Genomic DNA, 57,671 nt, shown 5'->3' on the forward strand with positions numbered 1-57,671 from the left:
CTGGTTGAGAAGACCTTCCGCAGTCAAATGGCGGCTACGCGCCGACAAGCCGCTCTCAGGCCGTTGGTTGAGCTGATTGGAGCGGTTGCTCTTGCGCTTGTGCTCTATCTTTGCGGTTGGCTGGCTTTCCGACAAGAGCTTCAAGTCGCCGATCTTATCGCTCTCATTTACGCGCTCGATGTGATCAACCAAGGCTTCCGAAACCTTGCATCCGTACAGAACACCTACGCGCAGGTCCAAGCCGCCTCCGACCGGATTTACGATGAGGTGCTTTCCGTCCCAGACGAGCACTTCGAATCTCGCGGAGCAAAGATTCTCGAATCGCCCAAGGCCGAGGTCGAGTTCCGAAATGTGAGCTTCACTTATCCCGATGGGACTGTAGCGCTCGACAACGTGAGCTTTACGATTAACGCCGGTCATAGCCTTGCCTTGGTGGGCAGCAGTGGCGCAGGAAAGAGCACCATCGCTGACCTCCTTCTGCGCTTTTATAACCCGACCTCGGGAGCGATTTACTATGACGGCGTGGATATTCGGGAGCTTGACGTGGCGTGGTGGCGAAGCCAGATCGGCGTCGTTCCTCAGCAAACGTTCCTTTTTGCCGGGTCCATCGCCGACAACGTCCGGTTAGGGAATGCGGACGCCTCTGACGAGGGGGTCGTTGAGGCCCTAAAAGCTGCGCATGCCGATGTCTTCGTCGAGCGATTCCCAGAGCGCCATAACTCGCTTATCGGTGAGCTTGGATCGGGCTTGAGCGGAGGCGAAAAGCAGCGCATCGCCATTGCCCGCGCACTCGTTCGAAAGCCGCACGTTCTCCTCCTCGACGAGGCCACCAGCAATCTTGACTCGGTGAGCGAGAAGGTTGTCCAGCAGGCTTTGGAAGAGGTCATGCACACCCGCACAACCCTTTTCATCGCCCACCGTCTCACCACTGCCGCCCGTGCTGACCGCATCCTTGTCCTTCGACGAGGCGAAGTGGTTGAGCTTGGCAGTCACAAAGAACTGCTTGCTCAAAACGGAGTCTACGCCGCCATGTACGGCGCATTCAGCAGCGGGGTGATCGATTGAGCGAAGCTGCTCTTTCTGCTCGGTCTTTGTCCTGTGGCTATCCTGGGCGAACGGTCCTGTCGGATGTTAGCTTGGAGATCCGTTCCGGAGAAATCATTGCACTCCTAGGCCAGAACGGGAGCGGCAAGACGACGCTTTTGAAGACTCTGTGCGGGTCGCTGCCGCCTGTGTCGGGCTCGGTGAACGTTGCAACTCGTGAGATTGGACAATTGGGAAGTAAAGAGCTTGCCCAATTGATCGCCTATGTCCCCCAAGAGGAGCGGAGCGACTTTGCCTTTAGCGTTCGTGAGGTTGTCACGATGGGGCGGCTTCCGCTTAGCGCTACCTTTTTCGACTCTGAAGAGGATCGACTTAAGGCTACCGAAGCGATGCGCACTGCCGATTGTCTGCATCTCGCCGATCGTTCGATCCAAGAGATTAGCGCGGGTGAGCGCCAGAGGGTGATCCTTGCCCGGGCCTTGGCTCAAGAGGCGAAGATTATCCTTCTTGATGAGCCCACTGCTCATCTCGATCTCGGACACCAATTAGAAGTTTCAACTCTCTTGAAGCGACTGGCCCAAGCGGGTTACGTGATCGTTCTTGCTGTCCATGATCTACAGCTTGCGGCAAGGACCGCTAGTCGGGGCCTGGTCCTGGAGGGTGGGCGCGTGATGCTCGACGCACGGTTCTCGGACGTGTTGGAGTCGTCAAGCTTGGATGTAGCCTACAGCGTGACCTTCCGTCGATTAAAAGACCCCGACCTTGGCACTGTGCTCGTTCCACTTACAACTCTTGCCCCGTCAGGCTCCGAAGCTGGCCTTCCGCCCAACCCATAATCTCATCGACTTCGGACTTTTTATCGAAGGAGTGAGGTTCTCCCCAGTCTGCCGACACCTTTGAAAAGGCTGGACGAGGGATCAGCTTTCCGTATGGCATGATCTTGTTCGTGTTCCTCAGCCCCAAGCAGATCACTTGACAGCCCGATTGCCGAACCAAGAGCGCGACCCCAGGCTTTAGCGGCAGCAAGTCACCCGATTCGCTGAGCTCGCCTTCGGGGAAAACGCAAACAGCTTTTCCTTCCTTGAGGTACTCAATCGCCTTTTTCAGCGCGTTTCGATCTGGCTCACCGCGCTTGACAGGAAAAGCCTTAAACCACCCCAAAATTTTGCCGAGCAGACCCATTTCAAACAGCTCAGACTTTGCCATGAAGTAGATGGGACGCGGGCAAGAAACCTGAACGGCGACCGGGTCGAGATCGGCAAGATGGTTTGAGAGGATGAGCAGCCCTCCCGATTTTGGAACGCGGTACTTTCCCGTTGTGTGGAAGGGACCAAACACGGTCAGAAGAAGCCATCCGGCAAACTTGGCAAGGCCGAGACCAAACCTCAGAAAGAATCGAGAATGATGGGGCAAATCACTCATGGATCCTCTCCCAAACTTTCTGGATCGCCATTGGATACGCCTGGTGCTCAAGCTTCAAAACCTTCGCAGCGACGTCTTCCGGTGTATCGGTCGTTTCGAGCTCGGTCTGAAGTTGAAGAATGACCTGCCCTTCGTCGTAATGCTCGGTTACATAGTGAACGCTACACCCTGAAATGGACTCCCTTGCGGCAACCACGGCCTCATGCACGTGCATTCCCCACATTCCCTTTCCTCCGAATTTCGGGAGTAGGGCAGGGTGAATGTTCAGAACTCTATTTTCATAAGCTTCGAGAACTTCGTTAGGCAACAGACGCATAAACCCAGCAAGACACACGATGTCAACTCCCGCTGATGTTAGGGCGTCCTTAAGCTGGACTCCGTAGTTCTCTAACTTGTGACTAATGATCGCTATAGGCAATCCAAGCGCCTGGGCGGTTTCTACTGCGGGTGTGCCTTCAGCTTGCGTGATCACTACTGCCACCTCGGCGTTGATCTTGCCGTCGCGACAAGCCTCCGCGATGGCTCTCATGTTTGAGCCGCGCCCCTTCATCCCAACCAATATCCCAAGCCGTGCCTTGCGCATTGCTAAGAGTTATAGCGGATGCGCGGCGCTGTAGGTTTTGAACGACACGTCCAGACACAGGAAATTGGTTCTTTTTGGAGTGTTGCGCCTCGTTGTGGAGTCTAATCCGGCGGGTTACTTCGACGGAAGAGTGGAAACAAACTCAAAGCTCCGATCCACGTACCGTTCTCGTATAGCTGGGTTCTGCCACTGCTCCTTCTCCAACTTCACCCAGCCCCTCATCGGCTTGCCTGTAATGTCCATTGGAGTGCAACCGGGCTCCTGGAGAAGCCTTGCGGCGGCCTCTAACCCCACCCTGGCGATGAGCCAAGACTTGTACACTCCGCAGCAGATATTGCCATTCAGGTGGAAGCAAGCTCCGCCAAACATCTTCTTCTCGATAAGGCCGGGCCGCCCAACAAGTAAGTCGCGCAGATGTTCCACCAATTCTAAGTCCGAATGCATTATTGTCCCAAGTTTGCAGTGGCCACGGCCTCGACAAAGGAGGCCGTGGATAAGTGCAGATCAAACGATCTTCATGCCTTCCGGCGGGGCTGGTTCGGCCACTGTCTGATAGAACCAGAGCTTGTAGCCGGACGGGTCGGTGACGATGAACAGGCGATCTCCCCACCACATGTCTTCCAGTGGAGAGACTTCAATGCCTTTCGCCTTGATAGTTTCGTGGTAGGCGTTGACGTCGGCCACCTGGAAGTAAAGCTGCACCGGTGGCGTCGCTCCATTGAGTGGCTTCTCGGCACGGGTCAGCATGATCTTGCCGCCTCCGAGGTGTACCGAAACGAAGTCAAGTTGCCCATCTTCGGCAACAATGCCCATGTAATGATCGAATCCCAGGACATCGACATAGAACGCCCGCGCCTGATCAACGGAATCGACCTGGAGCATCGGCATAATCTGCGCATTTGTGTTTTCACTCATCGTTTTGTTTTCCTCTAAAAAGTTTGGGAATGCCGCTCACGGCCTCCAGTGAAAGTCGTCGTCGCCGTGCAACGTCTGGATGTAGTTCAACTGTCCTGAATGGTACATGATATGCCACACGGACAGGTTCGCCATTCCAAGCGGAGTGAACGGTCCGAACGGCGATTCGAACTCGTCGGAAATGGCATCACCCTTATAGTTGTGCAGGGCATCGACGAATGAAATCAGCGCGTCGTCAAAGGCGCTAGCAGCCTTCTCTTTGTTTTGAAACTCGGTCGGAGCTTTCACCCAGCCATTTGGACCCTCGATTTCCCCCTTTCTCTGCTGCAGCAAATTTGTAAACATCGAATGCATTCCGATGAGTTCGTACGTGAGATCGTAAGGATTGCGGGATTTTCCGCCGTTATCCTTGCTCAACATGCCAGCGGGCATGGATTCAAGGTCCTCAAGAAAGCGCTTTCGCGCGAATTCCAGTCTGCCGCAGACTTCGGCTACCGGATCAAATGTGGTTGCGGTACTCATTGTTTGTCTCCTTCGTCGGTTCTGTTTATCGTGCAGAGCCGATTACCGCTATAGTTTTGATGATCAAAAGAGGCAATTCAACTACTAATTGGAGTAGAAAATAGAAATAATGATTGCCGATGGCTTTTCAGCCTTAGAAGAGGCTGGGTTGACTCAATATGAACGCCGTGCGCTCATCACGCTTCTGCACGAAGGGATTGCCGACGCGGCAAAACTCTGCGAGAATGGTGACATTCCGACTTCAAAAATCTACTCTGCAATGGAGAAACTGGCTTCGATGCACCTGGTTGAGATTCAGCCAACAAGGCCAAAACTTTATGCAGCAATGTCTGTGGACCAAGTGATCGCTCGTCTCATTGAGCTGGCGCACGAACGCACGAGGCAGTTTGAGGGGGAGATGCAGGCATTGCGAGAGGCCTTGGACGACGTAGCGTCGAAGGCGAAGGCAGGACCGATGTTTGCCGACCTTGCATTGGGCTCAGAAAGCCATGTTCGGCGGCACTTGGCGCACTTGGCTACCGCTCGGCGGGAGGTCGTTTCGTACATGGAGAAGAACGACCTTCAAACGATCAGCGCCTCAAAGGATCGAGGATTCAATATTTTGCGACGAATCACACGCAACGCTGCCGACCGTGGTGTGCGCCATCGTGTTGTTTTTGGATTCACGCATCGTGATGCCGGGGAGCTGATCGCCTTCTTGAAGGAGAACCGAAATGACATTTCTGCGCTGACGGGTGTTCGGTATGCCGGTCTATTGGGGCACCCCTTTCACGTGATCGATGGGGAGACTGTCATCCTCGCCTTGGACCATCCGTTCTTGCCGGAGCAGCGGTTTGCATCGCTGCTCATTCGCAGCCAGGACCTTGCTAGGCCATTGGTCGAAGGTTTCGACCGGCTCTGGACCAAGGCGATGAAAAGCCTTAGCGAGATTGATGTGCATCCTGGCGCGATGGGACGAGTTCGTTAGGCTGCCTACGGCGTAGGCGGGCTAAAGCTCACCACGATACAGGCGCTCACTTCTTCTTCGCCGCTTTCCACATCGCTTTGAACTCCTTCGCGTCAGCCTTTGGTGTGCTGAAGATTAGGTTCTCGACGAAGTATTCAAGCATCTTTCCTGTCCCCACAAACGCATGCCCCTCATCGGGGCCTGCCATCATATCGAAGCTCTTGTTGGCTCGGCGCAGCTCCTTCGCAAGCTGATACGAATTTGATGGGTGGACATTGTTATCTGCTGTTCCATAAAACAGCAGCAGGCGGCCTTTCAGGTTGTTTGTATAGGTCATCGCTGAACCGGCCTCATAGCCTGCCTTGTTCTCATTCTCCCAAGGAAGGCCCTGATAACGCTCAGTGTAAATCGTGTCGTAGTTGTACCAAGCGGTGACGGCAGAGCTTGCGACGCCCACGTGGAAGACATCTGGATAGCGGAGAAGACACATCACGGTCGTGTAGCCGCCGTACGACGTGCCATAAACCCCAACTCGCTTGCCATCCGCCCACGGAAACTGCTCGCTCATCGCCATCATTCCACTGGCCTGATCGTCGATCTCAACGATGCCAAGCTTGCCGTACAGGGCGTCTTTGAAAGCCTTGCCTCGTCCCTGGGTACCCCGTCCGTCGATCGACACGACGACAAAGCCAAATTCCGTTGTTGACGGCGGTGTTTCGAATCTTTCGGTACCCCCGCCGGAATCGGGGCCTGCGTACGTTGTGAGCAACATCGGATACTTCTGTTTAGGGTCGAAGTCGGATGGGAGCCAATACTTGCCATATAGTTCGGTCTTGCCGTCGTTCGCCATGAACTTGAAGCGTTGAGCGGGCTTAAAGCCGCGCTTGGCAAACTCCGAGATATCGCTCTCGCTGAGCACATGAAGCACTTTCCCACTCGAATCACACACGACGGTTTTAGGTGGCGACGACATATTTTGCATCGAGTCAACGAAGAACTCGCCGCCGGGCTGAAGGCTGACCTGATGGCTCATCGTCGGATCGGTCAGACGTTTGTCGTTCTTACCGTCAAGGCCGATCCGGTGAAGCTGCATGAGATAGGGGTTCGGTGCGCTGCGGGCGTTGTAGAAAAGCACTCCACCCTTTTCGTCCACACGGACGATCCCACCGACTTCGAACTTGTGTTGTGTGATCGGCTTGAGTGGCGCTCCGCTCATGTCGCCCATGTAGTAGTTGTCAAATCCGTTGCGTTCGGATACCCAGATGAATCGCTGAGGTTTGCCAGGCTGGGGGTCCAGCCAGGTGATCGAGGGGGAGTTGTCGGTCCAGCTTTGCGGCTGGGTTTCACGGACGATGACGCGGCACTTACCCGTATCGGGGTTCGCAGCACAAAACTCCATCGTGTTCTGCTTGCGATTGGTGCGATTGAAAAGGAGTTCCTTCCCATCGGGCGACCAGCGAACGGCATAAACGTAGTGTCCGAGGTCTGGGCCAGCTCCACTATCGAAGTCCTTGTCGATCTTGGTGAACTTCTTGGTGGCGAGGTCATACATGATGATCTCAGCCTTGGGATTGGGCGCTCCCGCCTTGGGATACGCTTCAACGTCAAGCGCGTTCTGCACCTTCGTCACGCTCATCGCCAAGAAGTAATCTTGAACTTCGCTTTCATCGAACCTGTAGAATGCGAGCTTTTTACTGTCCGGCGAGAACCACATCGCCTCGGTGACGTTGAGCTCTTCGCCGTACACCCAGCTTGCAACCGCATTCTTGATGCGGTTCTCGACACTTCCGTCGGTGGTGATCTGGGTTTCGATACCAGCCTTATTGGCGAGATACAGATTGCGATCCTTGTACTTTGCCGTCCATTCTCCATCTGCGGAATAGGCAACAGCAAACTGCCGCCCGCGATCTCTCTGCCCTAGATTGCGGCCATTTCGTCCGGTTGGACGGCCTGAGCTTGCGGCTTTCTCGGTTTCGGTGACGGCCTTCGTTGCCACGTCGAAACGGTAGAGTTTGTCGTCCTTTCGGAAGGTGAAGAAGGTTCCGTCTTCGTTCCATGTGACGGCAACATTGCCTGCCTTATAAGTCTCGGAAATCCACTTGTTGAGGTTTTGGTATCGGTCGTATCGGGGCATATCTGGGAGGCGCTGTTGCGCAGAGATGAGGGCGGAGAGCCCGCCAATGAAAATGAGTGAAGTGATGCAGATCGCAGGTACACGTCGCATGAAGACACTTTACACCCAACCGTCGGATTTTAGATTTTGGATTGTTTTTTTGGAGATGCTGTGAAGCTGTCAACGCCTCCGTATTAGGCGCTGAGATCAAGTCTTGATCGCTGTATAGTGCAGCCTGTCGCTGTTTTTTCGTGGCTTTTCGAGTGTATACGAATGGTACGCCTGCACCTTTTCGAAGCCCGCTTCGTATAGCATGCCCCTAAGCTCAGCGTCGCTGTAGGCTCGCTGGATGTGAGTCTCATAATACGGCTCACCCTGATACCAAAAGGTCATGTCTACCTTCACAATCTTTGTGACTTTGTCGTACTGAGATTTCCAGTCATACCGAACTTTTGCCCTCTTGCTAAGCTCGCGCTGATCGAACATGTTCTCCGTGAATGCAAATTCCGTATTGACATCGAAGATGAACGATCCGCCGGGTCGGATGTGCTTCCCGACTTGGATGATGGCTTTGCGCAGCTGCACCGGATCGTAAATGTAATTGAGACTGTCGAAGAACGAGAATGCGGCATCGTACTGCTTGCCCATGTCGGCAACTGCCGCGTCCATAACTTCGTATCGAATGTTGAGGCCTTTGTGCGCGGCTTTGCGTCGAGCTTGCTCAATCATCTCGGCGCTCAGGTCAAAGCCTTCAAGCTGGAAGTTCTCGTTCGTGAGCATTTCGCACAGCGTTCCTGTGCCGCAACAAACATCAAGCATCCGTTTTGGCTTGACGTCCTGGATGCTCAGCAGGAGGAGATAATAGCCCACCCACATCCGATACGGAACCTGCCGCATCAGATCGTCATAGAACGGCGCTACAGGCCCGAAACTCGCCACGAATAAAAGCTACCCCAGGTTCAGAGCTTGCTTAGGTCTGGTCGCCTGCTCAGGAACCCGGCTTTATCCTGAAAAACCTTGGTGATTGCACACAGCATGTCTTCCTGATACAACCTTCCCACGAAGCTGCGACTCACCGAAATGCCTTTGCCGTCATCTCCGAATGGGATGAGGATTTGCGGATGTCCAGTGTAGTTGGTTTGAATGAGGTTTTGACCTATGCCGGTTCCCATGACGGCGTCGAAATCTCCGAACTCTTGGTCGAACTGGTCCATAAACATCCGTCGCAAGCGTTGGGCCTGCACATACTCGACCGCCGGAACATAACGTGCCGCTCTGAAGATGCCGGGCCATGCCGAGTCTTTCAGGTCATAGATCCTTTGCGAGCGCGTCAGCTCGTCGAATGCGCTGGCGCACTCAACGTTGATGATCATGTCGATTCCTGGCCCCATTGCCGTGATCGAGACAGGCTTGGGATCGAATCCGCACTCGCGCAGAATCTTGATCGCGGCATCGTTCTCGTCAAGGGGGTTGGGCTTCCCATCGCTGCCTTTGCGAGATAGGACGCCAAGCTTGACCTTTTTGGGATCGATGGTTTTGGGCCAGGAATACGGGCGATCTACGGCAGAAGGGTCATTCGGATCGGAGCCGGCGATCGCGCCGAGGACAAGGGCACAGTCCTCGACCTCTCGGCATATCGGGCCAACCTTGTCCATGGTCCAGCTCAAAGCCATGCCTCCGGCTCGGCTGACGCGACCATAGCTCGGGCGCAGGCCGGTTACCCGGCACTCGTTCGATGGGCTCAAGATACTGCCGTAAGTTTCGGTTCCTATAGAGAAGGCGACCAGCCCAGCTGCGGTCGAAGACGCAGACCCGGCGCTCGAACCGCTGGAGCCTCGAGCCGGATTCCACGGGTTTTTGGTCTTGCCACCGAACCATACATCGTTCATTGCGAGTGCGCCGAGACTCGACTTCATGATGAGAATAGCTCCTGCCTTTTCCAGCCGGTTCACGACCTCCGCATCGTAATCAAACTTCTGGTCTTTGTAGGGTCCGGCTCCCCATGTTGTGAGGTCGCCTTTGGTGGCGAAGAGGTCTTTGAGGGCGTAAGGAAGTCCGTGCAAGGGGCCACGGTATTTTCCGGCTTTGATCTCCGCCTCGGCTTGTTTGGCAGATGCCCTGGCACGGTCTTCGAGGAGCGAGATGACGTTGAGGAGCTTTGGCCCGTACTCTTTCAGTCTGGCGAGGTAAATCTCGGTGAGCCTAACTGGTGAAAGCTGTTTGGTGCGGACGAGTTCTCCCAACTCGCGCACCGAAGAAAAGGCGATGTCTTCGTCGGACATGGACTTGAGATCGAGCTTCTTCGCCCGGGTTGGCTTTGCGCTGATCTTCGCTCCGGCTTGTGTGCCACCACCGAGAGGCGTTTGGATGAGAGCCGGTTCAACGGTGTACGGAATCTCCGTTCGGCGCATTGCATTCATGCTTGCACGAGCCCGTCTTACATCATTTAGGATCGACTGGCGCTCCTCGTCGGTGAACGTAATGCCGATCATTTTTTCGTAGACTTTGAGATCATCGACGGTGATGTCGGTTGGGTTTGGAGTCTGGTTCTCTTGTGTTGCAGGCATAGCCGCCGACGTAGCGGCGAGCAACGAAGAGATTAGAAACTCTTTGCGGGTTAGTAAATCCATAGGGCCCTCAGACAATCCAGGGTTTACCCGCTTTCGACCTGGTGATTGCACGGGCAACGAAATTTAGCCAACGCCCGAGTACCATGGTCGCTATGTGGTTGGCGTGGGCGCTTGCGGTTGTTTATGCCTATTTGCTTGGCATAGCCGCGACAAACCGGCTCTTGATGCGCAAGCCAGGACAATCTCCTACCATCGAACCCCGATTTTCCGTCCTCATCCCTGCACGTAACGAAGAGGCTAACCTTCGGCGACTGTTGCCACGACTGATCGAGCAGGGCGTTTCCGTATACGTTTTTGACGATGAATCAGAGGATGAAACGGCGAGGGTAGCTCGTGAGCTTGGCGCCAAAGTGATTCAGCCTCGCGAGCCGCTGCCCGAAGGCTGGACCGGCAAAAACCGAGCTTGCCATGAGTTAGCTAAAGTCGCCGCCGAGGATAGTCCGTTTGAGTGGTTCCTTTTTCTGGATGCCGATACGTTGCCGCTTCCGAGCTTTACGAGCCATCTGAACTGGCTCATTGAGAACCTTGGAGGTCGGGCGAAGATGATCTCGGGCTTCCCGACCATGCTCCCTGGGGCAGGGATTGAGCCGCTTTATCTGAGTTGGGTGCCCTGGGTTCTGCTTGCGATGAGCCCGTTTGGACTCGTTTCGCGGTCGGGCATTGGGCACGCGAAGTTTACGAATGGACAGTTTGGGCTGTGGCATTCCCCCACCTATTTTGAGGTGAATCCAAACGAGCGGCTTCGAGACAAAGTGCTTGAGGATGTTCTGATTGGGCGACTTATGGCAAAAGAAGGTCGACGGGTAGAGATTGTCGACTTGAGCCAAACCCTGCAAGTGGAGATGTATGAGACCTATCGCGAGGCGCTGGATGGGATGTCCAAGAACACTTATCAGATCACAGGCTCAACTGTAGGAACTGTGTGGCTAGCGTTCTGTTTTCTAGCCGTCGGCTGGGGCTGGCTGTTCACACCCTTGCCTTGGCTTTACTTTTTGATTGGGATGCTGGTGGCATCCAAGTTCATTACGGACAGCATTGTGCGCGGTCCATGGTGGCTCTTTCCATTCATTCCGATCACATGCACTCTGGCGGCCTACACTTGCCTACGGTCACTCATGTGGCACAAGAAAGGGGTGACGACCTGGAAGGGGTGAATTTACCCAACCTGAACCGTTTTAGTATCAAGTAAGCTATCGCGAGCGATTTACGGCGATGAACGAGATTCAATTCGTCCACAAACGGGAGCCCGACTGGCAGCGGCTGCATATGCTCACTGCGAAGGCGGACGTCAGCCCCAAGCAACTCACACCTGACGAGATCAAAGAGTTCGTCAGGCTGTATAAACGTGTATCAGCGGACCTTGCGCTTGCACGGACGAAGTCCACGAACTTGGAGCTTATTGAATTCCTGAACGATCTGTGTGGTCGCGCTTACGGCACCATCTACAGGCCTCGAAGTCGTGGCATCCGCAAATCGCTCGGCGATGGTTTAGCGACGATTGCGATTACCTTTCGCAAACACTTTCGATTCATCTTTGCGAGCTTTTTGATCTTTGTAGCTTCGGGCTTTTTTAGCTATGGCAGCATGCAATTCAAGCCCGAGACTCGCCCCTACTTCATCTCTCCCGGTGATGAGGCCAACTTTGACGCTTGGAAGACCGGCAAGTTTGACGAGCGGAGTTTTGAGGACAGCGCAGGGATGTCTGGCTTTTACGCCTCGAACAATCCACGGGTGTCGTTGATCGCGGGGTCTTCCGCAGCGGTCACTTTTGGTGTGGCGTCTGTGTACATCTTGTACATGACCGGAGCCCAGTTCGGGGCTTTGGCTCATGAGCTTACGGGGGTTGGGCATGTGGGCCACCTATTTATCAGCGTGAGCCCGCACGGAGTGACCGAACTTAGCGGCATTTTTGTGGCAGGTGGAACAGGCCTCCTGATGGGCTGGACGTTATTGTTTCCCGGCCGTCGTCGGCGTGGTGAGGCGTTGCTGGCGGCGGGTAAGGACGCCATCGTGCTCCTGGCAACCGGCGTGCTGATGATGTACATTGCCGCGCCTATAGAGGGGTTCTTCAGCTTCAATCCACGTGTTCCCGATACGGCAAAAATCGCTTTCGCCTCTGCCTCGGCGGTTTGTTGGTTTCTGTTCTGGTACGGGTTCGGTAGAGACCGTGAAGAGGCAGAACAAGAGTCGGCGGAGGCTTTGTCGGCTTATTATTGAGCGTTCAGTTCAGGGGCGGTAAGAATCGCTCCAGCACAGCCTATAGCCCTGACTAATTGACATTTTCGAGTCCGATCATCAACAATGGGTGTCCAAACGGCGGTTGTAGCTCAGGGGTTAGAGCGCCTCACTGTGGCTGAGGAGGTCGTGGGTTCGAGACCCATCAGCCGCCCCAATTCTCCTTTCACTACGAGCACTGTCATTTCGTACTGGTGTGCCTATCCACTTTTGAAGATGCCCCATTTCTGCGTCAGCGTACTGTACAAAAATGTGCGCTCCGTGTGAGTTGGACCTGACGATCACTCACTTAGCTTATGGCTATGACCTGCACGACGCTGCGGCCCAGAGAAGCAGAACAAGAGGAACGACGAAGGCCAAGATGATAAAAGTACTAATTCTCTCGCGCTCCTCCTTGTCAATCATCTCGTCAATGTATTCGCGTCGTCTGCGATCACTTAAGCTGAGTTTCTTAGTTGAGGCAGTTGTTTGTGGAGGTTGCTTTGACATGCTCTCGACTTTCTGTTCCACGCGATGTGTCCGGGCCTGCAAATTTTCAATTTTTTGATCTCGTGGGCCAAGTGCTTTTTCGATCTTTTCATCTAAGTTCTCGTTTCGGATTGCCCGCAGCATCTTCGAAACAGTAAGCGCATCCGCTCCAGTCGCTTCAACCACAGCGCCGATGGTTGGATTAGGTTCGCCGAACTCCTGCTCGCCGAGGCGTTTGAGCAGGATTCGAAGCTCCTCCTGTGACATCTCCTCGGCGAGAAGCGCCAGATATTCGGGGCTGGATTGTTGCTCAATCATCGCGTCATCACTTACCGGATTGTTGCCCGCGAACCATCTGCATAAGTAATCCGGAACATAGAGAGCGTTCAGCCTCGTTCCGAGGCGGGCTCTTCTTGCCATCTTTTGAGATGTAATACATACCTCCAGCGCTATCGACCTGAAGCTTGCCGCCATCATCCGTTTCAATTGAGGAGATGGTTAACTTAGGAGAGGGCATTTGGTAGCTGGGATTGCATTGACTTGCGAGTAGGCCAAAAGTGATGAGCAGAAAGATTCCCGCGAATACGATCGAGAATGGCTCATATCTTTTTCTTTGTTTTTCGCGATCAATGTATGTAGTCAGTATCTCCCGCGACTCCGGGTCTTACAATATCGTTTCTGCACCAGGTTCCAGCGATGGTCCATTTTGCGTAGATTTGTCTAAGTGCCCCTCGATGCTTTCAGTGCGTACCTCGAGTCCTCCTGTGCGTGCTTCCAACTGCTCGATTTTCTTATCACGCGGTCGAAAAGCTCTATCTACCTTCGCATCGAGAGATTCTGAGCGAATTGCCCGCAGGATTTTCGAAACCGTGAGTGCATCCGCTCCAGTCGCTTTAACCACAGCGCCGATGGTTGGGTTGGGGTCACCGAACTCCTGCTCGCCGAGGCGTTTGAGCAGGATTCGAAGCTCCTCCTGTGACATCTCCTCGGAGAGAAGCGCCAGATAGTCGGGGTTAAGATTCTGCTCTATCGCTACCTGCTGTTAAGCAAACTGAATCCAAAGATCATGGACACGAGAAGCACAAGAAGGATGACATGAGGCAAGACCTCATACTTAACGATGTCTTGCATGTCACTGGCGCGTTTATTCTCCACTTCCCACTGGCTGAAACTTGCAGGCTCATACACTTGTGCGATGATAGGTGGCGCACTGATATACGATCTATCCCCAACAACTTGCTTAAGGGAACCGACATCCGTTTCGAGAGTTTTTGTTCGCGCCTCAAGTTGGTCTACTCGCCTATCTCTTTGCTCAAATGCACGCCTGATCTTCTCTTCGAGTTGATCATTTCGGACTCCTTGCAGCATTTTCGAAACGGTAAGTGCATCTGCGCCCGTTGCTTCCATAACTGCACCGATGGTCGGGTTGGGATCGCCGAACTCCTGTTCACCGAGGCGTTTGAGCAAAACGCGTAGCTCTTCTTGCGACATCTCTTCTGCAAGAAGAGCTCCATATTCTGGGTTCGTTTCGTTCTCGTGGTTCACGCTTCCCCGTCCGACAATCAGTACGAGCCGAACGCGCATTTGGTTACGCTCAATTCGGCCTTAGAGAAGTATCCCTCGCAAAGGTACAATCTAACCAATAGCGCCTCTTCGATGAGTGCAGTTTTTCGCTCGGCGGAGGGGTCTCGGAGCCCCTTACGTATGAACAGTTTTAACGCCAAAGCCAACTGGACCGTCGACGGCCAAACTTACACCATTTTTCGACTCGCTGCCGTAGCGGACCGAGGCCACAACTTGAGGCGGCTCCCGTTCTCCCTAAGGGTGCTTTTGGAGAATCTGCTCCGAAACCAAGAGACCGGCACGGTGGCAGACGAAGATATCGAGGCGTTGGCGACTTGGGACCCCAAAGCAGACCCCAGCAAGGAGATCGCTTTTACGCCAGCCCGAACGCTCCTCCAAGACTTCACCGGTGTCCCTTGCGTTGTCGATCTTGCCGCTATGCGCGATGCGATGGCGGAGCTCGGCGGCGATCCTCAAAAAATCAACCCGCTGAACCCCGTTGAGCTGGTCATTGATCACAGCGTTCAGGTCGATCAATACGGCACTGAAGCGGCGATTTTGATCAACCGCGACCTTGAGTTTGAGCGCAATGAGGAGCGCTACAAGTTTTTGAAGTGGGGTCAGAACGCCCTGCACAACTTTAAGGCCGTGCCCCCGAACACCGGCATCGTCCACCAGGTGAATATCGAATATCTCGCCCGAGTGGTGATGACCGACGGCACGCCAGGATACGCCTATCCCGATACATTGGTGGGGACCGACTCGCACACCACAATGGTCAACGGTTTGGGCGTGCTGGGCTGGGGCGTCGGCGGCATTGAGGCAGAGGCCGCGATGCTTGGCCAGCCGGTGAGCATGCTCATCCCGCACGTCATCGGATTTAAGTTAACGGGCACACTTCGGGAAGGAACAACTGCGACGGACCTCGTCCTTGTAGTCACCGAAATGCTCCGCAATAAGGGCGTTGTCGGCAAGTTCGTCGAGTTCTTTGGCGCGGGCCTCACTGGGCTCCCGGTGGCGGACCGCGCGACCATCGCGAACATGGCTCCCGAATACGGCGCAACGATGGGCTTCTTCCCGGTCGACGAAGAGACGATCAAGTATCTGCGCATGACCGGCCGTCCGGAAGAGCATGTAAAAATGGTCGAGGCGTACTGCAAAGAGCAGGGGCTCTGGCACAATACAGCCGATGGCGAGCCGGAGTACACGGATGTCCTCAGCCTAGATCTCGGCACGGTCGTGCCAAGCGTTGCCGGACCCAAGCGCCCGCAAGATCGTCTTGCCTTGCAGGATGCCGGACCGGCTTTTAAGAAGACATTCGAGCCAGTTATGGCGGGACGCAGCACGAAGATGCCGTTGCCAATGGCTGGCGCTGCAACCGCAGTCTTGGAAAAGCCTGAAGACGAAGCCAATGCCGTTGCTGGCGATCTGCGTGATGGAGCGGTCGTCATTGCCGCGATCACAAGTTGTACGAATACGTCAAACCCGTCGGTGATGGTCGCCGCCGGGCTGCTGGCGAAGAAAGCGGTCGAAAAAGGTCTTGATGTGAAGCCTTGGGTCAAGACGAGTTTGGCCCCCGGTTCGCGAGTTGTCACCAACTACCTGACCGATTCTGGCCTCCTGCCGTATCTTGAGAAGCTAAATTTCTTTACCGTTGGCTATGGCTGCACGACCTGTATCGGGAACTCCGGTCCGCTGCCTGAAGAGATCAGCAAGGCGATCAACGAGAAAAACCTTGTTGCGGTCTCAGTCCTAAGTGGCAACCGTAACTTCGAAGGCCGCGTCCATGCCGACGTCAAGGCGAACTACCTGATGTCGCCTCCTCTTGTCGTCGCTTATGCGCTTGTTGGAACCATCGACATTGACCTCACCCAAGATTCGCTCGGCAAAGACAAGGACGGCAACGACGTGTTCCTACGCGACATTTGGCCTTCGCAGCACGAGATTGCCGAAACAATCCACAAGTGCGGCATGACCGACATGTTCCGCAAGAACTACGCAGACGTTTTTAAGGGCGACGAGAAGTGGAATGCACTTGATGCGGGCTCTTCTGACCGCTACGGTTGGGACCCGAAATCCACCTACATTAAGCGCGCGCCTTACTTTGATGGGATGCCAAAAACGGCTCCTGATGTGGTTGCCGACCTGAATGCGATGAAGGTTTTGGCGATTTTGGGCGACTCGATCACCACCGATCACATCTCTCCGGCTGGCAGCATCAAGGGCTCTTCGCCGGCTGGGTTGTATCTGGAAGAGCACGGCATTGAAAAGAGGCTGTTCAACAGCTACGGTTCGAGACGCGGCAATCATGAGGTGATGGTGAGGGGCACCTTTGCCAACATCCGATTAAAGAATCAGCTCGCTCCCGGAACGGAAGGCGAATGGACGACTTATCTGCCCACCGGTGAAGTGATGTCGATCTTCGACGCCTCAGAGAAGTATCAAGAGGACGGGGTTGGACTGATCGTTCTTGCCGGAAAAGAGTACGGAACAGGCTCAAGCCGGGACTGGGCGGCAAAGGGGCCGTATCTGCTCGGCATCAAATGCGTCATCGCTGAGAGTTTTGAGCGGATTCACCGCTCGAATCTGGTGGGGATGGGGATTCTCCCACTCCAGTTCGAGGCTGGCGACAGCATCGCTTCGCTCGGACTCACCGGGCAAGAGGAGTTCTCTGTGCTTGGATTGAGCGATGGTATTGCCCACCACTTCCACGAAAGCAAGTTACTTGATGTGCGGGCCACAGACGAGAGAGGAATGGTCAAGACGTTCCGAGCCTTGGCGCGAATTGACACTCCCCAGGAATGCCAGTACTACCGGCACGGCGGAATTCTGCAATACGTTCTGCGGCAGTTGTTGAAGGACTGAAGCTGTAAAGGTTGTAAGGGGTAAGGATTGTAAGGCGCAGGAGTCGTCCGAGTTTCCGTCTACTATTCTTAATACTGCTCCCGTTGACTCGTCTTGCCGCAGACTGTAGGCGTGTCCGGCGGTGGTAGGAACACGACTGTCAAGTCAGGTCGGGAGCCTGAACACGCTCACGTTTTGATGTTCCCGTACAATAACGGCAAGAGGGCCTTACAACCCTTATTCCTTACAATCTTTACATCCAACATCACCCGGAATGATGCACGCCGATCAGCCTTTCGACGTGCTTGGCGATCACGTCGAACTCAAAGTTCACCTTATCGCCAGGCTGACGGACGGACAAATTCGTGTGTTCATAGGTGATGGGGATGACCCATACATCGAACGCACCGGCAAATGGACGCACTACTGTCAAGGAGATACCATCTATGGTGATGGACCCCTTATCCACAAGGTACTTTCCGTAGCCTTGCGGGGCTTCAAACCGGAACACGTGCGATTCACCCTCGTCGTGCATGCTCAGAAGTTCGCCGATGGTATCGACATGGCCAAGAACGATGTGCCCGCCAAAGCGGTCCGTGGGGCGCATTGCACGTTCGACGTTGACCCTATCGCCTGCTTGGATGCTGTGAAGGGTGGTCCGAGCAAGTGTCTCTTCGCTGAGGTGGAAGTTGAGCCCCTGGTCGAAGTCTGCGAGCGTTAGGCAGCAGCCGTTGACCGAGATGCTCTCCCCCAGCCTGTAAGGGTCGTCCCAGACATCGTTAGGGACGTCTATAAGGAGCTTTGGGGCATCAATTTCGCGAATGACCCCGACGGTTTGGATGATTCCTGTAAACATAGCTCCTGCCCTCCCACTCAGTACATACGGACCTACGTCCCAAAAGAACCGGGTTTGGCTAATTCCTTGGGGCTCGATGTCGATGAAACCTGTTTCGCAGACGTACGCAATATTGGGTTTTCAGCCGATTAAGTCCCAACCCAATTGAACCCGGAAACTGCAACTGCCAAAATAGCCTTGGAGCAGTTAAGGTCCATACCTTGAAGAGCTACTACGAACTCCTGAGCGTCGAGCGCAACGCCGACGTCGAAACCGTTCACCGAGCCTATCGCAAGCTCGCTCGGAAGTACCACCCGGATGTGAATCCGGATCCGAAGAGCCACGAAACGATGTCTCGGATCAACGAGGCATTCAAGGCCTTGAGCGATCCTCAACGCCGGATGGAATACGACGCAATGCTCAACGCGGGTCTTGCCGACTCTCCAGCGCCCAAGCAAGAAAAACCTCGTGTGCCTCTTATCGTCCGGCTCCATCAGCGCTTAAGAGCACATAAAACTCCCGTCTATTCTCTCGCATTCGTTCCCGATACCGGGGAGCTCATCAGCGGGTCATTCGACAACGAAGTGTTCTGGTGGAATCCAGTCAATGGCGCTACGACGAGACGACTCAAAGTGGAATCGGGCGCGATCTCGGCATTGAGGGCCGTCTCCGCCGCGAACGTTATCGCCGCGGGCACCAGCGAGAACTCCATCTCGGTTTGCCGAATCAACACGAAAGGGGCGGGTTCGTGGAAGAACACTCTTTCGGAGTGGGGCGCTTGCGTCGCCATATCGCCGGATGGCAAGCGAATAGCCACCGGTACGGTCTACCACGCGTTGATCGTCACGGACGCGATTCGCGGAGATGTCCTCTTTGAGCGCAAAGACCACAACGGGTCCATTTCTGCCGTTGCATGGTCGGCGGATGGCAGGTTTATCGCGACGGGGTCTAGTGACAATTCGGTGCGCCTTCGCAACGCCGACGACGGCAAGGTGCTGCACACGTTTTCAGCGATACGAACTACGGTTACGGCGCTTGCATTCAGCCCAGACAATCACTACCTCGTTGTCGCATCTGCTGATCTTTCGCTCCGTGTATTCAGTCTTTCTGACGGCTCGCTTGAGCGAGTACTGTTCGGGCATACGAAGCCGATTGAGTCGATCTCGTTCCACCCGAACGGCTGGCTTTTTGCCACGGGAGCAAGGGATGGTTCTGTAGGGCTGTGGAACGCTTCGGACGGCCTTGGGCAGCTCAAGCTTGAGGCATCTTCCCGACCCATCCTAAGCGTGGCATTCAGCAGTGACGGCAATATGTTGGCGGCTGGTGGATTGGACAAGAATGTGCGACTGTGGACCCTAATGGTTAACGAGGAAGCCCTCGGCAAGGACCCACGCACGAAGAAGAAGCCTGCTTCCCGAGAGAAATACGCTGCCGCAGTCTAATCGCACACTTTCAGATTGTAGATTGTAGATTGTGATTGCGGATTGAAGATTGAAGAGAGCTACCCTACTACACTGCTTTGCGCTGGGTTCGCGATCTTAAGAAGATCGCCAGCGCATTGGTCAGCAGCAAAGCCCCCATCAGAACGATAATCCCCCCAGCAGCAACCTGGGCGAACTCTTTTTCTGGCCGTGATGTCCAGTTAAAGATTTGAATAGGGAGTACGGTGAACTGATCGCTCACCTTTGTTGGCGCATAGTTTATAAACGTCACCGCGCCGATGGTGATCAACGGAGCTGTCTCACCCATGGCGCGCGAGATCGCGAGAATGATCCCAGTAAGAATGCCAGGGAAAGCGCTTGGCAGAACCTGCCTGCTGATGGTCTGCCAGTGAGTGCCACCCAAAGCGTACGAACCCTCGCGGAACGACTTAGGAACGGCTTTCAGGGCCTCCTGGGAGACGATGATGATCATCGGCAGAATCAAAAGCGCCATCGTTAGCGCTCCAGATAGGACGCTGCGGTCGAAGGCCAGCCAACGTACGAAGACGGCAAGACCAAGCAGTCCGTAAACGATGGAGGGTACGCCTGCCAAGTTAGAAATGGTGATCTGGATGAACTCGGTGAATCGGGTTTTACGGTGAGTGAACTCCTCAAGGAAGATCGCAGCAGCGATCCCAATCGGAACCGCGATAACTATCGTTAAGAGGATCACCCAAATCGTTCCCCACAGCCCCACCATAATTCCTGCTCTTGACGCTCGGCTTGAGGGTGGATTGGAGAAGAAAGCCGGGGAGAGTTTGGCATAGCCATCTACTCCGACTTTGTAGAGCAAAGCCATCAACAAGAGGAAGGCGATAAGGATCGCCCCAAAGCAAAGCGCACCAAAGATGCGGGCTTTGAGCTTGCGTGCGGGCAGATTCCCCGTTGAAACGATCATGCGTACACGATCCTGTACTTTTTGACAAACTTCACGGCGAGCATATTGAGCAGCGAAGTGATGGCGAATAGCGTTATGCCAACGGCGAAGATAGTGTAGTAAGCGGTGCTTCCAGAAGGCGTGTCGCCTTTGCTGACCTGGACGATGTAAGCGGTCATGGTTTGGATGCTCTCGCCAGGGTTTAGAGTCATATTTGGACTTTGTCCCGCGGCAAGAGTCACCGCCATCGTTTCACCGACGGCTCGGGATATCGCGAGGACGAAGGCTGCCATCACACCGGAAAGCGCAGCCGGGACGGCGATTTTCATGGTCACTTCAAGCTTGGTGGAGCCGAGTGCATACGCGCCATCTCGCAACGATCGCGGGACTGCCGAGAGTGCATCCTCGCACAATGATGAAACAAGGGGCAGGATCATAATTCCCACGACGATCGCGCCCGATGCGGCATTAAAGACCTTCACGCTCGGGAAAACGCCTTGAAGGGCAGGCGTTACAAAATTCAGCGCAAAGTATCCGTAGACAACGGTGGGTACGCCAGCTAATAGCTCGAGGATTGGTTTGAGCCTTCGACGCAGTTTCGGGCTTGCATATTCGCTCAGGAATATCGCCGAAAGGAGGCCAAGCGGCAACGCAATCACCGCTGCACCGACAGTGATCTGTAGCGTGCCGACGACGAGCGGCAGAACTCCGAACGAGTACGGCTTGATCAGTGGAGACCAGTTGGTTCCGGTGAGGTAGTCGAAAAAGGAGACCTGCTGAAAAAAGTGGACGGACTCTTTGAGGAGGACGTAGAGAATGCCAAACGTGGTGATGATAGAGACGAGTGCGCAGAGCAGACAAAAGAGCCAGACGACCCTTTCTCCGAAGGACTTAATCGGCAAAGGGTTGCGGACGGCTTTGCCGCCCCCAACCCTTTTGCCCGATCCTCCAGCGAAGGCTTTTGCCATGACTCGTTAATGAGCGACGCGCTGAAGGATGTCTTCGATTCTCACGCCGACTTCTGCACCGTGAAAAACGGTGCCCGTTGTTTTGGCATCAATCCTCTTGTTAGCAAGCTCGTAGGCGCCATCCGGCAAGGGAACATAGCCCACGTCACGTAGAGATTTTGAGCCCTCTCCCATCACGTATTTCAGGAAAGAGACGATCTCAGGACGGTCCAGCGCCTTTGCCCGAACATAAAGGAAAAGCGGACGTGAGAGCGGCTGGTAGGTTCCATCGGCGATGCTCTCAAAGCTCGGTCCAACCTTGCTCTTGCCATTGTCGATGGTGACCGCTTTCAAGGATTCCTTGTTCTTCTCGTAATAGGCATAGCCAAAGTATCCCATCGCATACTTGTCGCCTTGCACGCCCTGCACGAGGGAGTTGTCGTCCTCGCTGGCAGTGTAATCGGACCGGCTGGCTTTCTCTTCTCCGTTGATCGCTTTGGTGAAGTAGTCGAATGTGCCCGAGTCCGTGCCAGGGCCAAATAGAGTGATCTTCTCGGCGGGGAAGCCTTCCCGCACTTCACTCCAGAGCTGAACCTTCGAGCCCGGCTCCCAAATCTTTTTAAGTTCGGCGACCGTTAGCGTCCCCGCAAAGTCGTTTTGGGGGTTGATGACGACCGATACTCCATCAAACGCAATCGGGATTTCAACAAAGTCGATCCCGTTTGCTTTCAGAGCTTCAATTTCTTTCTCTTCGATTGCCCTGGAGGCATCGGCGATATCGATCTCTCCGGCGATAAATTTCTTGAATCCGCCGCCCGTTCCCGAAGTGCCGACCGTAATACGAACGTTTTTGTTCGTATCCATGAAGTCCTCCGCCATCCGCTCCATAATCGGATAGACCGTACTTGAACCGTCGATCATGACATCGACAGTTCCTGCGCCATCGCCACCTTTCGGACCGCAGCCGGCAAGGGCCGAAACTCCGACGATAAGGATGCTAGCCAAACCTAAGAAGTTGCTCAATTTCATCTCTATACTCCAAGGCGAGTATAGAGACGGATTGTTAAGAAACAGTTAAGACTGGGGCTCTTTTTGAAGCTAAAGAATGGTTATCACATCAACGAATACGGATCGACATCAACAACGATCTGGACATTCTTTGCCTGGACGTTTGAGAGTGCATCGGCGATGAAGTCGGGCTTGGTCGTTGGCGGTAGCTTGATGATGAGGTGCATTCGCCATCGGTTCTGAATGCGTTCGATGGGGCAATCGACCGGACCGAGAATTTCGCCCGACTTAAGGACAGCGGAGAGAGCATCCGCTGCTGCTCGTACTGCTCGGCCGACTTCTGACCGGCCTTCTCCCGAGAAGACGATGTTGACCAATCTCCGAAACGGTGGGTAGCCGACTTCACGCCGTTCCTCGCGAACAGCCTCAAAGAATCGGATGAAGTCGTGGTCCCGTGCGCACAGAATCGCGTGGTGTTCAGGGTTGAACGTTTGGATGACGACTTCCCCAGGCCGCTGCCCTCTGCCAGCTCTACCTGCAACCTGAGAGAGGAGTTGGAAGGTGCGCTCGGTTGCTCGGAAGTCAGGGATGTTTAAGGAAACGTCTGCCGCGATTACGCCGACCAAAGTGACATTGGGGAAGTTCAGACCTTTTGCCACCATTTGGGTGCCAACCAGAACCTGAGTTTCTCCCGCACCAAACGCGGCCAGAGTTTTTTCAAGAGCGCCTTTGCGCTGGGCAACATCGCGGTCGAGCCGGTCGACGCGAACTGCGGGAAAGTGTTGCTTAACAGCCTCCTCGACCTTCTCCGTCCCGACGCCAAACGGACGAATGCGGGTTCCCCGACAGTCCGCACATAGCGTAGGCGCCGCTTCGAAGTACCCACACTGATGACATCGCAATCGGTTGTCCCGTCGGCTGTAGGCCAAAGATACGCTGCACTGGGGGCAATGAAACTGGTGCCCACAATCGCGGCAGATGAGAAAAGGGGCGTAGGCTCTTCTATTGAGGAAGAGGATGGCTTGCTCGCCCCGCTTGATAGTGGCTTCCATGCGGTCCAGAAGGGTGTCGGTGAGGATCGACGGACTTCCTGCCCGGTAACCGCCTGTCAGGTCTTCGATATGAACTGCGGGGAGTTGAGCGTTCGCGGCACGCTCGGGAAGGGAAAGAAGCACAAGATCTTCGTTCTCTGCCTCCGTAAAGCTCTCGACGCTCGGGGTCGCCGAGCCAAGAACAACAGGGCAACTGTGGAGCTTGCCCAAGTGTCGTGCGAGCGTCTTTGTGTGGTAGCGCGGCGATGACTCCTGCTTATAGCTGTTCTCGTGCTCTTCGTCGAGAATGATGAGCCCAATGTTCGACAGCGGGGCAAAGATCGCGCTGCGGGCCCCCAGGACGACCGCAGACCGCCCTTGACGGACGTCCACCCAGTTGTCGAGCCGTTCGCGAGGCAGGAGTTCACTGTGCAGAACCGCCACCGATCCGCCAAACCGCTGGCGAAGCTGGGCAATCGCTTGAGCGGCGAGGGCTATTTCGGGCACGAGATAAAGCACTTGCCGTCCCTTGCGTAAGGCTTCGGCGGCGGCGCGAAGATAGACCTCGGTCTTTCCGCTTCCCGTGATTCCATAGAGAAGAAAGTTTGTGGCTGTTTGCTTCTGGACAGCTTCGGTCACGGCCTCAATGGTGATCTGTTGGTGCTTGTTTGGACTAGGTGCAGCTTGGATTGAGGAGGAGCTTGAGGACTCTCGCTCAAGGATCGCCGATTCGATGAGCGATTTGACCGTTGTCTCTGCGACTCCGCAGAGACCTTTGATGTCGGAAATGCGCAGCGCTTTCTCTTCAACCTCCTGCATGCGCATGACCACGAGAGCTTGGGCAGGCCGCTTCTTGGCGTTCTTGGAGAGGAACTCCTCGATCTTCTCGCGATCGTTCGTAAGGTGGTAGAGTGCGGCCCCGCGCGAGTCTTCGCTTTCGGGGCGGAGGGTCATCGTCTCTCGCACAATCCCTTTGGCCCGCAACGCCTTCATCGCTTTTAAGGTTGTTGGGTTTTGAGCCTTCTTGGTTTGTTCAATACTCCCACCAGCGGCTCTCAGCGCTTCGACCAACTCTTTTTGAAGGGCAGTCAACTCGTGGCTATTCTGAGATAAGGCGTCCTCGTTGAGAGTCCAGATACGCTGAACACGATCGGCCACGCCCGGAGGCATCGCTGCAGAGAGGGCAGAAGGGATCGAGCAAAGGTACTCGGCGGAGACAAAGTGCACGAGATCAACAAGCGGCTCAGGAAGGCTAAGGCCCTCGATCCGATCCTCGACACTTTTTAGTCGAGATGCAGGGAAACCAAGGTCTTCTTCATCGACCTCGCGGACCCGGATGGCGTAGCCAACCGCTGCCCGATTGCCGACTGTGACAAAGAACCCATCGCCTGGACGAGCGTCCTGCCCAACGGCATAAGTGAAGACCGCCTCGTTGCCGCCAGAGCGCACATCCAGCGCGATGTCGGCGACACGATAGGTGACTGCGGTTTTCACAACTGCGAGTTTACGACCGTTTCGACCAAATCGTCATCACAACATCGGCTCCGTTGAGTCGAAACACCTGTTGATTTGCAGGAGCGCCCCCTTTGCCCCTCGTTTTTAGCCGAACTGTATCTTTCTCAAATGAGACTGACCACGAGCCGTCGGGTGAGATGGTTGTCGCGTTTGGCCCAATAACGGAGGCGATCTCTTTGGGGACCTTGATCGGAATGGGGAACTCGTAAAAAACTCCGCGATCCCTTTCCAGAAGGTATCCGAGTCTTCCGAAAGCCTCCCAGCCGTCCTTTGTGAATTTTAAGGACCAGTTCGTATGGTCAGGGGTGGGAGAAAGCTTTGGCCTGAGTTCGTCGGGAGCTTTTCGGTAGGCTTCTATCGCAGCCTTCGCGAAGTCGATCTCCGCCCCCTTGATCGCATTGCCGATGGCGAGAGAGGCGGTTGGGTTCGTAAGGGAATAGAACCGAAGCTCGCGATATCCAAACGCGCTGATTCCGCTCTTCGTTGCCCCCTCGGAGCTGTCCTCCACACCAACGTAGTTTGGACCTACAAAGGTGATGGATGTCTTGCTGTAGCCCCGCAGCAGGTCAGCGCTGTCTTTATCGATCTCAGGAGCTTTGGGTGTTTGGCTGGCGGGTCCAACAAGAAGAAAATCTTCGATCCAGTCTTTCGTTTTCTTTCGCTCCACGAGGACTTGCTTGAGTCCGTTTCCAGTAGGTGCGAAGAGGGCGCCCGGTTGAATCGTTTCGACGAACCGCCCGTTCGCGTACGAGTAAAGATGTGTGCGATAGGAACCGTCGCTGGCCCGAAGACCAAGCGAGAAGTGATCCGACGAACTAGACTGCGCGTTGCTCTCGGATGAAATTAACAAAACCACCGCCAAAAAAATCAGGCGGCCCGACCAGTGCATGAAAAAAATTATGGCCTTTTACCTTGCCAGGGTTCCCTGTTCAAGAATATAGACCCGGAAGTTATCCTGTTTTGTTCGAGTTGGGGCGGGCTTAAGTACAAATCCAGCACGAAGTACCTGGGCTTCAAACTCGGGAGTGATCCGATTTTCACGTGTGAAGATGGTGAGAGGCTTTGGAGCGGCGAGCAGTTTTTCGAACTCTTCAGTTTGTAAAGTGGTGCGGTCCATGACCATCATCAGCGAGGGCAAGCTCGTCTCTTGCAGTCGGGGCTTGCCTGTCCCGAGAGACTTTTGGAGTCTGGGAAGTCGGAAAAGGGCGATGTTTGGATCGCTTTTGATCTCGCGGGCGAGGGCATGAGCCTCGCGCTGACCCGACTTGTCGTACCAGACCCAAAGCGCAGAATTGATAAGAAGACATAGGAAAACCGCCCCGATAGCTGGTTTGAGAAATCCATTTGGGTTCAGTTTCCGCTCTTCGATTCGCCTTACCGAGTAGATACCGATCAGGATCGCGAGGGGCACACAGGCAGGGGCGATGTAGTGGGGGAGCTTCGCTCCGCTGGCGCTGAAGAATACGAGGATGGTGAAGAACCAGATTGAACAAAAACGTCGAATTGCCGTTTCGGTGCCAATCGGGTCGGTGGCTTTGGGGAGGGCTTTGAAGAACCGGAGACTCCAGGGCAGACAGCCCAACAAGAGAATCAGTGGGTATCCCAAAAACATCGCAAAGAGATATTTTGCGGGGTCTTTTCCGTACTCCAGAGTGTGCGCTGCATCGCCTCCGGCAAATCGCTTCAAGTTCTGGTCGACCAAGAACTTCTGCACGAACATTTCGCCAGCAGAGAGGTAGGCGGGCAGGAACCAACTTGCAATGACCGTGACAAGCAGCACCGTACCCAGCAGCCACCCGCCCTTGAAGTTAGGCCGCAATTCGCGTAGTTTCCCAAACGCGATTCCCGCGATGATGACAAAGAAAATGAGCGCAACAGGCCCTTTTGCTAATACGGCAAAGCCCAGCCATGCTGCAGCCCAAGGTCGATATCTCTTGTCCCCGATCAGCGATTCGAGGAAGAACAGGAATGTGCCCGTCAGGCATAGGATGAGCCAGGGGTCGGCCATCATCATCCTTCCAAGGGCAGCCATCAGGAACATGCTGGAGAGGACGATCACCGACCAGCGAGCCGCCACATCACCCAAATGTCGCCTGACAAACCAGGCCACGAGCCCATAGCTGCCTAGAGTGGCGAGCACGCAAGAGAGCCTCGCTCCAAACTCCGGACCGAAGAGCGCCATGAACGGTGCTGAGGTCCAGTAAAGCAGGATCGGCTTTTCAAACCATGGAGAGCCGTTATAGTGGGGAATGATCCAATCCCCTCTTCGAAGCATTTCAGAAACGACAGCCCCGTAAAAGCCTTCATCAACGTCGGTAAGTCCGGTGAGCCACCAGCCGATTAAGGGCAGTGCGGCGAGAAACCAGACGATGAGCCAGGGTTTGAGACTGGGAGATTCCGTTTCTGATGGATTGCCTGGGCTCTGCATAAGATCGACTCGCTAAACTCCTCCCCCTTGAGGAGGGATGCTGTGAACGCAGTGAACAGGGTGGGGGTGATCGAAATGCCGGTTCACCCCTTCCCGGTGCGCTTCGCTTACCGCCCTCCCCCTCAAGGGGAGGGAACGAATAAAACTGCAAACTGTGCTCATCACGCGTTCGCTTCCTGCATCGCCTCAGCAAGATCGACGATCTTGATCTCCTCGTCGGTCACCTGCTTGATCGAAGCATCCAGCATGATACGGCAGAACGGACACCCGATCGCGACGGTCTTGGCCCCGGTCGCCAGCAGCTCCTCGGCGCGGCGGTTGCCCGGACGCTGCTCGGGCGGCTCCTCCATCCACATCCGGCCTCCGCCCGCTCCGCAGCAGAGCGTCTTGCGGCCCAGGTGCTCCGGCTCCAGCAGGTTCGACGAAGAGGAGGAGGGATAGACCTGATCGTTGAGCTGGGTGTTCTCTCCCAAGAGCTTGCGGGGGGCGTCCGATTCGTTGTTGACACGAGCCAGGTAGCAAGGGTCGTGGTAGACGGTGCTTCCGGCAAGCGGCTTGTAGCCCTTGAGCTTGCCTTCATCCACCAGCTTCGCCAAAAGCTGGCTGTGGTGCCACACCTCAAGCTCGACCTCGAACTGGTGATATTCGTTCTTGAGCGTGTTGAGGCAGTGCGGGCAAGCGGTGACGACCTTCCTCACGCCGTACCGCTTGAATGCCTCGACGTTCATCGCGGCGTGCTCTTGGAACAGGAACTCGTCGCCGACGCGCCGTGCCGGATCGCCCGTGCAGACCTCTTCGTTCCCGAGGCAGGCGAACTTCACGCCCGCCTTCTTCATCAGCGATGCCATCGCCTTGGTGGTGCGCACGGCGGCGGGATCGGTCGCTCCCGCACAGCCCACCCAGAACAGAACCTCGAAGTCCCCGTCTTTGGCAAGCGGGATGTCCAGGCCCTGCATCCACTCTTCGCGCGACCCTCGCGGAGCGCCCCAAGCGTGGTTGGTGCTGCCCAGCTGCCTCAGCATCGTCGCGCCCGTGCCGCTGAACTTGCCCTCAGCAACCAGGTTTCTGCGGGCATCAACGATCATATCGACGTGCCGGATCAGAACCGGGCAGGCTTCGACGCAGGCGTTGCAGGTGGTGCAGGCCCAAAGCGCCTCTTCGGTGACCGCATCGGCGACGGGGTTCTCGCTCGCCATCACACCCCGAATGCTCTGCACAACCAGCTTCGGATTGAGAACCTTGCCCACGCTGTTCGCCGGACAGACCTCCGTGCATCGCCCGCACTCCATGCAGGCATCGAGGGACATCAGGTGCCAGCGCGAATACTCCTGGGCTTTGGCGACGCCGATCTGCCCCGTCTCTTCCACCTCTTCGAGACTGATCGGCTTGAGCTCGCCCCAAGGCTGGTCGTTCGATCCGTAAGCGGTCAGTATCGCCATGACGATGTGGCGAATCCGCATCTGGGGAAGCAGGGCGAAGAAGGCGATCACCCACACCATGTGAAACCACCAGATGCCGATATATAGCCCCGGCGTCACGTCCGGCATCGCTTTTGCCATCGCATAGCCGACCGGTGAAAAGTGGTTGTAGGCGTTCTCGGCCGTGTTCGAGATGCGGGCGGCCTCCAGCAGATATCCGGTAAAGCCCACCACCCAGAGCAGAATCAGCGCCCAGCCGTCGCTCGCTTCGTGGGTGACCGCCTTCGGCCTTTTTCCATAGCGTCGGAAGATCGCCCAGGTGAGGCCGACCATAAACAGCAGCCCGAGCACGTCGAAGACAAGCTCGTAACTGACGTAGTACACTCCCTTGTGAAACTTCCAGGGCAGATAAGTGTTGATGGCGAGAAGCGTCGTGGCGAGAAAGAGGGAGAGAAACCCGTAAAAGATGAGCAGGTGCATTGGTGCGCCCGACTTGCGGCGGCTCGACCGCACCTTGCGCTGTCCGACGATGTACTTCAAAAATGCCGAAAGCCCCTGCGGCTTCCACGAGATCGGCTTTCCCGCCATCCAAACCTTGCTTCGCTTCCAAATCTGGAAGAGCATCACACCGATGGAGGCGAAAATCAGCACGTAGAACAGCCGAATCTGCCACGCGGGCATGTGCATGAACTCTTCACGGGTCGCGCTGCTGATGTCGGCAAAGTAAGGAAGCACGATCTTTTGTACCTGAATGCAAGGGACGGCTCAAACAGACTGGACGTAGCGTAGCTTTGCGCCGGTGCGAAATATCGTTCCCACATGGATCGTCTCAGCCCGATCTCTAAGCCATGCGCAGAGCTGTTGGTGGGCGCGGGCGTCAATCGCCCGATCACCGACTCCGATGGGTCCGAATCGAAGAACGGTCCAACTGCCAGGTTCACAGTACTGCTCCACGAGCTCAATGAGATCGACTCCGGCCATTTGCTCTGTATCGAAGGAACGTATCCACCCAAGGTCGAGGGATGAGATGTTGTTCACTCCAGGTTCGCCGCAACGTGCAATGTCGAAGACACGTTGGATCGCTTCACGATAGGAAGTCTCCGTTCGGTCGAATGTACTGCGCAAGCAACGGGTTTGGTCGCCTGGATAGGCAAAGCTAAAGTCTGTTTGATTCGGGAAGACTTCAAAGAAGAGACGCTTGTTTTGGCGCAGCTCCTCTTCTACCATCTCAATGGTCCAGTTCCAAAGGTTGCCTCGCGGGTCCGTCGAACTGAAAAACGGGTGACATCCCATCTCATGCCCACCGTTTGCCACGGCCTGCCAGCGGTCTGCCCGGTCAAGCATCGGCGGCGGATCGACAAAGAAAGTCCCTTTCAGCTCGTAGCGTTCAAGGGTGTCAACGGCGGTTTCAAGGTGTGAAATGTCCGGGCCGTCGTAGGTTAGGGAAACGGCGGATGTACGTCCGTCTAACCATGTCCTCGCTACAGCTTCGACATCCATGTCGCTTCCATTATAGGGCTTTGACGCGTTCAAAATGCGCACTTCTCCATGACAAATCTACTTCTCACTTCTTGGCTGGGGCTTTGACTTAAAGCACATGCGGTCATTTGGCCCTTCCAACAGCGGTTTCAACCCTACAGCGTTCGCTTCCACCAAGACAAAATCTCGTTAAGGCGGTGAATACGCAGGTCAGCGGGGCCGTTGCGTGACATCCCGTGCGATGTGTTCACCGGATACCGGACGAAACGGGTCATGATTCCCTGCTCTTGCAGGGCAGAAAAGACCTGCTCGCTCTGTTCAATATTGCACCGCAGATCGCCTTCGCTGTGGATGATCAGCATCGGCGTCTTCACCCGGTCGAAGTAGGCGATGGGTGAGTCTCGCCACAGGTCAGCGATGCTTTCGAGGTCGCCGTAAGCCTTCCCCTTCCAATAAGAGCCGGAGAAATAGGGGTAATCGGAATTGCCCGCTTTCGAGACGAGATTGGAGACACATCGATCGGTGATGGCAGACTTAAAGTCGTTTGTATGCCCGACCGCCCAGTTCACGACATAGCCCCCGTAGCTTCCGCCCATAATGCCGATTCGGCTTGAATCGATGTATTCCTGAGATTTCATCCAATCCTTGACCGCAGCGATGTCTTCCCAGTCCTTCCCGCCCCATCGTCCGGCAATCGCACGAACGTGCTCTTCGCCATAGCCCTTTCCACCCCGTGGATTGCTGTAGACCACGACGTAGTCAGCAGCGGCGAGCGTTTGGAACTCGTGGAAAAAGGTCCAGCCATACTGCATTTGCGGCCCACCGTGAACCTCAAGGGCAGCAGGGTATGTCTTGCCTGCCTCAAAACCGACAGGCTTGATCACCCAAGTGTGGACTTTCTTGCCGTCGGTGCTGGGTATCCAATGCTCCTCTGGCGCTTGGATCATGAGGTCGGCAAGCACGCTATCGTTCAGACGAGTGAGTCTTTTTGGTTCAGGAGCGGGGCTATCCAGGTCGATTAGAGCGACTTCGCCGATCTGGGTTGGATCAGTGTAGATGACAGCCGCTGTTTTTCCGTCGGAGGAGAGATTGCCGAAGGCAAGAGCGTGCTGCCCTTCCGTAACCATCCTTACTTTGCCCTCTAGAGAGACCTCCGCTAATTGGGTTTCTCCGAACGCGCCAAGACGCGCGTAAAGCCTTGTTGAATCTGCCGACCATGTGAGGAAGTCGGCGCTAAAGTCAGCCGAGTCACTGTTCGTCGAGGTGTCGAAGTTGAAGTCGGTGTCGTGGGTTAATGACCGGACGGTTCCCCCTTCTGCGGGCATGACGAATACTTCACAATTGGATACTCCCCGATGGTCATTAGGGTCCTCGTGCCCGAGGAATGCGAGCCACTTGCCGTCGGGCGAGCAGCATAGCTGAGTCTTGTATCCCGGCTGGCTTGCAAGTTGAGAGGGAGCATGCTCCAGATCGCTAACAAAAACCTGATCGCTGTCTGGATCGCTCCATGGGTTTGAGACTGTAGATCGCGTGTAGATTAGCTTTGAAGAGTCGGGGCTCCAATCAAAGGTGTACGAACCCAGTGGACATTCGCCATCAACGAGCTTTATCTGCTTGGTCGCCAACTCTAGGCAGTACAACTTGTAACGCTGCTCCATGTAGTAGCCATCGCCATCAAGTCGGTAGTTTGGCTTTTCGGTGATGCGCGGAGGGGTACTTTCGCCTGTATCTTCACGCCGTTTTTTGGCTTGCTCGGTGAAGTCTGGATGAGTCTCGCGAAATGTAAAGGCGATCTTAGACCCGTTGGGAGACCATTTCATGCCCCCAAACGATCCTTCAGGAAGCTCGCTTAAGGCAGTGGGGCCCGACCCATCCTGCCGCATTACCCAGATTTGCGGGGCTTCCTTCTCGACGGTTCGGATGAAGGCGATATGATTGCCATCGGGCGACCAGCGCCCCGTCGCCTGATTTGCGCCATCTTCGAGCACCATGCGCGGCTCGCTGGTGCGTGAGACAATCCAGATACGATTCTGGTACTTGTTCTTTTCGCCAAGCTGTTTGTGCAGAAAGATAACGGACTGTCCGTCAGGAGATATCTGAGGGTCGCTGAGATAGCGAAATCGAAGCAAATCTTCGGGCACAACGGCGCGTTTGGGCATGAGGTGACTCTACCCGGCAAACCCGAGAAGAGGGAGGTGGTGCGCGGAACTGGACTCGAACCAGCATGCCTTGTGGGCACTACGACCTCAACGTAGCGCGTCTACCAATTTCGCCATCCGCGCACAAGTGAGGCGGAATTATACCGCATCGGAGGTTCCAAGCCAAGAGTCCCAAGGGGCTGTCAAATTTACCGGGATTCCCCTTGGTTGTTGTGAGAATTTAGACAACCCGCCAATGCAGCGTCGCACATTCGGTTTCAGGCATGTAGACTTTGTTTAGTAGCGCCGAAATATGGACCGGAGTATCGATAACCTTTCTCAAACAAATTTCTCAATCGAGGCAGAGAACGCAGAATTACGCAGGGGCGTATCTGCGCTTAAAGCAGCGCTCGACGAACTGAAACGCCAAGTTTCAGACAGCATTTTGCCGGTTGATGCTGAGTCTTTTCGAGCCCTCGCAGAGCAGGGCGAGGCGATGATTACGCGCTACGACATGGATGGCACGTTCCTGTATGCAAGTCCGTCGCGAACTCAGATTACAGGCTACGAACTCGAAGAGATCGTAGGACAAAGCGCGTACGATTTCATGCACCCGGACGACATCGAGATGGTTAGTCGGGACATTCATCCTCGACTCCGCAACGGTGAAAGCGTCCGTTATCAATGGCGAGCAAAGATCAAGGGTGGTGGGTACCGTTGGATGGAATCCTCGACTCAGGTCCTCTTCGATGAGAAGCAGAACCCGCTCCAGATTCATTGCACGTCCATTGACATTCACCGGCAGAAAGAGGTCGAGCTTTCATTGCAGCAATCGGAAGCGCGCTGGCGAGCGATGGTGGAAGGATCGCCCGATTATGTACGCGTGGTCGACAAGAATCTCCGATTGATCTACGCAAACCGAGTCATGCCGGGCCAATCCTGGACTCCCGATCAATACGTCGATTATCGAGACTGGGTGCCAAAGGAATCGCGGGAATTGGTGGCAAATGCCGTCGCCGATGCGATTGCGACCCAAAGCACGATCGTTCTAGATGACCTCAATTACGGAACTTCTGTCGAGGAGTATTGGCTGCGCATCCGTTTTAGCCCAATCTTGCGAGATGGGGAGAGTCATGTCCTTATCATCGTGACGGACATTACGGCGCTCAAGCAGGGGCAAGCTGCTGTACGTGAAAGTGAAGAAAAGTACCGTCTTTTGTTTGAGCGTGGCCCCGAGCCGGCATGGGTCATCGAGCAGGATTCGTGGGCGTTCTTGGCCGTCAATCCCGCTTCCGTGAAGCACTATGGCTACTCGGAACAAGAGTTCCTTTCCATGACAGCTCTTGATGTTCGCTGTCCCGAGGATATCGAAGGCTTTGTATCCCGTATGAAGCGGTATCGCGGGCGCAAAGAGGGTCGTAACCGCTTCATTCGGCATCGCAAGAAAGATGGAAGCGTGATCTTTGTGGATGCTTTGTGGCATGAGATCGAGTTTCAGGGGCGACGTGCTTATCTGGTCCTGTGTAGGGACATGACGGATGAGAAAGAGGCGGAGGAGAGGATTCAGGCGACGAATCTGGAACTTGATCGGCGTGTGAGCGAGCGTACCGCTCAGCTTGAAGCGACGAATCAGGAGCTTGAGAGCTTCACCTATTCCGTCTCCCACGACTTACGATCACCCCTGCGAAGCATTGACGGGTACAGCACGATGTTGCTGACTGATCACGGCTACCTCCTCAACGACGAAGCCAAGGATTACTTGGAAAGAATTCGTGTGGCAGGACGTCGAATGTCCGATCTCATCAACAACCTTCTTGGGTTGTCACGGCTCACCCGAACGCCGCTCAAACCCGAAAAGCTTAGCCTGACCTATTTGGCGCAATCGATCTTGGATGATCTTCGTTCGCGTAATCCTGACTTTACGGGAGACGTCTATGTCCATCCTGAAATGTGGGTGGTTGCCGATCCGCAACTCGTTCAGATTGCCATGACGAACTTGATTGAGAATGCAGTGAAGTTCAGTTCAAAGCGGTCAAATTCGATGATCGAGGTTGGGGTTGTGGACGAGCACGGAGACCGAAAGTTCTATGTGAAGGACAACGGCGCCGGGTTTGACATGGCGTATTCCGATAAGCTGTTTGGAGCATTCCAACGGCTTCATTCGGATCGCGAGTTTGAGGGGACAGGTATCGGCCTCGCAACAGTCCAACGCATCATCCAACGCCATGGCGGGCGCATCTGGGCTGAAGCTGCCGTGGATAAAGGCGCGACTTTCTGGTTTAGCCTGCCTGACATGCCCGAAGGTTAGCGATCTCTGAATTTGAGCGCGAGCATCATCGCTTTTGCGATGTACATCGCCCGTCTTTTGATGCCGTTCGTGATCTCCAGAGCCTTGGCATCGGGGCTTCCTGTAAGTTCGCGATTATCGAGTGTCCCAAGGTATTGCCCACCATAGACGCTTTCCCGCGCTGTATCCCCATCCTGCTCAAGGAGATCATCCTTTGCCATGTAAATCCAAATACGCGCCTTGACCTTGGTCTCGCTTTGGGGGAGCTTGGGGTTATTCAGCACCTCGCCTGGTGAGAAGCTTTTCTGAGAAACACTTTCGAGTTGAAAGTAAACAATGATGTCCGCTTTCAGGTTTTCATTGAGGTCTTGAAACGCGTCAATGTGCTTTTTGGAGTCGCCGGGGAGTTTGAATTTATTCTCTCCAAGGGCAAGTTTGAGCTCGGTGGCGGTGACCATCTCGTTGCCCGCTGCTTGAGCCCCCTTGGTGATCTCGTTTTCGAGGGCATCCTGCACATAGGCTCGGAACTCATCTTGCTTGGCTGGCTTCGGCGCGTAGCTGGTTTTGAACTCAATGGGGAGCAGAGCAATGCGCTGCTTGGGCTTGGTTTGAGCGAACCCACTGAATGTGAGGGTCAGGAGCAGGCCAGCAATGACAGAACGGGAAAGGAAACTGTTCATGAGAAATGCGAGGGATCCGCAGGTGGTCCCACTCTTTTGACGTCTTCAACTCCGGGATTGACTCATAGGTTGGTCGATCAATCGATTGCTGTGCGTCAATCTCGGGAATTGCTATGGTCAGCAAGCCGAAAGAACGCAGTCAGTTAGTGACATCTATACGTGTTGTCGTGATCGTGAGTAATGCTGCAGCCGAGCAGATCAGCAAAGAGCAAATAGGCAGAAGAGACCGAAAAGCGCTCATTCTGCCTATTGTACGAAGGAGGTCTGTTTAGTAGTGCCAGTCAACGTCGGAAGCTTGCTTTGCATGCTTCTCGATGAAGGCGCGGCGAGGTTCGACTTTCTCACCCATCAGGTCGCTGAATAGTCGTTCGACATCCATCATAAATTGGGTGTCGTAGTTGACCTTGACCAGAGTGCGATGCTCCGGATTCATCGTGGTTTCTTCAAGCTCATCGGCGTTCATTTCGCCCAGACCCTTAAAGCGCTGAATCGTGCAGTTTCTCTTCTTGCCGAGACCTCGTACGATTTCGTCTCGCTCCTTTTCGGTCATCGCGTAATGGCGCTCGTTATTGCCAACCTTGATCACGAACAACGGCGGCTGGGCCAAGTACAGATAGCCTTTCTCAATGATAGGGCGCATGTACCTGTAGAAGAAAGTCAGGAGAAGGGTTCGGATGTGCTCTCCGTCAACATCGGCGTCGGTCATGATGATGATCTTGTGGTAGCGCAGTTTCGAAAGGTCGAACTGCTTCTCCCTCTGATCCTTCTGCCCTTTACCGATTGTTGCGCTCTTCATCGCGGAAGTAGAGCTGCGCTTTCGGCCGTTTGCCGGTGCCTCGGCGGCTTCTTCCGATGACACAACTTCTTCGGAGACGTCGTCGCCTTCAACCGTAACGGCCTCATCGCTTTCTTCAAGGTCGTCAGCTTCTGTTGAATCTGACTCCTCTTCTTCGTCGGCGCCGACAATGATTTCGGTGTAATCATTGTTTGGCTCGGCACCGTTCGCGACCTCGCTGCGTACTTTGTCGTTTTCTTCGACGTTCGATTCGCTGAAAAGCGTCTCTTGTTCGTCTTCTTCTCCCCGGCCAAAGTCGAGGTCAATGCCAACCCCGAGCGCGGCAATGAGAGACTTAATCTCTTCGTTGTCGAGAGCTTTGTCAACACGGGCTTTCTCGACGTTGAGAATTTTTCCTCGCAGAGGGAGGATGGCTTGCGTCACACGGTCGCGCGCTCCTTTTGCTGAGCCACCCGCCGAGTCGCCCTCAACCAAGAAGATTTCACATTTCTGCGGGTCTTTGCTAACGCAGTCGGAGAGCTTTCCGGGCAGTCCAAAGCTGTCCATCGCCGAACTTCGCTTGACCGCTTCGGCAGCCTTCTTGGCGGCTTCGCGCATACGCTGAGCAATCACGGCCTTTTCGACGATCCTGCGCGCGATGGCTGGGTTCTCTTCCATGTAGGTGTTGAGACCGTCGCCGACGAGCGAGTTCACCATGCCCTGAACTTCAGGGGTCACGAGTTTGACCTTGTCCTGTGAGTTGTACTGCGGGTTTTCGAGCCGGAGCGAAATGACGGCAGTGAGGCCGTCGCTAATATCGTCCGACGTGAAGTTGGTGTCCTTTTCTTTCAGATAGTTGCCCTTTCGAGCATAGGCGTTAATGACACGTGTGAGCGCTTGGCTGAATCCCGAAACGTGTGTTCCACCATCGGGCTGGTGGATGTTGTTCGAGAACGCAAGAACGGTCTGCGTGTAGCCGTCGTGATATTGCAGGGCGACTTCCAGTTCGGTCGTATCCTTTCGTCTCTTGAAGAAGATGACCGGGTGCAGCGAGTTCTTCGCCTCATTGACATCTTCGACGAGCTGAGGAATGCCTCGCTGATAGAAAAATTCTTCGTCGTCATCTGGGTTCTGTTCGTTCTTGAAATCGAACTTAACCTGAGGGTTGAGGTAGGCCAGCTCACGAAGTCTGTTCTTGAGGATGTGAGTGTCGTACTTCGACTCGGTGAGAACCGTATCGTCAGCCATCCAATGCTGAAGCGTTCCGGTGCCTTGAGATTTCCCGATGACCTCGACTTCCGTAACAGGACGGCCCATCTCATACCGCTGCCGATACAGTTTGCCGTTTCGCTTAACGGTGGTCTCCATCCATGCGGAGAGGGCATTTGTACAGCTCACGCCAACGCCGTGGAGCCCGCCCGATGTCTTATAGCCTCCGCCTTCGCCGAACTTTCCTCCGGCGTGTAGTACCGTCATGACAACTTGGAGCGCAGAAACGCCCATCTTCGCATGCTTATCGACGGGGATTCCGCGACCGTTGTCTTCAACAGACATTGAGTTGTCGGCGTGGAGTTTGACTTGGATGAAGTCACAGTGTCCGGCGAGAGCTTCGTCAACAGAGTTGTCGAGAACCTCTCTAAACATCTGGTGGAGGCCTTTCTTGCCGTTGTCGCCAACGTACATCCCCGGGCGCTTTCGCACAGCTTCCAGGCCCTCAAGAACCTGGATCTGGTTGGCGTCGTAGTCGCCTTCGACGATGTAGCGTCCATCGCTACCGAGTTCGAGGGCTTCGGTGGTAACTAAGTCGGCGGTTTCTTCTGTCGACTCAGGGGTTAGGTCTTGATCTTTGTCGGCCATAGCGGTGACGTTAGGAGAGACGTTTCAGCGGGGCAATATGCACCTCGCTGTCAGTTCAAATGAACCTGAATTATACCTGCGCGGGCCACCAAAAATTGCACCTATGTGGGCCCTATATTGCCAAAAACTTCGACGGCAAAAAAACTCAAAAATTGTGTGGAACTGGGGGAACACGAAACCTGATGCTCCAGTCGAACATCGTGGGGCATGTAATTCCGTCGTCACCACTAGGCCGCCCGGGTGGCGTATGGTAATGCCCCTTCACCATCTCTTTTCTGAAGGGTCTCTCTGCGTGTTGCTTTCCGAAGAAGCGCTCTATTCCGATTTCAAAAAGGGCATCCCCGCCCTCAAAACATTTCCCACATCTTCGACTGGGTGCTGGGCCTCTGCGTTCCTTAATTTTTGAAGATTTGGCTGTTTAGCGTTGCTTTCGGCCATCCAGCGCTCCGCAAAAGCTCCATTTTGGATTGCAGAAAGGGTCTCACGCATCGCCTTTCGCGATTCTTCGCTTATCACTTTTGGTCCTGCTTCGTACCCACCCCACTCGGCGGTATCACTGATCGACTCGCGCATGAACTTCAAACCGCCTTTGTAGATGAGGTCTGTAATCAGCTTGGCTTCATGCACACATTCAAAGTACGCGGCTTCAGGGGAGTAGCCAGCTTCAACGAGAGTCTCGAAGGCAGCTTTGATCAACTCCGGGATGCCTCCGCAGAGGACAGTCTGCTCTCCAAAGAGATCGGTTTCCGTTTCCTCCTTGAAGGTGGTCATCAGAACACCGCCCTTCGCGGCACCAATTCCGAGGGCGTAGCTGAGGGTGAGATCTTTGGCAAGTTTTGTGAAGTCTTGGTGGACAGCAACCATCGCGCACATCCCTGAGCCGCTGATGAACTCCTTTCTCAGCTTGTATCCTGCCCCTTTGGGTGAGACAAGCGCCACATCAACAAAGTTTGGTGGCTCAATAAGGCCGTAGAGGATATTGAAGCCGTGGGCAAAGAGGAGCAACTGGTCTGGGCGAAGATTGGGGCCAACGTGCTCTGAATAAATCTCCTTCATCGGGACATCGGGAAGCGTGAGCATGACGATGTCCGCCCACTCCACGCACTCACCCATCAAGTAGGGATCAAACCCGTCTTGCAGCGCTCGCTTCCAAGCGTCGCCCCCCGGCCTGGCTCCAACGCGAATATTGATGCCACTGTCTCGAAGGTTCAGGGCGTGCGCATGCCCTTGATTGCCGTATCCGATCACCGCGACCCGCTTTCGCTTGATCAGTTCGAACTCGATGTCGCGTTCGTAGAGGAGCTGAGCCATGTGTGATTATGGGTCAGGCTGGGGTTGCGACGTGTGAGGCGTTACCCTGGGTTGACAATCACGTTTGTTGTGTACACCTTGCCACCGATCCACGCCGACACCGTGACAGTGCCCGCTTTTTGCGGGTAAACCATGCCGCCCTGATCAATCCAAGCGCTGCCTGTGGCTGCCCAAATTACGGCGACGTTCGGGACCATCACGCCGTTCTTATCGAAAACTTTGAAGGTCATTGGCTTGCCGACGACAAGCTTATCGGGTCCGACGACCTTTGGTTCTGTGTAGTTGCGGATGACGGGCTCTCCGAACACAACAATGCCGTTGGCAACTGGACGCTCCGTGCCATCACTCGGGCGGTTGAGTGTCAATCCCAACAGATTGAACGTTGTGCTTCCGCCACCGTCAAGGTTGATCGCTTCGACGCACCCCAAGCGAATCATAATCGCAGCGGCTTCGTCAAGTGTTGCGCCGTCGCTCATGGCTTGGCGTCCGTCAATCGCAACCAGCCAAAGCTCGCCCGATGCCGTTTTGCCGATCGCTGTGCGTGGATGTCTCTTCCGGGCGAATTCGGCAGTAAAGCCTTGCCTATCCCAATCCACTTTTGGACGCTTGTTCCTCACCAACTGAGGCCCGCCGCCGACTGCGTTGGTGATCTTCGTCCAATCGAATCCCTTAGCCTCAAAATTAATCGTTAATCGGTCGCCTACTTTAAAGGCATCGAGGACAGATTGCTTCGTCCCTCCAGCGCAAAGCACGACGTATCCTTCTGGAACAGCAATCTCTGCTTGGTCGCGGACCACACGCTCCACGTCCACAATCGCAGCTTGCGAGGGCGTGAGGTTGCCAATCGCTATTTTGAGGAGGAGTTGCGTACACGGTAGTTTGGCCTTGGTCGCGGCGGCTTTGGATGTGTACAGAATGATCTCGCCGCCAATCGTTTCGCGGTTCACGACGTCCACTTCAAAAGCTTCGCTGAAGGCACCCTTTACGGTGCACTTGAATGTCACGAAGCCCGATTCGGCGACGGTATGATTCCATCCCCAAACAGAGCGATTCTTGTATGGGCCGCTGACGAGTTGTCCGTCTTGGGACATGAATCCAATCGGTGAGTTCGTTTTCCCAAAAAAGTCTGCATTGATCCCGGCGATAGCGCCGGTTTGTCTTACCAACTGCGAAATGGTCTGCTTGCTTCCATAGAGGTCGGTAGCAAAGAGCGCGAGATTGCCGACCTCCGGCTTGGAGGTCACTTTCGAGCCGAGGCTCAGGCGTAGCCCATGAATGACCCTCGGCGTCGATTTATCGACCTCCATGCGATAGGTCATGCCTTCGGTAATCAGCTTTTCCCAGACTTGGGCGGGGGCCGCACAAACGGCCCCGACGATCCCTATAATCCAGATTAACCGTCGCATAACGACTCCAAGTACGTCAGTTTGCCAGCGTCCGCATCCAGCCTCGCGCGGATTCCAAGCGGAAGGCTTAGCATTTGGGGAGCATGCCCGAATGGATAGTTGAGGATCATCGGAATACCAAGCGGGCCGAGGCGTTCCGTCAAAATGTGCCGCCAGGATTTCCCGCCGATCCCCTCGTCAATCCGCTCGTCCGTGCGTGTCATCTCGCCGATGACAAGACCAGCGACGTGCTGAATGAGCCCCGTATTAAGGAGGTGTGTCAGCATGGCGTCGATACGGTGTGGCGCTTCATCGACATCTTCAATCACCACAATCTTCCCCTTTGGATCGAACGGATAGCGTGTGCCAATGCTATCGCAAATGAGGCAGAGGCAGCCGCCGATGACTTCTCCTTCGGCAATGCCTCCATTTACGGTTTCTCCATTCGGCGCTCCTTCCGGCAGTTGTACATCTCCCTTCAGTACGCGCTTAAGCGACTCGTAGACCCACTCTTCGCGAGGCATAAACAAAGTGATTGGCATGGGCGAATGGAGCGTGGGAAGCCCGAGTTGGTTGAGGGCTATATGGAGGGTCGTGATATCGCTGAATCCGCAGAAGAGCTTGCCGGAGGCCGCCATCCGCTCAAGGTCAAGGTAGGGCATAAGCCGAGCGCAACCATAGCCGCCCCGCGCACAAAAGACGGCTGAGACGCTTGGATCATCGAAGGCATCCTGCATATCCTCCGCACGATGCTCGTCAGTCCCAGCGAGGTATTCGTCCACGTCCAGTGCGTGTTTGCCCAGCTCGACGCGGTATCCCTCACTCTCAAAGAGATCAAGCGCAGGCTTGAGCTTTTCTTGGGGGAGGGGGGATGCGGGGGTGACGATTCGGATGAGATCGCCTGGTTTGAGGGGTTTCGGCTTGCGGACGGGCATGGGGATTCCTGCAGGTTATTTTACTTGGCTCAGAGCGCCATCGGTGTGCCGGTCTTAACATGCTATTGAAGGTATTCGAGGGGGCGCCAACGGACAATGACCGCTAACTGCCAAGCATCCGATGCAACTGTGAAAGTCGCGGATCGTCGCTGAAACGGGCGGACAACTCACGAATCGCAGTCTTTTCAATCGGGCGCCACGGGTAAGGCGGCTCTAGTGGTTTGCCTGATGCGCCAAGGACGAGGTCAGCAGCCTCAACAGCCATCCGCGTTTTCGAGAGCAGGCTCCATGCCTGTAAATAGCGGAGCATGGGTTCGTCGCGGTGCCGCCGCGCCTCATCCATCCATCGCATCGCCTCTTCATCCAACCCAGCCTCCAAAAGCAGACAAGCCACTTCAATCATTGCCTCGGGGTGATTGGCAAGCGGCTTGATGATGGGGTTGGGCTCCTTGCCATGAGTTTGTGGTTGACGAAGGAAGCTTTCGGCGCGAAGAGCAGGTTCGAGTGGGGCGAGAAAGTGAGCCGTTGGCAGGTCCTGATCTTCCTCCTCCTCAAGGCCGTGAATTCGTTTGACGGTCGCCTTGAGCCACCAGATCAAGTGATCCTCTGCGTTGTAGCTAATCGCGTCCTCCAGCCAGACAAGAGCCTCTTCGTGGCGCTTTTGCCGCAACGCTTCAAGAGCCAACGAAAGTCGGCATACCGACTGAAGCCCAGGAATATTCAGCCCGAGAATTGTCGATTCTGGGTTTTTATCGGTGATGCCTGCTAACACAAGGGCCTCACGAGAACCTGGGTCCGGCTTAGCGAAGGCATTGAGAGCTGCTGAGGGAGATGCAAGGCCAAGGGGTTTTGCTGAAAGCTGGTTTGGAGGGGATGAGAGATCGGCGACGAGAAGGTCGTTCTTATCGGAATCACGGATTGCAATAGCGGCAAGCAGTGGCATGCTGGCAATGTCTAAGGTCGTCGATTTTTCTGGGTAGAGATCGACAGCAGCCTCAAAGCTCTCACCGGCTTCAGTTCCCACAAGGAGCTTTGCGCCTGCGCGGGGAGCAACCGATTGAACCGACAGCTTTCCTTCATTGAGGCAAATAGCCGCCTCAGAACTCCAAGCCTCAAGAGATGAAAGCTTTGATACTGGCTGAAGGACGACCGTCCAAGTGTCGGATTGCCTTGGGAGAAGCAGCTCGTGTTCTGCGCTTCGGTTGAGGCGAAGGCGACCCTCGATTGCTTCAACAGATTCAAAAAATGCGTCTGCATAGTGGAGCCCAAGCCCGCAGTTCAGATCTGGCGAGAACACGACGGAGGAGTTTGCCTGCGACAATGCTTGTGAACTCTCGCTTAGCCACGCGAGTAACCCCTGCTTGCAGTGCACCGGCAGCAGTTGCCGGTTTTGGACTTTTACGGAAAGGTGTAACTCTGCGCGGTCGGGTGGGAGTGTAAGTGTTGCATGCCAACTCACACCAAGGCCAGCGACAAGCTCGTGCAGGATTAAGTAAGGAGATTCATCCTCTTCGACTTGGTCGCGGATCTGGTACTCAACCGGTCCCATCGCGTTCATCCGGCCTGCCGTTCCGATGTCTACAAGGATTCCCGCAGTTAACTCTGCACCTCTGGGCCCGCCAGAGGCTGCCGAAAGTGGCTTGGGTTGAGGGAGAATCTCGGTTTCAGTCCGCTTGTCGAAGAAGCTGAGTATGCGCCCGCCGAGGTCTGGAACAACCGTCACTCGAAGGTATGGGTTTTCAAGAGTTAGCGTCCGAAAGGACATGCCTGCTGTGCGTCCAGCCACGCGCAGTTGGGGGTAGGGGTAGCAAAGCCCGAGGTTCTCGGGAGTGGGGTAAATCGCTTCAAGGGTGCCAGCCTCAAGCTCGATAGCATCTTCAAAGATTTCGGTCGCCATGGGCCGTTTGGAGGCTCAGAATACCCGTCTGCTACAATAGCAATATGGCAGGTCGCGGTACCTCCATTCTTTGGTTTTTTGTGAAGTGGTTGGTGATTCCGATTGGGCTGGCTGCAATCGGATATTTCTTTATTGGTTCGCGCATCGGTGCGAGCGGTGAAACGCCACGCCAGCCCGATATAGAGGACACCGGCGCCACCACCAGCAATCCTCCAAAAGAGTCTCGACAAGCGGCTCACACCGAACCCCAAATCGAGATCGAATCTCGCCCTGTGAATCCCCGAAAGCGCACGAACAAGCTGCGCCCAAAGCCGGAGGAGCCTGAAGAAAGCACAGCGCCGAAGGACCCTGAACAGGACCCGGGCAGTGTGGGAGGAGCGGGTGATCCGCCGCCCTTAACTGATCCCGTAGAACCGCCTGCCGGTGGCGATGGTGGCGATGGCGCAGGCATCGGCGGTTAAGCCCAGGCATTCTGCCAATTTAGCGTTCACTATAGGGAGCAGTTTAGGGCTGTTCGGCTTTCCGCGATAGGGTTCGGGCGTTAGATATGGTGAGTCCGTTTCCAGCACGATTCTATCCAGTGGGATGTGTTTCACTAACTCCCTCAGACCCTGTGAGTTCTTGTAGGTGATCGGCCCGTCCACGCCAAAGTATCCGTCGAGCTCCATCACCCGCTTCGCATCGTCGGCGTCGCCTCCAAAACAATGGAAGAGATACGAATGCGCAGGCTCCCGTTCCAGGATGCTCAGCAGATCGGGATAAGCCTCTCGACAATGGATGACGACAGGTTTCTTCTTGTCCCGGGCGAGGGCAAGCTGATCGAGTGTGCACCGCAATTGTTGCTCTGGCAGAGCGAAATCCCAATGATAGTCAAGTCCAATCTCGCCAAGGGCGACGCATTTTGGATGGTCTAAAAACTCCTCAACAAGTTTCAGCTCGGCAGGATCGTAATCGGCGGCGTAGTTAGGGTGACGTCCGGCAACGAATGTGACCCCATCGTGCGCGTCGGCTATCTCCATCGCTAACCGGCTTGAATCGGGGTCGATCCCGATGACCGTCATGAACTCAACGCCAACCTCTTTGGCCTCGCGAATCGCCTGACTGGGGTTGGGAAATGCTTTTGGGTCGTTGAGGTGGCAGTGTGTATCGAAGAGGACCATCGGTTAGAGGCCGCCCCTTCTTGTGGGCTGTCCTCCACCTATGCCGCCACGAAGCGGTGGTGGATTGCCTCCGCCTCCGCCAGTGCCGCCGCCCCGATCAGGGAGTTCGTCTTTGTTGACCATGACGGCACCCTGAACTCCAAAGCCTTCCCAGTTGTCCTCTTCTTCATCCTTGGTTGAAATCTTAAACCAGAAAGCGATGAGGTCGTCTCCAATAGACGTCTTGGCCTGGGCGTCCCTCTTGCCGTCGCGACTTTCGAGCTTCAGCGTGTCGGCTTCGCCGTCATAAAATGCGGTATGCGACCAAACATGTCGCCATTCGCCTTCGGGCAGGTCCTGACGCGCTTGGGGGCGTCCAGAGATATTGGCTTTGCGATTGCCGTTGCCGTACCAGTACTCAATCTTTTCAGCAAACACGGAAACCGGATACTTGCGAAGTGTGCCTGAATCTTGCGCAGGCGGAGTTCCTTGATCCTGTTTTGGAGCGGCTGGATTGGCGATCTTGATCTCGTCGGGCACGATTGGGTTGAACGGCTTTAACTCAGTCTCTTCCAGCTTCTCTTGATCTTTGGGCTTGATAAGCATCGTCACGTTGCCCGTCAGGACCGCGCGCTTTTCTTTCCGATAGATCACAGCCTTGTCGCAGATTAGATTAGCCTGCCCGCTGTAGTAATAGACTCGTCCGGTGGCTGTCAAGACGTCGGTCTTCTTGTTGAGCTCAACTTTGGGAGCCTTGACGATGATTTCACCATCGGTTGCGTGTACCTGTTCGTAGGTCGCAATGTCTCCTCGCTGTGAGAAGGACCCCTTCGCATCAATCTCCCATCGTTTCAGGTCGCCTTGCTTTGGGTCCTGAGCTGTTGAGGATTGAATGTCGAGAGCGGAAGCAAGCATTCCTGTCCACTTGAGCGGTCCTGTCCGATAGGTTCCTTCGCTAGCTTGATACTCCAAGTCTACGGCCTGAATCTGACCGTTCATCAGCTTGCCCCGAATCGCACCGAAGCTGCGGAGTCTTTCGCTCTGTTCGGAATAGGTGAAACCTTCAAGAGTTAGGTCCATGTCTTCGTTGGAGATACGGGCGCCCTCGCGAACGGTAATTACTCCTTGGAAAGCTTTGTAAAACGCCTTGTTTGCCGAGAAGTTGAACTTGCCATCCTTACCGATCATCACGCCATCGCGAATGCCGGTGAGCTCAAGGTTCTGCCGATCCGACTGGATATCGATCCGCTTCACAAAGGCTCGTGAAACCAGTCGCTCGCCATCATACGATGTGACCATCACATCTCCAAGCCGCATCGCAATATTGTCGCCGAGGCGCTTTTCTCCACCCTGTCGATAGCGCTGGAAAGGATCGACCGTCATCAGCCAACTCGCGTAATAGACCGCTCCGAAGACAGTCACGACCGTGAGGGTTGCCTTCAACGTGAATATTGCGAATCGCTTGCTAAGGGATCGATACATTAGCTTGTATAACCTGATTGGGAGCGGTCAGCGTCACAATTTGTGGACTGGACGTTGAAGCTCCCTTCTCGCCGACCACGGTGTAAGTGCCCGGGTTCACGAAGAAGTAATACTTCCCGTCCGCTCCAACGTTAAACACGCGAACATCTACTCCACTTAACTTAAGACGAATAATCGAGCCAGGCGCTCCACCGGGTGCGCTAACGATGCCCCAAATATTGTACGGAGCAGGCGGCGGGTTTGGATCGCTTAGCGGCGTCATGAGGATGTCCCCGACATCGACGATCCCTGAGGAGGCGGTGTGAGGTTGTGTACTCCAGTCCGTTTTTAGAAATCCGGTCGCTTTAGCAGTTCCCAGAATTCCCCAAAAGGCGGTTTGAGTGGCGCTGGAATAGGCCACATTCGTGAGGATGAAGTTGCCGCTTGCATCGGTAACGGCATTCCGCCCGGCAAACGAAACCTGAGCGCCACTGATCGGGTTACTGTTTGAGGCATTGCGTATCGTGCCTTGAACCGACACCTTCTCAGGTCCGATCCACAGATCGCCCACGTCAGTCACACCATTAGCGCCAGCAAAGGTGTATGTGAAAGCACCAAATCCAAGACCGAGGGTATCAATCAAGAGCCCTGTCGTCCCTTTGGGCACAGTCAAATTAAAGGAGCCGTCGGCGGCGTTTGTAAACACGCTCGTTTGTCCGACCTGTACCGAAGATGCCGGGTTGGGAGGTCCTCCTGTCACGACGTTGAGAACGCGGCCTGTGAGAGTCGCAGAGCCTCCTCCACCGCCTCCTCCGCCGCATCCAAAAGCAACGACGAGAAGGCTAATCGCAGCCAAAAGTAAAAGCCATGTTCGCATTAGAATGAATTGTTGTCGACGATAATGACGATCGTCTTCTCCGTTTTTGAAGTCGTGAAGGTGTACTCGAAGCTGCCGGTAACAGACCGATAGCTTGGTGTGTCCAGGTCTCGGAAAATATATCGCTTGAGCTTGCCTGTTTCCGGGTTGATTCTGACCCAGTAGCGTTGGTTCTTCTTGAGCCCGGTTAGGTTGATTTTGTAGACCTGTGGTGCGGGAGCTTTGCGCGTGTCCCGGTACAGCCCGCCCTCAACCGCGACCTGCATCCCTTGACTAAAGGCCGGCGGGAAGGCCGTGTCCTCTTTGGGATCGAAGGATGATGTCGCTGTCGCCGACCCTCCTACAATAACGCTCGATTCACGGTACCAATCGGTAAGAGTGACCCGCAGGCCCCAGTTCGATGGGGATGGGACAGGCACGGCGCTCAATTGGGCGCTTCCCGGCAGCAATGGGGTGGCTGGAGTAAACAGCAGGCTTGCCCCTTCAGCAGCCAAAACGCGGATAAAGTACATTTTTCCGGGCTGGAAATTTGTTGCTGCGGTCATGGACCCAGTCTCAGGAAAGCCACTAGCCGCGTCCGGCGCTCCGGGGCTAAATGTGAAGAAATCAGGGCTAAGAACTGGACCGATCGCATCGGCAAACGCTAGCGGTGAGTCCGCCGCAACAACAACGCGAACTCGTGAAGTTGGGACGACTTCATTGATCGGGGTTGTGATCATGTTCCAGCCTGGGCGTAGCGCGACGGCAACCGATGTGCCAGGGTGGTTGCGACCGAGTACGTTCAAAGCACCAACGGGAGCCGCCATTCGAGCAAAGTATCCGTTCCGACCGATAAAGCCACCGCCATCAGGGTAGATGTCATATTTGCCCTTTCCTCCGTTCCAACGCGCGGCAAGCACGTCGTTCTCGGGGATGCCGAGGACCGTAGAAGGCAGGTTGTCGAGTGGATCGACGGGGAATCCAAAGGAGGAGAGCCCGCCGGGCAAGCCAGTTGTAAACAGCGATTCCCCGTTGCCAGTACGAAGATCGACAGCAAGTGCGCCTGGACCTTTGTTGACCCTTCGATCGATGACGACCGTGTCGAGCCCCGAAACCGTACTAATCACTTCGATTCGGCAGCGTGCCGAGCCAAGAAACTGGGCAGCGGAGATGGTGAACCCAAAAGCGCCGTGAGTGACCGGGATGTTGTCGATCACGGTCGCCCCTATCGTGACGCGAACACGAATGGATACGCCTGCACCCGTCGGCACTCCCAACACCGTGCCGTAGAAGTTGCGCGGACTGGGGTTTGAGCCGGTTGAGAAAGCGCCTGAAGGCACGTAGACACGTGCCATTTTGTCTTGGACAGGGACGTCTACGGCGACTCGGTAGGGTTGCCCCGCATATAGATTGCTGAAGTTCGGGGCGAGAGAACCATATGCGCCACCAATATCCATACGCTCATCCTGAGCACTTGGGAAAAGGCGATCATACACATCCGTCCAGAAGATGGGATAGCTCACGCCGCTGCTGAGGATTTCGTTGCCATTTGCCAGCGTCTCGAACCAAGTTGCCTGAACGAGGTAAACGCCAAAGTCGCTCGTACCGCCATCGGCAAACAAAGGCAGCGGCTGTAGAAGAAGCTTCTGCCCCACGAGGTCTTGTGTTTGCAAAATGAACTGTCGTCGGTACCACTGGGCGAAGCTGAGGCCTTCGATGGTTGCATTCGGACCGCCGTTCAGTGTGTCGATAACGTTTTGACCCAGGGCAAGCAAAGCAGGGATGTTTCCGGCGATGCTTGGGTCCGCGTAGAACGCTTGATTGAATTGAGCGGCGAAGCCAGGGAATTCGACAAGCGCTTTTTGCCAAGCCGAACCTGCCATTTGATAACGCAGAAGGTAAATGCCACCAAGGCTTCCACCAATAGGCAAAGGCACGTCTCTCAGGTTTGGAGCTATGAAACGCTGACCCGAAAGCGCACGCTGGTTGTACCAGTCGTAGAAGTTGCCGACGTCGTAGGTGTTCTCAAGTGTCTCCTCGACCTTTTCCGCATCTAAGAATGCTGGAAGCGCCCCAGGGGTTCGCACGATGCGCATGGTTGCGGCCCGGACGATGCCTTCTTGGAACGCATCGAAAGAGTAGGAGCTTCCCCCCAAATAGGCAAGGCAAAGGCAATGGACGAAGTTCACTGCTGTCGCTTCGGGGCTGGAGTAGACAGGGAATCGAATCTCAGCTTGTCCCGAACCGTTATTGGCGACGAAATAGCCGCCAGCGATGGCATCTCGATCACCTATCGTGGCGTCGAAGTTTCGGACAAAAACGGTGCCGCTTGCCGCCGGAGTGCCGAAAACAAGGTTCATCGTAGCCTGAGCTGTTGTGAAGGTATCGATGAGCAGTTGTTTATAGCTTGGCAAGAATGCGGTTGACCCGCTGGGATCGAATGCGAGCGTGATGCTGTTGCCCTGAGGATCAAGTGTTTTACGGCCAGTGCGGCCGGTGAGGGCAGGAGGAAGAGGCACACCATTGACCGTGAGCTGAACAACAGTCGGCATTGAGAACGGAATGTTTGTGTTGTAGCGTCCGACCCGGGAAAGGGTCTCACGGTTTCTTTGGGTGAGGCTCGATAATCGTTGGGCGAAGTTTCGAACAGCCAAATCAGAGGCGTTCGTACCGGCTCCGGCGACAAAGAGTGGCGGCACTTCTACGCGGAGAACGTTGCTTTGTGCGAGTGCGGATGCAGCAAACCCGATGAGAACAACAAGGGCGGCAGGCAGCCGCAAAGAGGTCACTATCCAATTCATCAAATTCAAACCATCCCAAAGAAAAACGCGGGCCGGATATTGTCCGGCCCACGGACACCTACAGCTTCGACGGCTGCAGGGCGATGCTAGTTCGCTACGAAGCTGCCGATGGCGCTCAGCGACTTCGAGTCGCCGCCGTTCGCTTCAGCAAGAACGATGTAGTAGTAAGTTTTACCTGCCTGAAGGCTCGGCCCGGTGTAAACCTGGGACAGGCCGGCTGTCGGAGTGCTGTTCGTATTCCAAATCGATGAAATTCCGATGCTCGGGTACTTGTCGAACAGGAACACCTTGTATTCCTCCGCATCCAAACAGGCATCCCAACGGAAGGTAAGCGGACCAAACAGTGGCGACCGCAGCACCATATCACCAAGTGTATGCACCCCGTATCGGTTGCTGAAATTGCTCTCAGAATTGAATGTGTCCGGGAAGTTCGTGCCCAAAGACGTGATCTCGTAGTAGTAGTTTCTCCCTTCGATGAGTTCGGCGCTTACATCCGAATAGAAGATCGTGATGGGGTCTCGCAAAAAGTCTACTGCTGTGCTGACGCCTCCCGAGGTCGTTGCGCGATAGATGCCGAATCCAAGCAGATTGTCGTCGTAGCTGCCGGGAAGCGGGTCCCAATAAAGATCGACTTCGACATTGTTTCCGAGAATCGTATCTCTTCCGGAGGCTGGACGATTCCCTCGGCGAGGGTCGATCATTCGCTTGATGTACTCGTAAGTTCGGTTCACCTCGCTGTCGCGCGTGATCTCCTTAGGAGATGTCCAAGCCACGGCAACAAGGTTTTCTGGTGCGGGCATGACCGGATTCGTCGAATCCTTCACCGTAAAGTCAAATCGCTTCAATTCGCCGGGGCTCATCGTTGCTTGACCAAGGTCGTTGTCGTAAGTTCGTGCGCTTGCAGTGAGCAAGTAGGTGACTCCCGATGCCAACTTCTCGATCCTATAGTCTCCGTCGGCGTCAGTGATCGCAATGGCGCTTGAAAGCGCGTTGCCGTAGGCGAAGACGCGAGCTCCTTGGACAACATGCCCGGAAGAATCCCGGACTTTGCCATGCAGCGTTGCAGTCTGATCGTTACGAACGAGCGCGATATTCAAGCTCTTGGAGCGTTCACCGCGAAAGATGGCGACGACGTTTTGTCCAACCCACTTCAAACCATCACGGCTGACCTCGGCTCGGATGGTGTGGTTGCCTTCCGGTACACCGGATAGCACGTAGATGCCAGCAGAATTCGATGTGGTTTCGCGACTGTTTGAGAACACCTTGGCCCCTCTCACAGGGGAGCCGTTAACATCGGTGATTACGCCGGAAACTTCACCCTTGAACTGGGAGCCCGTGCCTCCGCCGCCACAACCCACGACCACGCTGAGAATCAGGATGGCAATTGAGCCTAAATAGAATCTTTTCATTGTGATTTAACTTACGCGTAGAAAGGTTCTTCGTTACACCAATCCCTACCGAGGAACAAACGTAAATGTAAGTTCTACATCGAATCCCCGAGACCGATAAGCTCCCGCCGAACCTCCTGCGATGTTCTCTGTATTTCGGACAGTGTAACTTGTCCGAAGGGCGATGTTGCGCCAAATTTGGAATTGATGGGCAAGACTCATGTAAGTATCCGTCTGCCCAAAGTCGCCTGTAGAGCGTCCGTGCCCAAAATCAGCGATTAAGGAGTGCCTTCCACCTAAGTAATAGCCGAAGTATCCGCCGAAACTCGTCGAATCCTGTTTATATGTGCTGTTACCGCCAGAGAGAAGAAGGTTCAGCCCAAGGCTGTAGGAAAATCGTCCGGGCGATCCGTTAAAGCCGAGGTCGAACGTTGTGGCCTCAGACTTAATGCTTGATGATACAAATTTGGTCGCACTGTTGGTGAAGCCGACTCCGAGATAGTGAGACTTTCCAAGGTCTGCATCAAATCGCGTCGAGAAAGCAGTGGTTTCGGAGTTTGAACTGACCGATCCTTTGGCGAAGGAATGTGTCGCATCAAAGCTCATGCTGTAGCGGTCGCTAAGAGCGTAATGCGAATCAAACCTCCACAGCTTGATCTTCGTAGCGGTCGTGGCGCCCAAGCCGCCGTTGTTTGAGACACCGCCGCTAAAACCGTTTCCTCCATAGCCTAAGCCATCACCAGTAAGGAATCCTCCCAAGGCTGCGAGTGCACCCGAATCGCTTGTTGTGTTGCTCAGATTCATGCGGAGGCGGTTGTTGGGGGCGTAACTGATGCTGAGCGAATAGTCTTGACCTTCGCCAATTTTCTCACCGTCATTCACCCGGTTGAAGCTGGTTCGAGCGGAAACGGCAAGCCCGCGCCCTGCATTGTAGGAGGAATCGAACCGCACCGAAAAGATATCGAAGTCTCGGGTCTCGGTACTGGATCCGTTTATGAATGGCGCTTTGCCTGCTTGTTGCTCAACTCCAAAAGTCGTCCGAAGCTTTCCAACGTTCTTGCGGCTGGAAAGAAAGATGCTGTCGAGTTGAGAGTCTTGGTCCTGATTTCGGGTGCGGATGCGATTGTAAGTCAGTTCAACGGGCAGTCCCTTGGTGGGTGTGTAGTTTGCCGAATTACGCAGTGCCGTAGATCTCGCATTGCGAAACGAAATATTTCCAAGCAGGTCCGTTTGCCGGATGCTCACAAGGCTGTTCGTGAGCTTCGTATCCAGATTGTAGGGGCCGTCTCGAAAGGTCAGCCCGATGTCGGATGCTTTTTCGTTTCGGTTAAAGCCGCGGGTCTCGATATTGACGTAGCTATCGGGTACGTCTCGGACACCGGCGCTAAGCGCGATCTTTCCAAAATCGTACCGACCCTCAATGCCCCTGGCTGTTCCTTCCAGAGGCGTGACTGGGCTCTTGAGCTTTCCCGTTGCTTGGCTGTATTTGATGAAGCCGCGTCGTCCGTTGTTGCCGAGGGGAATCCGGTAGTCAAAACCGATGACTTGTCGGTCGCCATCCACAGTTTGAGTCGGCGCGGGCGTGTAGACCACGCTGATCGTGCTTGAAAAAGGCACGAACTTGTCGAAGAAGAAGATCGATGGGTTGCTCGTATCGAAGTGGTAGTCAACGCCTTCAATCTGCAAGACACCATCTAAGCGAACGATAATCGGCTGTGATTGAAGAGGCTGGAATTGAAGAAAGTAGGGCGTGCTCGCTGCACCAGATCCTTGTAGCAGTTCTTGCCGAGTGCTGAGAGTGCTGCCGTTCCCCGTCTTTTGCTCCATCCAGGTCAGACCGATCTCACCCATTCTCCCCATGTTGTAGGAGGCGCCTCCAGCGAGAATCTTGCCCGCGTTTGTATTGAATCCTAGGGCCTCAAAGCTCACAGAGATGGTGCTCGTTGGAGAGATCAGCTTGTTGACGAAGGTGATCGTTCCAATCTCGTAGCTGATGACGTAGTCCTGTCCGAGTCTTTGGGTGACACCATCGACCCGCACCTCTTCTGAGCCTTTTACGATTTGAGAAACCTGGAGATAGTAAGGGCCTGATGAGTTGTTGCCTTGAAACGAAACGGTGCGTGCGCTTCCTCTTGTCTCACTGGTGACAGCCTGAACGCGAAGTCGTCCGCTTGTAATACCGCCCATTGCTCCGCGCAGTGTTTTGCTAAAGGAGGCGAAACGGTTCGTGTTCAGAAGGGAGCCCTGGATGTCACCGTAGCTCACAAAATAATCTTTCTTGCGATAGTCGAGCGTGTAACGTTGTGTCTGAGGATCGGCGTAACGGCTGGGGTCGAGAGTGGCCTCAAAGTTGAGAACACCGAGGACATTTCGTCCACTGATTGAGATCACTCCAAGGTCCGTAAACCGCCTCTCACCGAACCCTCCGTAGGTGAGAGTATTGAAGGTCTCGACATCGCCGCTTACGTCGTGGTCGTGGTAACCAAGGGTTCGTCGACCAGTGATTTGGATGCGGTCGACGATATTTTTATTGACCCACTTCCAAGTTGAACCCTGTCCCGCAAACGCAACGGGGTGCACACACAGGCCAATACTGGCCAGTGCAGCAATTCTCAGAGGGCGCTGGAAGCAAATTTTGGAAAGCATAGGTAGGCGGCTGCCAATTCTATTCAGTTTGACTGGCGGGGCGAGGTCTATGGTTCGCCGATTAATTGTCGTTGATATACCTCGTCACGATCTCGATGTTGACCTGAGCCTGCTTGCGAAGCTCCTCTACACGACGCTCCATTGTGCGCACGTGCCGAGCATGGTCTTTTTCAAAGGTGATGAAGTTTTCGTACAATCGCTGGCCAGTAAGCCCTTCGACAGGGATAGCCGTTCCCAACCCAAGTTGCTTCGAGAATGCGGTGACCTTGGGATCGTAGCTGATCATCAACGGGGGAACGCCGACTGATGCAGCGAGGATAGATGCGTGAAGCCTCATGGCGACGACGCAATGGATGCGGGCCATTCTCCTCTGCAACTGCATCGGACTTTCGAGCTTGCGGATGTCTGGCACCTTGCCCCCCTGACTCTTGCTGATCTCCAGAATCATCGGTCCGTCCTCGCTTCTGTCCAGTTCGATGAGGACGGGCATATAGCTGTTCTGGTAGAGCAATCTCGCCAGTTCACCGTAAGCCTTGATGAGATTCTTGGTCTCGCGACCGTAAGGGCGCGGAGCGATGCCTATCGTCTTCATTCCCGCAACTTCAAAGTTCTCGTCTTCTGTTGTCGGTCGAGGAAGCAAAAACGCCGTGTCGGCAGCGCTGTGCATACGCGTCTTGACGCCAAGGGACGAAAGCAATTGCCCCGATGCTGGATCGCGAACGGCGATCTCGTCGGAGGCATTAAAAGCCGATGTAGCCCATCGCTTGCCCAGCCAAGTATTCAGAGGCCCAACCCCTTGCCCAAGCAAGAGGACTTTTTTGCCTGCTTTTTTTGCTTTTTGGACGAGTGTGTTGTAATAACTGGCGCTCATCGCACTGCTTGCGTCTTGGAAAATGCTGCCGCCGGGAAAAACAAGAATCGTGCAGCGTTTGATCGCCTCATCGACAGCCTTGAGGTCCTTGCGCGGCACCGAGCGAATGCCGTAGGCGCGGAAGCTATCTTCGGGGCTTCCGCTGAGCATTGTGAGGTCAATGTCGAGATGCCGGATTCCCTCCACGAAGCCGAGCAGAATTGCATCGTCTCCAAGGTTTCCGCATCCGAAGTATCCCGCTAGCAGCAGGTGTGCGCCCAATTTAGTTATGCCCTCCGGCCTGCGGGATCAAGCGCTTGATCAGGGTCCACAGAACGAGCCCGAGTATACCGCCCGAGATGAGACCTACTCCGACGCGTGTAAGGCTTAATTCTACAGGTGTGTGAAGGTGGCACATCGTGTTTACGACGCTCGTGGACCCGATTGCTCCCACTGCCAACAATAATGCTGCTGCGCCTGGTAGCCACTTTGGAAAGTCAGCTTTTGTTTTGCTCATGATGAGCATGCCAATGCCGATGATGAGCGCTGGATGCCCGATCATGAATTCCTTTGTTCTTGGACGAACAACAAGGATGGCATCAAGCAGGGATCTTAACTTTAATTCGAGACCGCTCACCCCGGCAGGGTTGTCATTGCCCGTGCGTGTTGCCATAAACGCCAATCCCACCAAAACGGCAAGCGCCAAGAATGCCGCGCCCCACGTGATCGGACTCGCGAGAATCGCTTTCGTATCGAAGAATCGCATGAAGAAGTACACGCCGATGACGAAGATGGGCAAGAAGTGGGCGAGTTTAACGCCGGAGAACTGTTCGGCTCGGACGAAAAAGGGCAAGCCGTTAAGGAGTCCGGCGACACAAAGCCCCCCAATGAGGCTGATACCGGTGACGCCCAGCGTGAGCAAAACGATGTTTCTGGAGCTTGCTTTGTCGAGCCAGATGTAAGCGCCTAGAGGGAACAGAATCGTCGCCATCAAAGCCGCGTAGTTTCTTCCGGCATCGACAGCCGCCCCAGTCAGGATCAGAGCTGCAATAAGGGCAAAAACGAGAACTTTTCGACCCGAGAAAAGGCCACTGGCAACGTACCATGCGAGGGGTAATGCACCGAGGCCGATGACGGCGAAGAGGAATGACGGGACTTTCGAGTCCTTGAACGGGTGGGCCTCGCCGATGGCCCCGCCTTCCTTCACGACGGCATTGTTAACCTTCCCAATGAATGTCGAAAATGAGCCGAGGGGTTTTGGCGAGGACAGAGTTGTGGGTCGAAGAAGCAGCACGCGCATGTTTCGCTCCCGTGCCGAGCGGCTGTAGCGATCGATGGCGTCCTTAAGGGGCATCCGGTCAAGCTCAATGGTCTGCGCGGAGTGCAATCGAACGACGATGTCCGGTGAAGCAGACAAGACATTGGAGTCACCGCCGATCTTGACGAATTCGGGCGAGGCATAGAGCATCCCAGTCTGCCGCATCGCTTCGATCATCGCGGGTATGTTTTCGCGCCGACCCAGTACTTGGTCCCCTTGGGGGAGGAAGATATCTGCGCCGTGTTCGCTTGCCCAACGGATCGTGTCGACCACCCCGGCTTCGGCGAGCCCTTGGGGATTGGATACCCGTGCGATAAGACGAAAACCGTTTGCTTTGGCGACACTGGCAGCCACTGGATCAAGACCGACCGAAACATCACGCAAAAATCCGGGGCTAAGGCCAGGAACCGCAAGAACGGGGAGCTTGGAATTGGCCTGGAGGACAACCCGCTGACCAGGTACGCGGATTTGGATGCCGCGAACGACTCGCTCAACAAGGCCAGTTTCGTGCGTTTGGATCAGAGTTGTGCCTGCGGGGAGGTCTGCGCCTACATCCGAACCCGCGACCATTCCAAAACTGATCCGACCTTCACTCAAAAGGGTGTTGATCGACTCTTCCGAATCAATCACCGCATTCAGGCCCGACTCCTTAAGCTTAAGCAAGGACTGCTCCAGCGTGAGGCCTTCGGATGCCCCCAGCATCTCGATGACGTCGATTTCGGCGGACAAGTTGACCGCTTTATTGGCCTGCTCAACCCGATATCGAAACGACATCGAATAAAGCGACGCAAGACCGCATACAGCCACCGAAATCAAGAGCGCCCAGATAGGCGCAAACTTAGTCGAATTCATCGTCCGCCTCGAACTCCTTTTCGCGGCCTTTCAAGACCGTTGAACGTCCGCCCATGATCAGGACGGTGAGCATGCCCGCCATGAATCCGCCAGCATGGGCCCATGTCGCCACGCCCGGTTGGCGAACCACGAGCTGATACAAGAACCAAGTTCCCAGCAGCACCCATGCGCTCACCACGAAGGGGATTGGCATGAACGGGATGATGATCTCAATTCGGTTAGTTGGGAACAGCAAGAAATACGCGCCCAAGACGCCGCCGATGGCTCCCGATGCACCGATCGTGGGGATTTGAGAAGCCGGGTCGACAAAGATCTGGGCTGCAGCAGCGACCACGCCCCAAAACAGATAGTAAAGTGCGTATCGCCAAGCTCCCAGCGCGGACTCGACGCTTGTGCCAAACACCAGCAGATAGAGAAGGTTGCCGACGATGTGCAGGACGCTCCCGTGCAGAAACATCGCGGTAAAAATGGTGACGAGAGGAAAGCGGTCGGCTCCCTGAATGGTCAGGGCATCGACCACATCTCGGGGGCGCATGGCAAGGTCGGCAAAGGTGGCCGACTGGCCGAATGGGCTTAGATTGCGGTCCCACAGATAGATCAGAATGTTCAGCCCGATCAGGGTGTAGGTGACCACTGGCAAAGCCAGGCCCTTTTGGTTGTCCCGGATCGGAATCATGCGCCGTTAGTCTACACCTTCCCCTTGGAGAAGGAACGGACTGAATGGGGATGGGGTTCCAGGGATTCTGTAAGGATGGTAAGGGTTGTAATGTGTAAGGATTGTCGAGAACGGT

The 57,671-nt window shown here is 55.0% G+C and carries 45 protein-coding genes and 2 tRNA genes (1 of these 47 cut by a window edge); 10 read left to right on the top strand and 37 right to left on the bottom strand.

Features of this window, described 5'->3' with window-relative positions; translation table 11 throughout:
- On the top strand, positions 1-1,065 hold the 3' portion of the coding sequence (locus KF784_12140; protein ID MBX3119810.1) for an ABC transporter ATP-binding protein. It extends 828 nt beyond the left edge of the window; the window shows 1,065 of its 1,893 coding nt (coding positions 829-1,893); the start codon falls outside the window, past its left edge; its stop codon occupies positions 1,063-1,065.
- The gene (locus KF784_12145) at positions 1,062-1,880 is read left to right on the top strand and encodes an ABC transporter ATP-binding protein (GenBank protein MBX3119811.1); all 819 of its coding nucleotides are present in this window, start codon (positions 1,062-1,064) and stop codon (positions 1,878-1,880) included. The genes KF784_12140 and KF784_12145 overlap by 4 nt, the downstream gene beginning before the upstream one ends.
- On the opposite strand, the gene KF784_12150 is transcribed toward KF784_12145, so the two are convergent.
- The 5 genes from KF784_12150 to KF784_12170 form a co-directional block, all read right to left on the bottom strand.
- Complete coding sequence (locus KF784_12150; GenBank protein MBX3119812.1) at positions 1,828-2,466, bottom strand: 1-acyl-sn-glycerol-3-phosphate acyltransferase; 639 nt, start codon at positions 2,464-2,466, stop codon at positions 1,828-1,830. The two genes, KF784_12145 and KF784_12150, sit on opposite strands and share 53 nt — an antisense overlap.
- Positions 2,459-3,049 carry a phosphoribosylglycinamide formyltransferase gene (gene purN, locus KF784_12155; GenBank protein ID MBX3119813.1) on the bottom strand — a complete coding sequence of 197 codons (591 nt, stop codon included), beginning with the start codon at positions 3,047-3,049 and terminating at the stop codon, positions 2,459-2,461. Before purN ends, KF784_12150 begins: the two co-directional genes overlap by 8 nt.
- A 114-nt stretch (positions 3,050-3,163) precedes the next feature.
- Positions 3,164-3,493, bottom strand: coding sequence for a TfoX/Sxy family protein (locus KF784_12160; protein ID MBX3119814.1), 330 nt, complete (start codon positions 3,491-3,493; stop codon positions 3,164-3,166).
- 60 nt (positions 3,494-3,553) lie between these two features.
- Entirely contained in the window at positions 3,554-3,964 is a 411-nt protein-coding gene (locus KF784_12165; protein ID MBX3119815.1) for a VOC family protein, read from the bottom strand.
- Positions 3,965-4,000: 36 nt separating this feature from the next.
- Entirely contained in the window at positions 4,001-4,486 is a 486-nt protein-coding gene (locus KF784_12170) for a hypothetical protein (protein ID MBX3119816.1), read from the bottom strand.
- A 109-nt stretch (positions 4,487-4,595) separates the two neighbouring features.
- Here KF784_12170 and KF784_12175 point away from each other — a divergent pair, with 109 nt between their 5' ends.
- Positions 4,596-5,453: a hypothetical protein gene (locus KF784_12175; protein ID MBX3119817.1), complete on the top strand. Its 858-nt coding sequence runs from the start codon at positions 4,596-4,598 to the stop codon at positions 5,451-5,453.
- A gap of 46 nt (positions 5,454-5,499) precedes the next feature.
- On the opposite strand, the gene KF784_12180 is transcribed toward KF784_12175, so the two are convergent.
- The 3 genes from KF784_12180 to KF784_12190 form a co-directional block, all read right to left on the bottom strand.
- Positions 5,500-7,656, bottom strand: a complete 2,157-nt coding sequence (locus KF784_12180; protein MBX3119818.1) for a DPP IV N-terminal domain-containing protein — start codon at positions 7,654-7,656, stop codon at positions 5,500-5,502.
- A gap of 96 nt (positions 7,657-7,752) precedes the next feature.
- Positions 7,753-8,484 (bottom strand): class I SAM-dependent methyltransferase, encoded by a 732-nt coding sequence (locus KF784_12185; GenBank protein MBX3119819.1) that lies wholly within the window; start codon positions 8,482-8,484, stop codon positions 7,753-7,755.
- A gap of 20 nt (positions 8,485-8,504) precedes the next feature.
- Positions 8,505-10,175: an amidase gene (locus KF784_12190; protein ID MBX3119820.1), complete on the bottom strand. Its 1,671-nt coding sequence runs from the start codon at positions 10,173-10,175 to the stop codon at positions 8,505-8,507.
- A 92-nt stretch (positions 10,176-10,267) separates the two neighbouring features.
- Here KF784_12190 and KF784_12195 point away from each other — a divergent pair, with 92 nt between their 5' ends.
- The 3 genes from KF784_12195 to KF784_12205 all read left to right on the top strand — a co-directional run bounded on the left by KF784_12195 (position 10,268) and on the right by KF784_12205 (position 12,567).
- Positions 10,268-11,329, top strand: coding sequence for a glycosyltransferase family 2 protein (locus KF784_12195; GenBank protein ID MBX3119821.1), 1,062 nt, complete (start codon positions 10,268-10,270; stop codon positions 11,327-11,329).
- A 58-nt stretch (positions 11,330-11,387) separates the two neighbouring features.
- Positions 11,388-12,392 carry a stage II sporulation protein M gene (locus KF784_12200; GenBank protein ID MBX3119822.1) on the top strand — a complete coding sequence of 335 codons (1,005 nt, stop codon included), beginning with the start codon at positions 11,388-11,390 and terminating at the stop codon, positions 12,390-12,392.
- Between the two features lie 99 nt (positions 12,393-12,491).
- A tRNA-His gene (locus tag KF784_12205) sits at positions 12,492-12,567 on the top strand.
- Positions 12,568-12,710: 143 nt separating this feature from the next.
- Here KF784_12205 and KF784_12210 read toward each other — a convergent pair.
- From KF784_12210 to KF784_12220, 3 genes are all read right to left on the bottom strand, one after another.
- Complete coding sequence (locus tag KF784_12210) at positions 12,711-13,298, bottom strand: hypothetical protein (GenBank protein ID MBX3119823.1); 588 nt, start codon at positions 13,296-13,298, stop codon at positions 12,711-12,713.
- A gap of 244 nt (positions 13,299-13,542) precedes the next feature.
- A complete protein-coding gene (locus KF784_12215) occupies positions 13,543-13,860 on the bottom strand; it encodes a hypothetical protein (GenBank protein MBX3119824.1) in 318 nt (105 codons plus the stop codon).
- Positions 13,861-13,910: 50 nt separating this feature from the next.
- Entirely contained in the window at positions 13,911-14,423 is a 513-nt protein-coding gene (locus KF784_12220; protein MBX3119825.1) for a hypothetical protein, read from the bottom strand.
- Between the two features lie 159 nt (positions 14,424-14,582).
- Between KF784_12220 and acnA the strand changes: the two genes are divergently transcribed.
- Positions 14,583-17,306, top strand: a complete 2,724-nt coding sequence (gene acnA / locus KF784_12225) for an aconitate hydratase AcnA (GenBank protein ID MBX3119826.1) — start codon at positions 14,583-14,585, stop codon at positions 17,304-17,306.
- 244 nt (positions 17,307-17,550) lie between these two features.
- Here acnA and KF784_12230 read toward each other — a convergent pair whose 3' ends face one another.
- Positions 17,551-18,141, bottom strand: a complete 591-nt coding sequence (locus KF784_12230; GenBank protein MBX3119827.1) for a riboflavin synthase — start codon at positions 18,139-18,141, stop codon at positions 17,551-17,553.
- A 200-nt stretch (positions 18,142-18,341) separates the two neighbouring features.
- On the opposite strand from KF784_12230, the gene KF784_12235 reads away from it, so the two are divergent.
- Positions 18,342-19,562 carry a DnaJ domain-containing protein gene (locus tag KF784_12235; protein MBX3119828.1) on the top strand — a complete coding sequence of 407 codons (1,221 nt, stop codon included), beginning with the start codon at positions 18,342-18,344 and terminating at the stop codon, positions 19,560-19,562.
- Positions 19,563-19,629: 67 nt separating this feature from the next.
- Here KF784_12235 and pstA read toward each other — a convergent pair whose 3' ends face one another.
- The 10 genes from pstA to KF784_12285 all read right to left on the bottom strand — a co-directional run bounded on the left by pstA (position 19,630) and on the right by KF784_12285 (position 32,586).
- The gene (gene pstA / locus KF784_12240) at positions 19,630-20,499 is read right to left on the bottom strand and encodes a phosphate ABC transporter permease PstA (GenBank protein MBX3119829.1); all 870 of its coding nucleotides are present in this window, start codon (positions 20,497-20,499) and stop codon (positions 19,630-19,632) included.
- Entirely contained in the window at positions 20,496-21,446 is a 951-nt protein-coding gene (gene pstC, locus KF784_12245) for a phosphate ABC transporter permease subunit PstC (protein MBX3119830.1), read from the bottom strand. The genes pstA and pstC overlap by 4 nt, the downstream gene beginning before the upstream one ends.
- A 6-nt stretch (positions 21,447-21,452) precedes the next feature.
- A complete protein-coding gene (locus KF784_12250; GenBank protein MBX3119831.1) occupies positions 21,453-22,454 on the bottom strand; it encodes a PstS family phosphate ABC transporter substrate-binding protein in 1,002 nt (333 codons plus the stop codon).
- 83 nt (positions 22,455-22,537) lie between these two features.
- Complete coding sequence (gene priA, locus KF784_12255) at positions 22,538-24,958, bottom strand: primosomal protein N' (GenBank protein MBX3119832.1); 2,421 nt, start codon at positions 24,956-24,958, stop codon at positions 22,538-22,540.
- Between the two features lie 10 nt (positions 24,959-24,968).
- On the bottom strand, positions 24,969-25,868 hold the full coding sequence (locus KF784_12260; GenBank protein ID MBX3119833.1) for a hypothetical protein: 900 nt from the start codon (positions 25,866-25,868) through the stop codon (positions 24,969-24,971).
- Positions 25,869-25,886: 18 nt separating this feature from the next.
- Positions 25,887-27,407, bottom strand: coding sequence for a glycosyltransferase family 39 protein (locus tag KF784_12265; protein MBX3119834.1), 1,521 nt, complete (start codon positions 27,405-27,407; stop codon positions 25,887-25,889).
- A gap of 161 nt (positions 27,408-27,568) precedes the next feature.
- On the bottom strand, positions 27,569-29,560 hold the full coding sequence (locus KF784_12270; GenBank protein ID MBX3119835.1) for a (Fe-S)-binding protein: 1,992 nt from the start codon (positions 29,558-29,560) through the stop codon (positions 27,569-27,571).
- Positions 29,561-29,590: 30 nt separating this feature from the next.
- Positions 29,591-30,325: a polysaccharide deacetylase family protein gene (locus tag KF784_12275; GenBank protein ID MBX3119836.1), complete on the bottom strand. Its 735-nt coding sequence runs from the start codon at positions 30,323-30,325 to the stop codon at positions 29,591-29,593.
- Positions 30,326-30,459: 134 nt separating this feature from the next.
- On the bottom strand, positions 30,460-32,463 hold the full coding sequence (locus KF784_12280; GenBank protein ID MBX3119837.1) for a S9 family peptidase: 2,004 nt from the start codon (positions 32,461-32,463) through the stop codon (positions 30,460-30,462).
- 37 nt (positions 32,464-32,500) lie between these two features.
- Positions 32,501-32,586, bottom strand: a tRNA-Leu gene (locus tag KF784_12285).
- A 169-nt stretch (positions 32,587-32,755) separates the two neighbouring features.
- Here KF784_12285 and KF784_12290 point away from each other — a divergent pair.
- Positions 32,756-34,750 carry a PAS domain S-box protein gene (locus KF784_12290; GenBank protein ID MBX3119838.1) on the top strand — a complete coding sequence of 665 codons (1,995 nt, stop codon included), beginning with the start codon at positions 32,756-32,758 and terminating at the stop codon, positions 34,748-34,750.
- Here KF784_12290 and KF784_12295 read toward each other — a convergent pair.
- The 6 genes from KF784_12295 to KF784_12320 form a co-directional block, all read right to left on the bottom strand.
- The gene (locus KF784_12295) at positions 34,747-35,409 is read right to left on the bottom strand and encodes a hypothetical protein (GenBank protein ID MBX3119839.1); all 663 of its coding nucleotides are present in this window, start codon (positions 35,407-35,409) and stop codon (positions 34,747-34,749) included. The genes KF784_12290 and KF784_12295 overlap by 4 nt on opposite strands.
- Before the next feature lie 268 nt (positions 35,410-35,677).
- Positions 35,678-38,041, bottom strand: a complete 2,364-nt coding sequence (locus tag KF784_12300; GenBank protein ID MBX3119840.1) for a DNA topoisomerase IV subunit B — start codon at positions 38,039-38,041, stop codon at positions 35,678-35,680.
- Positions 38,042-38,356: 315 nt separating this feature from the next.
- On the bottom strand, positions 38,357-39,352 hold the full coding sequence (ilvC, locus tag KF784_12305) for a ketol-acid reductoisomerase (protein ID MBX3119841.1): 996 nt from the start codon (positions 39,350-39,352) through the stop codon (positions 38,357-38,359).
- A 41-nt stretch (positions 39,353-39,393) separates the two neighbouring features.
- Entirely contained in the window at positions 39,394-40,758 is a 1,365-nt protein-coding gene (locus KF784_12310) for a phosphodiester glycosidase family protein (GenBank protein MBX3119842.1), read from the bottom strand.
- Positions 40,746-41,672 carry an LD-carboxypeptidase gene (locus KF784_12315; protein MBX3119843.1) on the bottom strand — a complete coding sequence of 309 codons (927 nt, stop codon included), beginning with the start codon at positions 41,670-41,672 and terminating at the stop codon, positions 40,746-40,748. Before KF784_12315 ends, KF784_12310 begins: the two co-directional genes overlap by 13 nt.
- 103 nt (positions 41,673-41,775) lie before the next feature.
- On the bottom strand, positions 41,776-43,569 hold the full coding sequence (locus tag KF784_12320) for a DUF5107 domain-containing protein (protein ID MBX3119844.1): 1,794 nt from the start codon (positions 43,567-43,569) through the stop codon (positions 41,776-41,778).
- 44 nt (positions 43,570-43,613) lie between these two features.
- Here KF784_12320 and KF784_12325 point away from each other — a divergent pair, with 44 nt between their 5' ends.
- Positions 43,614-44,030: a hypothetical protein gene (locus KF784_12325; GenBank protein ID MBX3119845.1), complete on the top strand. Its 417-nt coding sequence runs from the start codon at positions 43,614-43,616 to the stop codon at positions 44,028-44,030.
- On the opposite strand, the gene KF784_12330 is transcribed toward KF784_12325, so the two are convergent.
- The 9 genes from KF784_12330 to KF784_12370 all read right to left on the bottom strand — a co-directional run bounded on the left by KF784_12330 (position 43,965) and on the right by KF784_12370 (position 57,556).
- Positions 43,965-44,729 carry a TatD family hydrolase gene (locus tag KF784_12330; protein MBX3119846.1) on the bottom strand — a complete coding sequence of 255 codons (765 nt, stop codon included), beginning with the start codon at positions 44,727-44,729 and terminating at the stop codon, positions 43,965-43,967. The two genes, KF784_12325 and KF784_12330, sit on opposite strands and share 66 nt — an antisense overlap.
- Before the next feature lie 3 nt (positions 44,730-44,732).
- Positions 44,733-46,190 carry a hypothetical protein gene (locus tag KF784_12335; protein MBX3119847.1) on the bottom strand — a complete coding sequence of 486 codons (1,458 nt, stop codon included), beginning with the start codon at positions 46,188-46,190 and terminating at the stop codon, positions 44,733-44,735.
- Complete coding sequence (locus KF784_12340) at positions 46,174-47,046, bottom strand: hypothetical protein (GenBank protein MBX3119848.1); 873 nt, start codon at positions 47,044-47,046, stop codon at positions 46,174-46,176. Before KF784_12340 ends, KF784_12335 begins: the two co-directional genes overlap by 17 nt.
- Positions 47,046-49,826 (bottom strand): hypothetical protein, encoded by a 2,781-nt coding sequence (locus KF784_12345; GenBank protein ID MBX3119849.1) that lies wholly within the window; start codon positions 49,824-49,826, stop codon positions 47,046-47,048. Before KF784_12345 ends, KF784_12340 begins: the two co-directional genes overlap by 1 nt.
- An 86-nt stretch (positions 49,827-49,912) precedes the next feature.
- Positions 49,913-51,235 (bottom strand): carboxypeptidase regulatory-like domain-containing protein, encoded by a 1,323-nt coding sequence (locus KF784_12350; protein ID MBX3119850.1) that lies wholly within the window; start codon positions 51,233-51,235, stop codon positions 49,913-49,915.
- A 45-nt stretch (positions 51,236-51,280) separates the two neighbouring features.
- The gene (locus KF784_12355) at positions 51,281-53,794 is read right to left on the bottom strand and encodes a hypothetical protein (GenBank protein MBX3119851.1); all 2,514 of its coding nucleotides are present in this window, start codon (positions 53,792-53,794) and stop codon (positions 51,281-51,283) included.
- 127 nt (positions 53,795-53,921) lie between these two features.
- Positions 53,922-54,992 carry a polysaccharide pyruvyl transferase CsaB gene (gene csaB, locus KF784_12360; protein MBX3119852.1) on the bottom strand — a complete coding sequence of 357 codons (1,071 nt, stop codon included), beginning with the start codon at positions 54,990-54,992 and terminating at the stop codon, positions 53,922-53,924.
- A gap of 1 nt (position 54,993) precedes the next feature.
- On the bottom strand, positions 54,994-56,880 hold the full coding sequence (locus KF784_12365) for a hypothetical protein (GenBank protein ID MBX3119853.1): 1,887 nt from the start codon (positions 56,878-56,880) through the stop codon (positions 54,994-54,996).
- Positions 56,867-57,556, bottom strand: a complete 690-nt coding sequence (locus tag KF784_12370) for a rhomboid family intramembrane serine protease (protein ID MBX3119854.1) — start codon at positions 57,554-57,556, stop codon at positions 56,867-56,869. Before KF784_12370 ends, KF784_12365 begins: the two co-directional genes overlap by 14 nt.
- Between the last annotated feature and the right edge of the window lie 115 nt (positions 57,557-57,671).

The sequence above is a fragment of the Fimbriimonadaceae bacterium genome (genome assembly GCA_019638775.1).
Classification (GTDB): Bacteria; Armatimonadota; Fimbriimonadia; order Fimbriimonadales; family Fimbriimonadaceae; genus JAHBTD01.

Bases quoted from the DNA above. Each gene is read 5' to 3' on its own strand.
- KF784_12160 (MBX3119814.1), bottom strand. From the start codon at position 3,493: ATGCATTCGGACTTAGAATTGGTGGAACATCTGCGCGACTTACTTGTT.
- KF784_12320 (MBX3119844.1), bottom strand. From the start codon at position 43,569: ATGGCGACCGAAATCTTTGAAGATGCTATCGAGCTTGAGGCTGGCACC.
- KF784_12335 (MBX3119847.1), bottom strand. From the start codon at position 46,190: ATGTATCGATCCCTTAGCAAGCGATTCGCAATATTCACGTTGAAGGCA.
- KF784_12370 (MBX3119854.1), bottom strand. From the start codon at position 57,556: ATGATTCCGATCCGGGACAACCAAAAGGGCCTGGCTTTGCCAGTGGTC.
- purN (MBX3119813.1), bottom strand. From the start codon at position 3,049: ATGCGCAAGGCACGGCTTGGGATATTGGTTGGGATGAAGGGGCGCGGC.
- KF784_12250 (MBX3119831.1), bottom strand. From the start codon at position 22,454: ATGAAATTGAGCAACTTCTTAGGTTTGGCTAGCATCCTTATCGTCGGA.
- pstA (MBX3119829.1), bottom strand. From the start codon at position 20,499: ATGATCGTTTCAACGGGGAATCTGCCCGCACGCAAGCTCAAAGCCCGC.
- KF784_12170 (MBX3119816.1), bottom strand. From the start codon at position 4,486: ATGAGTACCGCAACCACATTTGATCCGGTAGCCGAAGTCTGCGGCAGA.
- KF784_12350 (MBX3119850.1), bottom strand. From the start codon at position 51,235: ATGAAAAGATTCTATTTAGGCTCAATTGCCATCCTGATTCTCAGCGTG.
- KF784_12275 (MBX3119836.1), bottom strand. From the start codon at position 30,325: ATGGATGTCGAAGCTGTAGCGAGGACATGGTTAGACGGACGTACATCC.
- KF784_12330 (MBX3119846.1), bottom strand. From the start codon at position 44,729: ATGGTCCTCTTCGATACACACTGCCACCTCAACGACCCAAAAGCATTT.
- KF784_12295 (MBX3119839.1), bottom strand. From the start codon at position 35,409: ATGAACAGTTTCCTTTCCCGTTCTGTCATTGCTGGCCTGCTCCTGACC.
- KF784_12165 (MBX3119815.1), bottom strand. From the start codon at position 3,964: ATGAGTGAAAACACAAATGCGCAGATTATGCCGATGCTCCAGGTCGAT.
- KF784_12195 (MBX3119821.1), top strand. From the start codon at position 10,268: ATGTGGTTGGCGTGGGCGCTTGCGGTTGTTTATGCCTATTTGCTTGGC.
- KF784_12310 (MBX3119842.1), bottom strand. From the start codon at position 40,758: ATGCGACGGTTAATCTGGATTATAGGGATCGTCGGGGCCGTTTGTGCG.
- KF784_12345 (MBX3119849.1), bottom strand. From the start codon at position 49,826: ATGAATTGGATAGTGACCTCTTTGCGGCTGCCTGCCGCCCTTGTTGTT.
- acnA (MBX3119826.1), top strand. From the start codon at position 14,583: ATGAACAGTTTTAACGCCAAAGCCAACTGGACCGTCGACGGCCAAACT.
- KF784_12325 (MBX3119845.1), top strand. From the start codon at position 43,614: ATGGCAGGTCGCGGTACCTCCATTCTTTGGTTTTTTGTGAAGTGGTTG.
- KF784_12300 (MBX3119840.1), bottom strand. From the start codon at position 38,041: ATGGCCGACAAAGATCAAGACCTAACCCCTGAGTCGACAGAAGAAACC.
- KF784_12210 (MBX3119823.1), bottom strand. From the start codon at position 13,298: ATGGCAAGAAGAGCCCGCCTCGGAACGAGGCTGAACGCTCTCTATGTT.
- KF784_12260 (MBX3119833.1), bottom strand. From the start codon at position 25,868: ATGCACTGGTCGGGCCGCCTGATTTTTTTGGCGGTGGTTTTGTTAATT.
- KF784_12180 (MBX3119818.1), bottom strand. From the start codon at position 7,656: ATGCGACGTGTACCTGCGATCTGCATCACTTCACTCATTTTCATTGGC.
- pstC (MBX3119830.1), bottom strand. From the start codon at position 21,446: ATGGCAAAAGCCTTCGCTGGAGGATCGGGCAAAAGGGTTGGGGGCGGC.
- KF784_12200 (MBX3119822.1), top strand. From the start codon at position 11,388: ATGAACGAGATTCAATTCGTCCACAAACGGGAGCCCGACTGGCAGCGG.
- KF784_12315 (MBX3119843.1), bottom strand. From the start codon at position 41,672: ATGCCCGTCCGCAAGCCGAAACCCCTCAAACCAGGCGATCTCATCCGA.
- KF784_12340 (MBX3119848.1), bottom strand. From the start codon at position 47,046: ATGCGAACATGGCTTTTACTTTTGGCTGCGATTAGCCTTCTCGTCGTT.
- KF784_12265 (MBX3119834.1), bottom strand. From the start codon at position 27,407: ATGCAGAGCCCAGGCAATCCATCAGAAACGGAATCTCCCAGTCTCAAA.
- KF784_12215 (MBX3119824.1), bottom strand. From the start codon at position 13,860: ATGTCACAGGAGGAGCTTCGAATCCTGCTCAAACGCCTCGGCGAGCAG.
- ilvC (MBX3119841.1), bottom strand. From the start codon at position 39,352: ATGGCTCAGCTCCTCTACGAACGCGACATCGAGTTCGAACTGATCAAG.
- KF784_12150 (MBX3119812.1), bottom strand. From the start codon at position 2,466: ATGAGTGATTTGCCCCATCATTCTCGATTCTTTCTGAGGTTTGGTCTC.
- KF784_12230 (MBX3119827.1), bottom strand. From the start codon at position 18,141: ATGTTTACAGGAATCATCCAAACCGTCGGGGTCATTCGCGAAATTGAT.
- KF784_12280 (MBX3119837.1), bottom strand. From the start codon at position 32,463: ATGCCCAAACGCGCCGTTGTGCCCGAAGATTTGCTTCGATTTCGCTAT.
- KF784_12190 (MBX3119820.1), bottom strand. From the start codon at position 10,175: ATGGATTTACTAACCCGCAAAGAGTTTCTAATCTCTTCGTTGCTCGCC.
- KF784_12175 (MBX3119817.1), top strand. From the start codon at position 4,596: ATGATTGCCGATGGCTTTTCAGCCTTAGAAGAGGCTGGGTTGACTCAA.
- KF784_12365 (MBX3119853.1), bottom strand. From the start codon at position 56,880: ATGAATTCGACTAAGTTTGCGCCTATCTGGGCGCTCTTGATTTCGGTG.
- KF784_12290 (MBX3119838.1), top strand. From the start codon at position 32,756: ATGGACCGGAGTATCGATAACCTTTCTCAAACAAATTTCTCAATCGAG.